This is a genomic window from Flavobacterium salmonis (assembly GCF_903819435.1).
GTDB lineage: Bacteria > Bacteroidota > Bacteroidia > Flavobacteriales > Flavobacteriaceae > Flavobacterium > Flavobacterium chungangense.
On sequence record NZ_CAIJDP010000062.1, the window covers coordinates 288,110 to 345,780 of the forward strand.

Genomic DNA, 57,671 nt, shown 5'->3' on the forward strand with positions numbered 1-57,671 from the left:
TAATTCCAAAACTTGTATTTAGAGGAGCTACATCGCTTTTGACGTCAAATCCTGAGCCAAATCCGTTTGCGGCCTGATCTGCAGTTAATGTTTGAAAACTAGGATTTTTGTTTATTGCAGATGGTAAATCTCTTTCATTGCCTGACAATCCGAAAAAATCAGATGTTGAAGTTGCGTCTCGGGAAATAAGGAATTTTTTTAGGTTATTATTGATCGTGTAACCAGCTCCAAAATTAATTTTAGTCTGGCTTTTTCCAGTAGCAGTTGTTACTATGTTAAAAGTAGCTCCGGCAAAATCACCGTATAAATTAGTATTGAAAGTTTTGTATGTTTCTAAAATACTTACAATATCAGTTGGAAAAATATCCAAAGGAATGATTTTTTTAAATGGATTGTTTGATGGAACAGCCAAGTCATTTAGTAAAAGATTGTTGTAACGATCTTCCAAACCTCTTACAAATAAACCTCTTCCTTCTACTTTTGTAATCCCGGTAATTTTTGTTAAACCTTCTTCAACATCGCTAACTCCTTTTCTTGACATTTCCTGTGCACCGATACTTTGTTTAATAACGACAGCATTTTTTTGATCTAATAAAAGAGCAGTTTCTTTTTCTCTGTTTCCTCCTGTTGATTTTACAACAACATCCTTAAGAGTATAGCCTCCGGCGGATAATACCTGGTTAACAGTCATAGTTTCGTTTTCTTTAACAGTAACAGGTTTTTCTACAGATTCATATCCAATAAAACTAAAGATAATAGTATAGTTTCCCGGATTTACAGATAAGGAATATTTTCCTTCAATGTCAGTGTTGGTACTAATGTTTGTTCCTTTAATTAAAATATTCGCAAAAGGAAGTGCTTCATTATTAGTTTCTTTGTCGGTTAATACTCCAGAAATTGTACCTTTGTTTTGTGCGACCGAAATGGCACAGATAAATAATGCAATTAATAGAAATTTTAAATTGAATTTCATTTCAGTGTTGTGTTTGATTTATTTTTGTGCAAAGAAATACACGCACTGTAAAGTTCATGTTAGGCACTTGTTATGTTTTTGTGTCTTGTAGATTATCAAATTGTTACCAAATTAAATTACCGTTAACACGACTTTTTAACCGTTGTTTTTATAGTATATTTACCATCGCAATTCAAAAACATCAAATATATAATACAGGAAATTTGATGTAAAAATTTCAACTTTTGCTATTTATGAAAAAAACACAAACCAAGATTTTACTAGTCGACGATGAACCGGATATCCTTGAAATTGTAGGCTATAACCTTGCTCAGGAAGGCTACCAGATTGTAACGGCTTCGAATGGAAGAGAAGCAATCACAAAAGCTCAAAAAGAATTGCCGGATCTTATTATCATGGATGTCATGATGGCAGAAATGGATGGTATGGAAGCGTGTGAGCATATTAGAAAAATCCCGGAATTAAATAACGTTATCATAACATTTTTAACAGCCAGAAGCGAAGACTATTCGCAGGTAGCTGGTTTTGATGCCGGTGCCGATGACTATATTACAAAACCAATTAAGCCAAAAGTACTGGTTAGTAAAGTAAAGGCTTTATTAAGAAGGCTGAAAGAACAGGAAGTTGTTACGGATACCTTAAACGTAGGCGGAATAGAGATTAATCGTGAAGAATACAAAATCATTAAAGATAATATTGAAATTTCCCTTCCAAGAAAAGAATTCGAATTGTTTTATTTGTTAGCTTCAAAACCAGGGAAAGTATTTAAAAGAGACGAAATCCTGGATAAGGTTTGGGGAAATGAAGTAGTAGTTGGCGGAAGAACAATTGATGTACACATTAGAAAATTGCGTGAAAAAATTGGCGAAGACCTTTTTAAAACTATAAAAGGGGTTGGTTATAAATTTGAAGCGTAAAATTCTTAACTCTTTATAAAAGAATAAAATTTAAAAACCATTTAGAAATTTGTTTCATTAAGTCAAAAAAAACTTGATGGGATTAATTTCTTAAATGGTTTATTGTTTAAAAAAAATATCGCTGTTTCAATGAAAATTAATTTCAAAAAAACCTACAAATTCGCTATCAAATCAGCATTGTATATAAGTCTTTTCACAACTGGCTTTGTGTTGCTGCTGCTGAATATATTTTATAAAAATCAATTAAAATATCAGGTTGGGTTTGGAATAATTTTTATAATTTCTGTATATATCTTTTCTTTTTTAGTACTGCAATATCGTGTTGAACGATTTATTTACAGAAGAGTAAAAAAAATCTATGATGAGGTTTCACTGCTGCAATCGACTACACTTATCAATCAGCCGATAACTACCGATATGGAAACGCTTTCGCGGGAGGTGAAAAAATTTGCTACAGATAAAAAGCTCGAAATCGAAATGCTCGAAATCAGGGAGCAATACCGAAGAGAGTTTTTAGGAAACGTTTCGCACGAACTTAAAACACCTTTATTTACGGTTCAGGGTTACGTTTCAACTCTATTGGATGGAGCAATGGATGATAAGACAATCCGGAAAAAATATCTAAAACGTGCTGAAAAAGGAGTAGAAAGATTGATCTACATAGTTGAAGATCTTGATATGATTACCAAACTGGAGTCTGGAGATCTGGATTTAAATATTACCGAATTCAATATTGTCGAATTGCTTCAGAATGTTTTTGATTTGTTGGAAATGAAAGCCGATAAAAAGAAAATCAAACTGGCTTTCGAAAGTAAGAATCTGCAATCCTTATTAGTAAAGGGAGATAAAGACAGAATCCAGCAGGTCTTAGAGAATTTAATTGTCAATTCTATTAAATATGGGAGAGAAGGTGGCTTGACTGAAGTTGGAGTCGTTAATCTGACCAAGAAAAAGGTGCTAATCCGTATTAGTGATAATGGAGAAGGGGTTGAAAAACAAAACATTCCACGTCTCTTTGAACGTTTTTACAGAGTTGACAAAAGCGGTACACGATCTGAAGGAGGTTCCGGTTTAGGATTGGCTATTGTAAAACATATTATTGAAGCGCATAAGGAAAAAGTTTATGTAGAAAGTGAGTTCGGAATTGGATCTGAATTCTCTTTTACCCTCGAAAAAGCACAAAAACCTCAAAAACCTGAAGTTAAGTAATTGTAAGTATCTGTTCTGTCAAACACTGTACAATAAGGGTTTTAACAATAAATAAACTTTCCGGGTTTGTTCGTAACATTAAATTTTTATTATAATAACATCTGGTTAATGATTTCTTAACATAGGTGGTTACATCTTTGCATCTTGAAATTAAGGGCATTAGAAAAAATGATAAAAAGAGCAATAATTGCAGTTTTAGTACTGCTTACATGTGCTACAAAAGCACAGGAACTCAACAAACAGGATGTGAAAAACGAGGTAATGCGTATTTTAGATTCTATAAATAAGGCAAAACTACCTGATACTAAATCTGGAGGAGGCATAGAAGAACATTGGTATGACAGAATCTCACTAAGAGGTTATGCACAAATAAGATATAATGGTTTACTTTCTACAAACGATAAAGTTTCCTGCGACCAATGTGACAAATCCTGGGGGACAACATCTACAGCTCTGGATGCAAAAGCAAACAACGGACTTTTTATTCGCCGTGCACGTTTAGTATTTTCAGGTCAGGTGCATCCAAATGTGTTCTTTTATTTTCAACCGGATTTTGCGAGTTCACCAAGTAGCGGAATTCAAAATTTTGTTCAGATTAGGGATTTGTATTTTGACCTTTCTTTCGATAAAAAAAGAGAATATCGTCTTCGCGTGGGGCAGAGCAAAATTCCGTATGGGTTTGAGAACATGCAGTCCAGTTCACAACGTCTGACTTTAGACCGTGCAGATGGAATAAACAGCGCAATAGCAAATGAGCGTGATTTAGGGATGTTCTTTTACTGGGCACCTGCAGAAATCAGAGAACGTTTTGCAATGCTGGTAAACGATGGTTACAAAGGCTCTGGCGATTTTGGAGTTTTTGCTTTTGGAGTTTATAACGGTCAGATAGCAAATAAAATAGACGGAAACAGAGATTTGAATGTTGTAGCAAGGGTGACTTACCCGTTTGTTATTGGAAACCAGATTATAGAACCCGGAATTCAGGCGTATACAGGAAAATGGGCCTTTACAGGAGAAATTTCTTCAGGAGTTACGGTTAATGATCCACAATATATAAAGGACCAGAGAATAGGAGCGACTTTTGTTTTGTATCCAAAACCCTTCGGAATCCAAACGGAGTATAACTTTGGTACAGGACCACGATATAATACAGTAACCAAAAATGTTGACGTTACAGATTTGAACGGAGGTTATGTTTTATTAAATTATAAATGGGATATTAAAAAACAGCATATTTATCCTTTTGCCAAATTTCAATATTATGACGGAGGTAAAAAATATGAAAAAGATGCAAGAAGATACATAGTAAGAGATTACCAAATTGGTGTTGAATGGCAGCCAATAAAAGCATTCGAGCTAACAGCAGAATATGTACTTGCCGACAGAACTTTTGAAGACAGCGCCCTGCCTGTTAACAGACAACAAGGAAATTTATTGAGACTTCAGGCACAGTTCAATTTTTAATCTTACTTCTCAAAAACAGTAAATAACGAATCCCAGTCGATATTAGTTTTAAATTGGGACAAACCTTTAAACGATTTTACTTTTGAAAGATCTTCAATAGTAAAGTCGTTTTGCGTTGCATAGGGTACTAAGTTTTCATCCTGAAGTTTTACGGCTAGATACTCCTGCTCATATTGTCCTGGAGTTGGGATAAAAAATGCTTTTTTTTCCAGCTTTGCCAAATCCATAACTGTAGTATAACCTGAGCGGCATAAGACCAAATCACTTTCGTTAAAAGTTTGTTCCAGCTGTTTGGTATTCATGAAATTGTAATAGGTAACGTTTTTAAATTGTTGCTTGGTTTGCGTTTTTTCGACAACTCCTTTTACAAAAACGACCTCTCCTGTGTATCGTGCAATTTCTGCATGTAATTTTTCTTCCAGCATGGTACGCTGTGGTTCCGGACCGGATAATATAATCATCAAATCATATTGTTTTGGCGTTTCTTTTTTGCGCATTCTGCTCAATGGGCCAATGTATTTCAGGGGTAAATTGTTATCTTTCAGATGTCCAAGGTCTCCTGTTAAGTTAGGGGTTTCGTTAGTATCGGGAATCCAGCACTGATCGTATTTTTTGATAAAGTACTGATGGCATTTGCTGGTAAACTTTGTGGTATTTCCTGTCATCACATTCAATTGATGCGTGATAAAGACAGAAGGGACTTTTTTACTGAAAACTCCTAATCTATTATCCGAAATGATACCGTCGATATCATATTTTCTGATCCAGGAATTCACTATTTTCTTTTCGTCTAAAATAGCTGTAATCATTTTAGGTAAACTTTTAATCAGCTTCCATTTAAAGTTTTTGCCGTTTTTAGCATATTCAATATGGTAAGAAGGCAATTCTAAGGTTTGAATGTATGGAAACTCTTTTTGTAATAATGACAATGCAATACCATCAGATGCAATTATGGGTATATAATTGTTTTCCTGTAATGCCTTAATTATCGGAATACATCGGGTTGCATGACCTAATCCCCAGTTCAAAGGAGTTATTAAAATAGTTTTATTGGAAGTATATTCGATGCTCATATATGGCGATTTTTCAAACGAAGATACAGAAATACTCTTTTTTTGTTATTTCGGATACATTACTAAATTATTAACTCTGAAATTCAAGTTTCAACGAAAACGAATATTCAACAATAATTGAAACTAAAAAAGTGTCAGTTTGAGCAGAATCATAGCCATTTACAGTTAAAGCCTTTGATTCCATTCGGGATTACTTCCTCATAATAAATAAACTAAAAAAGCCCAGACTTCTCGTCGAAATCTGGACTTCTTTGGTCAGATAGAAAGTTTTTTAATCCTGAATATATGTTTTGTTTCCGTTTTTATTGATATAGTATTTTCCACCTTTTGGACCGGTATAGACTTTTTTGCCATTATACTCACCGGTAACCTTATCAGCTACTTTTGGTGCTTTTTCGTTTGTCTCTTTTATAGTCTTAGTGCCTTTAGCAGAAACGGTTTTTTTAGCTTTTACCGCTTCGTCCTTAGCTTTTGTAGCATCACTCTTTGCGCTGTTGGCTTCTTTTTTTGCTTTTTCGGCTTTTTTATCTGCTGCAGTTTTAGTATTGGCAGTTTCTTTTTTTGTCTCTTTTTTTGCATTAGCGGATTCCTTTTTTGCTTTTTCGGATGCTTCTGCTGCTTTATCAGAAGCTACTTTAGCTTTCTTAGCTTCTTTTTTGGCATCTGCTTTAGCTTTATCTGCGGCTTTTTTCTTTTGAGCTGCCGTTTCGGTTTTGGCTTTCGTAGTTTTTGTTGTTTCCTGTGCGTAAAAATGACCAGATAAAACAATCATTAAACAAAGCAATACTAATTTTTTCATAGTTTCAAAGGTTAAAATTTCAATTTAAAATTAATCAATTTATCATTACAATTTTATAATCTGTTAAAAATAAGCTCTTAACTGAATATTTCCTGTATGCACAGTTGCACCCGTTTCACTTTGACGGCCCTGATAATTTAAATTTACATCTAAAAATTGGGTTATATTTTTCTGTAAAAGTAATTTCCAGACTAAATTTTGTCCTGCCTGAAGGCCTTCCAGCATTTGAAATCCTACAGATGAAAATTCATCTCCTGTAAATTTGTTTTTATAAAAAGAGAACTCTCCGTTTACGGTCACTTTTTTATCTCCGGAATACGAAAATGAAGTTCCCAAACGGTTTTGATTTAAGGTTTCAAAGTTTCCAATGAGGTTTTCTTTTCTCTGTAATTCATAAAAGAAATCTAAACTGGTGTTTTTAGAAAATAAATAACTGATTTTAGGAGCAACCTGATAGCCGGTTAAATCATAATTTTTAGCAGTAAAATCTTTTGAAGTTAATGAGGTCTGAATTGTTTTGGTAAATAAATTCAACAGCCAGCTTTTTTGATATAAATGCGTGTACTGCAATTGATGTGAATAGTTTTTTACAGATTGCGAACCAATCGAAAGCAGGTTTTTTCCATTATTAATCAGATAAGAATAAGTTACAGAATGCTTTTGTTTGCCCCGGTTATAAAACAAACTGTTTCTAAAACTCGAATTTAACCCTAACATATTTTCGTCAGAATCCTTAAACGGATTTATTTCAAAATTATCGCCATTACTTTTTACTTTCCGATCTTTTATAAAGGAGGTTTGATTATAAAAATAAGAAGCTATTTTTTTGAAACCTTTTTCGTTTTGCCACTGTAGCGGATTTAACGTAAGCGATAACGAAAATTTATTCTGATTGGTTTTGATGTAAACCTGATTAGGTAAAAAAATCCGAATGAATTTTGCCTGGTCTGGAAAAGAGGCTGTTTCAAATTCATCTAATTCCTTAATACCATTGTTGTTATAATCATTCCATGCATACACACCCTGACCTGCCGGAACTTCAATATAATTGTATTCCTGTTGTGCAATGGTTCCTGAACTGGTTTCGTAAGCAGTTCCTGTTTGAATAAACTGATTAAAGAAACGATCATTATATAAAACTCTTGAGTTCAGTGAAGGTTCACTTTTTCGATTGGCAGCTGTAAAATCAAGGTTTCTATAACTGGCATAAACAGCAAGGTCTGTTTTTTTGTTCTGAATCAGTTTAGATTTCAAAAAATAGGTTTGCGAATTGCTTACGTGCTCCAATAATCCATTTTGTAAACTATCGTTTTTTCGTCTTAAATAACCCAGTTCTACAAAAACTTTGGTGCTGTCTCCACGTCCTATAAAAACACCATATTCTGAAAAGCGCTGACTAATTGCCGAAAGTTGGTTTGTAGCTTTATCTCTTTCCTGATTGTCTTCGATCTGAATATTGCCGCCAACCCAGTTTTTTCCAAAATGATATTTGGTTTTGGTCAGGTTTCTAATAAATTTTGAAGTTGAAATTGTGGCATCACTTTTCAAAAAACTGCCCTGATTTTCGATAGTCCAGTTTTTTAATTTAAAGAAGGCTGTTGAAGTATGTCTGGTTCCTGAATAACTTTCTGTAAAATCTAATTTTTCAAACTGATAGTTGAATAAACCAATGCTGGAAGTTTTTTTCTTTGAAAATAAATCAAAATTCAGACCAGTTACCAAAAGACTCTGATTGCCTAAAAAAGTAGTACTTAAATTCCAATCCCTGTTAAATTCAATATTGTATAAACGTTCAACGGATTTAAAATTTTCTTCTACAAACTGATAATTGGCATACCCATCCAATGTCCAGTTTTTAGAAAAAAGTCGTTTTTTTGTATTCAATTTCAAAGCAACTCCGTTATTATCGTTATCATCATTATCCGAAAATAAATTTTTGTCGTTATTACTTATTGCAATTTCAAAATCAACCAGCGTTTTTTCATTAGGATTGTATTTTCCTAAAAAAGTGGCAGCCTGAAGTTTCATTGGTGCCACTAATTGTATGATAGGTTCGTAATTTCCCTGAAGTATTCCGTTTACAGGAGCAATATATTCATAAATCCGCTCAACTGAATTTGTATTCTGAATTACATAATTTCCGGAATTAACTCCAACTAGGCTAAATTTTACATTGTACAAAACATCTGCTGAGTTGTTTGAATATTCATAAATTTCGACTGAATTTTGAATTGTTTTTTTGTATAAAATTTTAGTGTTGGAATAAGTGTCTTCATAGGCAGATGGTGCTGTCATTAAAGTTGTGTCATCTCCTGCCTGACTTAAAACTTCAACTTGTTCCGAAGAAAGATTTTGCTGTAAAGGCTGATTTTTTAAATCATTTTCCGAATATAAATAACCGGCAAAACTCCAGCTTTTGTTTTCATGAGAAGCGCCGGCATAGGTTACCATTCGGTTATAATTTCTATCCGAATATTGATATTCAATATTGATTCGCATTTCGGAAGTAATCGTGAAAAGTGATGTAAAAACAATTTCTCCGGCATTGTAATCAATCACATAATCATTATTTTCGCCTCTTTTAAGCAAAATACCATTCACATAAACACGTTCAGATCCCGAAATAACCAAAACATACAATTCTCCATTTTGTCCTTTTAGTTTATAGGGTCCCTGATTGCCTTCCTGACCTGTAAAGGTACTTTTGGCATATTGTCCTTTTGCAAAAGCTACTGATGCAAATACATTGGTTTTATTATCCTCTCCTCCAAAATCAAAACTGGTCGAAAGTCCCTGCACTTTTTTGTTGAAACTCAAAAATTGTGTTTTTCTGTTTTCTAAAAAGACATCACCTGCCCGAATGTTCCATTCGTCACTGAATAATTCCATAAAGATATTATCGAACTGATCCAGTTTTTGCGAATAACCGCCATCCTGCAATGGTATGTTGCTGTCCTGAAGCGAAGCCCGCAGACTTATTTTATCTGAAATTTTTCCTGTAATCTGAAGATCTAAATTAGAGTTTAAAACCGTATTTTGGTTGTTTCCAATTGTAACACCACGAGTGATGCTCCCGGAGGTATTCAATCCGTCAAACGGGGTTGCTTTTTTAGCATTGGGATTTTCTATTTTATATAATTTTTCAGAACCAATATCATTACTCACTACCTGATTCGATTTGTAAAGGCTGTATTCTTTGGTTAGAAATTCAGGATATTTTAAATAATTAACAATAAGCGTATCGGAATCTGAAGTGAATTTTTCATTTAAAAGAAGTTTTCCTTTTTGAAAATCAATTTTATAAAATGTAGAATCTACAGGTTCATTTTTAGAATTTAAAAGCTGAAAAAAACCAGAATTGATACTCACATTTTCCAGATGAATAGTATCTCGTGTAGCAATTACTTTTTTGGTTTTATAGAGTAAATTTGTTTCCTGAGCCTGAAGCCCGGAAAACCAAATGAAAATCATTAAAAACAGTAATTTTTTCAGCATAAATACTTTAACTCTAAAAAGTCAAAAGTAGTATTTATAATCGGGAAATGTTGTGGCAGATATAGGTTTAGTTATTGTATAAAATGCTTAATTGAGGTGTCTTCCTATGACAATAAGAGTTATCATTAAGATGATCAATGCAAAAACAGAATGAGGATTCGCAAAATTAGTGGTGTATCCAAATTGCTTTATTTTTTTAGGAGGAAATAGTCTTTTATCTTTTGGGTTATAATAAAAAACACCCCAAATCCAATTATCAGGGTCATTTTCCCATTTGTTTTTGGTTTCTTCATCCGGGTCGTTATCGTAATCCATAATTTGGAAGATTAATAGAGTTGATTTTCTTAAACGAATATAAATTTAATGAATTGTTTTATAAGGTACTTCTAAAAGATTATAAAAAACAAAAGGCTTCACTTTTAAGTGAAACCTTTATTATCTTGAATTAAATATAACCTCTTCTAAGATTAATTGAGTTCTTTGGTTACAATCTGCATAGTCTCTCGGCTTACTTGCTTTAGTAAAACTTCTTTGTTTTCTTCAACCGTTTGTGCCGCTTCTTCACTAAAATGACGAATTGTATATAATGTTACATTGTCAGTAAAATCGACTTTGAATTTTTTCGAAAGAATCGCATTCAGTTCGTTGAAGTTTTCAAATTTATCTTCAACACAAACAGAAAAACTAATCGCTGAGTTCTGAATCAAATTTACCTTTAATTTAAATTCATGAAATAATCCAAAAATTTCACTGATGTTTTCTTCCATGATAAAGGAGAAATCAATAGAAGAAAGCGAGATTAAAAGCTGGTTTCTTTTTACAATAAAACAAGGTAGATAAGGTTCTAAATCAACTCCTTTAGAAACACACGTTCCTTTTAATAGTGGGTTGATAAAAGATTTAACATATAACGGAATCTCTTTTTTCTGTAAGGGCTGTAATGTTTTCGGGTGAATAACCGTTGCACCGTAAAAAGCAAGTTCAATGGCTTCACGGTATGAAATCTGATTTAATAAACTCGCATTTTCAAAATAACGAGGATCTGCATTCATGACTCCCGGAACGTCTTTCCAGATGGTAACACTTTCAGCATTCAGGCAATAAGCAAAAATTCCGGCAGTATAGTCAGAACCTTCACGGCCTAAAGTGGTAGTGAAATTATTTTCATCAGCCCCTAAAAATCCCTGAGTGATGTTTAATATTTTTCTTGTTACATTTTTGCTGATGTTTTGCTGGGTAGTTTCCCAATCTACTTCTGCATCTCTGTAATTAGAATCTGTTTTTATAAAATTACGAACATCCAGCCATTGCGTCTGAATTCCTCTGAAATTCATAAAATGACTTAGGATGTTTGTCGAAATCAATTCACCAAAACTCACAATCTGGTCGTAAACAAAATTGTAATTTGGAGATTTATTGTGTGCCAAAAAATATTCTAATTCTGAAAATTGCTCATTAATTGCAGCAAAAACTTCGTGTTTTTCGTCCTCAAATAAATCTAACAATATTTGATTGTGATATTTTTTTATCTCTTGTACAGAAGAACTAAGTTCTGCTGATTTATCAAAATAGTTTTTAATAACGACTTCTAATGCATTTGTGGTTTTTCCCATAGCCGAAACTACTAAAATCACATCTTCATAACCCACTTTTTGTAAAACGTCATAAACGTTCTTAATTCCTTCAGCATCTTTTACCGATGCACCACCAAATTTAAATACTCTCATCTTTAATTTGTATTGTTGAGACGCACTGCAGTGCATCTCTATCAGTTTTTTAAAATTTTAATATTTGACAGACCATCCTCCTTTTGTTCTGTCGCTTTTTGTTTGATTAGTTTATTTTTTCTAAGTACGAATTAATGCCTGCTTCATCCATTTGGACTACTCTCCATTCCTCGATAACTTTTGCGCCAGAGTTCTCGTAGAAATTTACGGCAGGAGTATTCCAGTTGAGAACATTCCATTCAATTCTTCGAACATTTTCTTTTTTTCCTTGTTTCATTATTTCAGAATAAAGTGCAGAACCTAAACCAGTACCACGCATTTTTTCTTTTACAATTAAATCTTCAAGGTGTATTGTTTTTCCTTTCCAGCTAGAATAACGATAATAATATAATGCAATTCCAACAATCTCCTTATCAACATCTGCTACAAAAACATGAAACAATGGATTTTCTCCAAAACCATCACGGATCAAATCTTCTTGGGTTATTAAAACAGCATCCGGCTCTTTTTCGAATATTGCAAGCTCCTGAATCAGTGCTAAAACCGATTTCATATCTTCAGGTTTTCCTTTTCTAATATTCATAATTCATATTTTTAACCTGTTATTCTCTAATTAAATATTTTTTTAAATGAAAGTCTGTGCGTTTCATTAGCAAATATACAATAGTAGCAAACTAACGAAATAATTTTTGAATCATTCTCACAAAAAAAGCGATATTTGTGACTTATAACTAAAAACTACAACGATATAGCAATGGAAGAACGCAATAAAACACTGGGAGAGTTTATTATTGAGAACCAAAAAGCATTTCAGTATTCATCCGGTGAACTGTCCCGGATTATCAACTCTATACGTTTGGCGGCAAAAGTCGTAAACTATAAGGTAAACAAAGCTGGATTAGTGGATATAATTGGCGCAGTAGGCGAACAAAATATTCAGGGAGAAGAACAGCAAAAATTAGATGTGTATGCAAACGAAGTATTTATCCAGACGTTAATAAACCGTGAGATTGTCTGTGGAATTGCTTCAGAAGAAAACGACGAATATATTACTGTCAAGGGGAGCGACAACAGTAATAATAATAAGTACGTGATCTTAATGGATCCTCTTGACGGATCTTCAAACATTGAAGTAAATGTTTCTTTGGGAACAATTTTTTCTGTTTTTAGAAGAGTCACCCCAATTGGAACTCCGGTAACAAGCGAGGATTTTTTACAGCCGGGCATTAATCAGGTGGCAGCCGGATACGTAATTTACGGAACATCTACTATGCTGGTGTACACAACAGGTCATGGTGTAAACGGATTTACTTTAAATCCTGCCATTGGTACATTTTATTTGTCACATCCAAACATGCAATTTCCTAAAGACGGGAATATTTATTCGGTAAACGAAGGGAATTATGTACACTTTCCGCAGGGTGTCAAAAATTATATTAAATATTGTCAGCGTGAAGAAGAAGACAGACCTTATACTTCAAGATATATTGGAAGTTTAGTGTCTGATTTTCATAGAAATATGATTAAAGGAGGGATTTATTTATATCCAACAAGTTCAAAAGCACCAAAAGGGAAATTACGTTTGATGTATGAGTGCAATCCGATGGCCTTCATTGCAGAACAAGCCGGTGGAAAAGCAACAGACGGTTTTGGAAGAATTATGGAAATCCAGCCAACCGAACTGCATCAAAGAGTTCCGTTTTTCTGTGGAAGCATTAACATGGTAGAAAAAGCAGAAGAGTTTATGGCAGAAGCACAATAGCCATAATTTTTTTCTAAACGCAACCTTTTTACATTTTCAATATCTTTTAAGTAAAATAAACCTTATGAAAAAAATATTGATTTTAGTTATCATGGTTCTGGCTCTATTTGGCTGTTCTAATGACGATTCGTCCGAATTAAGAATTCGATTATCGAATGCGAGTAAATTTAATTTTCAAAATATTACAGTAAATACTTCAACTGGAAATGTGAGTTTTGAGAATGTAAGTTCCGGGCAGAATACGACATACAAAATATTTGCAAAAGCATACAGTTATGCATTTGTTGAGTTAGAAATTGACGGAAAAACGTATACATTGCAGCCTATTGATTATGTTGGAGAAACACTTCTAAAAAAAGGAAATTATACATATGAGATTACTGCAAATGACTCTCAGGAACGATACGGAAAATTGGGTTTGAAATTAATTAAAGATTAAAATACCAGAATTCATTTTTTATAAAATGAATTGTTGAAAATTAAAATACCAAATTATATTATATTTAATAATTCATGAATCTGGATTTAACAAAAAAACCCGACAAGTTTCAAATTTGTCGGGTTTTATAATTTAGTCTGAACTAAATATTATTTGTGCATGTGTTGCATTTCATAAACAAAAGTATCGCCATCTACTTTTTGATCGACTAGTGACAATGCTTTTGCAATAATATGATTTACATTGCCCGGAGTAAATCCTAAAGCAATTCCTAATTTTTTCAACATTACTTCCTGTTTGTCTTCAAGATGATGATCAACATGTACCATTCTGGTTAAATCGTATAAACGTTCTAATCGCTGAACATGTAAGTAAGGAGGGTTAATAGGGTATTTTAATGGATCGTTTAGTATTTCTTCATACTCAGTTTCTGAAATCTCTAAACGTGAAGCTAATTTATCCAAGAAATTTTTTTCTTCGGGATGTACAATTCCGTCTGCTAATGCTACACGAACAATAGCTGAAAAGTGACCTTTATTTCTTTGTTTGAATTCGCTATCAAATAAATCTGAAAATGACATAATTAAAAGGGTTTTATTAGGCAAAGATATATTTTATTTTAAATTATTAATTTTAAAGTTCTCATAAAATTTAACTTATTTTTATCCGTTCAATGAATAAGGGCTTTGTTTAATTTTCAAAATAAATCGTAAGTTTACAAGCCCAAATTAATTAATACAAGTAACCTCATGTCAGAATTTTGGATTTATTTTCAGATAGGTTTAAAGCATGTTTTAGATATTCATGCGTATGACCATGTGTTGTTTTTAATCGCTTTAACAACTCCGTATGCTTTTAAGGACTGGAAGAGGATTTTATTACTCGTTACGCTGTTTACGGTTGGTCATACATTAGCATTGTTGCTTTCTGTTTTTGGAATTATTGCAGTGAAAGCAAATCTCGTAGAATTTTTAATTCCAATTACAATTTTGGCAGCAGCAATGTTTAATCTCTTTACAGCCGGTAAATCCTCTAAAAACGAAAGTGTTAATTTAGTGTTTTTTCTGACCTTGTTTTTTGGGATTATACACGGACTTGGGTTTTCAAATTATTTTAAAACCATTTTAGGAGGAACTCCTTCTTCAAAATTAGTACCTTTATTGGAATTCGCTCTTGGAATCGAAGCTGCGCAACTGATAGTGGTTTTTGTGGTTTTGATACTGTCCTATATAGTACAGACAGTATTTCGTTTTTCAAAACGTGATTGGGCACTCGTGATGTCAGCTTTTATAATCGGTGTTGTAATTCCGATGATTGTAGAGAGTCCAATTTGGAACAGATAAAATAATGGAAATAAAAAAATTAAATAAATACGATAAAGCATATTTGCGAATTGCAAAAGAATGGGGTTCATTATCGTATTGTAAGCGTAAAAAGGTTGGTGCAATTATCGTAAAAGACAGAATGATTATTTCTGATGGTTACAATGGTACACCATCCGGATTTGAAAATTGCTGTGAAGATGAAGATGGATTAACACGCTGGGATGTTTTACACGCTGAAGCGAATGCTATTTTGAAAGTAGCCAGATCAACACAATCGTGTGAAGGAGCGACCTTATACATTACGCTTTCGCCCTGCAAAGAATGCAGTAAACTAATACATCAGTCTGGTATAAAAAGAGTAGTGTATCAGGATGGATATCGTGATGATTCCGGAATTCAGTTTTTAATAAAAGCCGGTGTAGAAGTAGAACATATTCCTTTTTTAGAAGAATAATGAAATTCAATCCAAAATATTTGCCAATTATTATCGGAGCAACTTTTGCTCTTGGAACAGTTCTCGGAAGCCTTATGAATGCTCCTGTTGAGGATCAGTTTTTGGCAAAAAATTACTCTAAAACCAAGCTGAATAAACTAATTGATTTTATCAATAATGAGTATGTAGATAGTGTTAACACGGATTCGATTGTAAATTTGACTGTAGATAATATTTTGTCCAAATTAGACCCGCATTCTGTTTATATTCCGCCTAGTGAACAAGCAGAAGTTGCCGAAAGTATGAAAGGTGATTTTGTAGGTGTAGGAATTAATTTTTATATGTATAAAGATTCTGTAGCCATTATAAAACCTGTTGAAAACGGTCCTTCGGCAAAAGCCGGAATAAAATCTGGAGATCGGATTTTATATGCCGGAAAAACAAAATTATATGGCAGAAAATTGCCTTCTGATAGTTTGTTTTCTAAGTTAAAAGGGATAAAAGGTTCTGAAATCGAATTGACAATTTTTAGGAAATCTGAACAAAAGAAATTAAAGTTTAAAATCAAGAGAGATGTAATCCCGCTAAAAAGTGTTGATGCTTCTTTGTTGCTTGACAATAAAACAGGTTACATCAAAATCAATCGTTTTGCCGAAACAACTTATGATGAGTTTAAGGCTGGTTTATCAAGATTAAAACAAAAAGGCATTCAGTCGCTGGTAATCGATCTTCGTGATAACGGCGGTGGTTATATGGAAGAGGCTGTGGCTATTGCCGATGAGTTTTTGAAAGACAAACAGCTGATCGTGTTTACCAAAAACAAAAATGGGACTACCGAAAAAACATACGCAACCAAAAGTGGAAGTTTTGAAACCGGAAAAGTAACGGTTTTGATTAATGAAAACAGTGCTTCGGCAAGTGAGATTCTGGCTGGTGCTATTCAGGACAACGACCGTGGAACTATTGTAGGAAGACGTTCTTTTGGAAAAGGTTTAGTGCAGCGCGAAATGGATTTCAATGATGGTTCCGCTGTTCGGTTAACTGTGGCGAGGTATTACACCCCTACCGGAAGATCTATTCAAAAACCGTATGCTAAAGGAAACGAAGAATATTATAAAGAATCTGAGGCAAGAATAAAATCAGGTGAGTTATATGCAAAAGACAGTATAAAAGTGGCCGATTCTTTAAAATTTAAAACACCAAAAGGGAAAATAGTATACGGAGGTGGCGGAATCGTTCCTGATGTTTTTGTGCCAATGGAAGCAGAGCACGGCAATGAAAATGTAGCTTACTTGCTGCAAACAGGAGTTGTAGGCCATTTTGTCTTTGAAGAACTGGATAAAAACAGAAATGCTTTCGCAGGACTTCATTTTAATGCGTTTTTGGACAAAATGAAAAAGTCTGATGTTTATTTTAAGAAATTCAAAAACTACATTTTTATGACCGGCCTGGATCTTAAGTTAGATAAAACCAAAGATTTGGTCAATCGTTATATTACTGCCGAGTTTGCCCGACAATTATACGGAGAATTGTATTATTATGATGTAATTTTAAAAGAGGATGCCATGATTAAAAAGGTTCTGAATGTAAAGAAATAATCTTCTAATTTTTTTATAATGAAAACAGAAACTATTGTAAATGCTGAAATCGAACTTCTGACAGCTGTTAAAAAAGCGGATGTTTTAGTTTTAGAAAAGATGTTGCACGACGATTTGCTATTCAATTTGCCGGACGGAAATACTATTACTAAAGAATTCGATTTAGATTCCTATCGCTCAGGTAAAATAAAAATTGATTCACTGGAAGCTTCAGATCAAATTATCAATATAATTGGTGATACTGCTGTGGTTGCTGTGACCGTTTCTTTAAAAGGAGCTTTTAATAATAATCCGATAAGTGGCCTTTTTCGTTACATCAGAGTCTGGAAACAATTTGATGAAAGTTTAAAAATAATAGCAGGAAGCTGTGTAGCCTTACAATAAATAATAAAATAAAAAACATGAAAAATCTAATAAAAATAAGCTTTCTATTCGTTTTAATGACTTTTGTGGCTTCTTGTGCCTGTATGAAAGATAAAAAGACAGTTTCAGGAAAAGTTGAATCTATTGAGAATGGTAAGGACGGTTATACGGCTAAAATCAATACAGCTAAAAATGAAGTTTATTTTGCAACAGTTAGTATTGTGAATGTTGGCGGGCCGGAAAACTTCAAAAGTTTTAAAGAAGGAGATGAGGTTTCGGTACAAGGAGAAATCTGGAAAGCCGAAAATGAAAATCATATTAAGGTAGCCAGGATTATTTCGGTTAAATAAAATTTTAGAAACCTGGAGAAAAAAATAAAACCTTTAACAAATTAAGTTTATTTACCATTTTTGCTAAATAAACTTAATTTGTTAAAGGTTTGTAATTTTATAAAGAAACTTATTTTTGAAATTTTATCGAATACTGTCATGTGCATGAGTCTGCGCGCCATTATTCCATAAAGTAAGAATATCAGTGGCAACAGCAGCACCGCTTCCGGCAGCAATAGCCAGCTGACTTCTCCAGCCTGCCAAAGTTCCAATAACATAAATGCCATCGGCTACTTTATGATCGTCATTTTTAAGCTGGATACGTTGTTTTTCGGGTAAGGCTTTTTTGTGTGGTTCAACATATTGCATCAAACCTTCGATGTCAAAAGTATTCGCAGAGCCTATTCCTATTACAATGGTTTTTGTCTGGTAACAGTTTTTATTTGTAGTTACCGTAAATTCAGGATACATCCCCTCAATTTTAATTACTTTCTCATTTGGAATCTGAGAAATGTGTGGATATGTCTGAGTTAAATCTTCTGTGCTTTCAGATAATAATTCGGAACCTAATTTGCCTGGTTTTATGCCGTAAGCGTTGTAAAAAATAGCTTCTTGTAACGAAGAATTTTTTTGATGTGTAAAAATTCCGATTTTTTTATCGGTAACAAAAGCTTTGTTTTTAGCAGAACCTAATACGAGAGCACAGGACATGCCAGAAACCCCTCCGCCAATAATTAAAACATCAAACATATTATCTGCCGTTTGTTTTTTCTTCGATACTTTTCGAAATTCTAAAAATTAAAAGAATTAAAACGGCACAGAATGAAGCGGCAATTCCAATTAAAGCTACTGCGCTGTCTCCCTGAAAAGGATTTTGGAAATCAAGCTGCGTAATGTTAAACACAATTAAAGCTAATGCCAAAAGCACTAAGATGGAAGTAAAGATTTTCATAAGGCTGTTTGTTTGTCTAAAATAATAAAGAAGTCCCTTTTGGATAGAAAGCCTTTGGGCTGTATTTTAGAATTTTATGATGCAAATTTATGAAAATATCCTTTAGACAAACAAACCTTTAACATTAGCAGCGAATAATTTAACAGCTATTGCTAAGAGAATTACTCCAAATGTCTTGCGGACTACACCAAGTCCGTTTTCGCCCAGTAAAGTTTCAATTTTTTTTGATGATTTTAAAACAATATAAACCAGGATAATATTCAATAAAATCGCAATAATAATATTAATGGTATGAAATTGAGATCGTAACGAAAGTAAAGTAGTCATGGTTCCTGCTCCGGCAATTAACGGAAAAGCTAATGGAACGATTGATGCTGATCCAGGTTCTTCATCACGGTAAATTCTAATACCTAAAATCATTTCCAGTGCCAGAAAGAATAATACAAACGAACCTGCTACTGCAAACGAATGTACATCAATTCCTATTAGATTCAATAGCCCTTCTCCAACAAAAAGAAAAACAATCATTATAGTACCTGCAACAAGTGAAGCTTTTTCAGATTCGATATGGCCTACTTTAGCTCGTAAATTCACAATAATCGGAATGGAACCCACAATATCAATAACAGCAAAAAGCACCATGCTTATTGTGATGATTTCTTTTAAACTGATTTCTAACATATCGTTTTGATTTTTAGGGGTTAAAAACTTTGCAAAAGTAGTTAATAAAGTTAGGTGATTTTTTGACACTATGTATTTTTGTTACAAAAACATGTTTTCGTTGTTAAAAATGAAATATTTGCAACAATGATGATTTTTGTAACATAGTTTCGCAAAGATTTTGTGCAAAGATTCACGAAGTGTTATTTTAAACATCATAAATAATAATAAAACTTCAGTGAAAGTAGTATAAACCTTTGCGAATCTCCATGCTGGATTTTTTATGTCTTTTCTTTGACTATCTTTGCACTTTATAAATTCAGTATTTTATCATCATGTTTCAATTAGGAAAAACCATTATTTCAGAAGATATTCTTGAAAAAGAATTTGTGTGCAACTTATCAGCTTGTAAAGGAGCTTGCTGTGTTGACGGGGATGCAGGTGCTCCTTTAAGTGAAGCAGAGACAAAAATACTGGAAGAAATTTATCCGAAAGTAAAACCTTTTTTGCGTAAAGAAGGAATTGCTGCAATCGAAGCACAGGGAACCTGGGTAAAAGGAACCGATGGTGATCTTGAAACGCCATTAATTGATGAAAAAGATTGTGCTTATGTAATTTTTGATGGTAAAACCGCTCTTTGTGGAATCGAACAAGCCTACAATCAGGGAATCGTTGACTGGAAAAAACCTGTTTCCTGTCATTTGTATCCAATCCGTGTGAAAGATTTTACGGAGTTCGCTGCTGTTAATTATGACAAATGGGACATTTGTGACGATGCCTGTTCTTTAGGAAAGGAATTAGAAGTTCCGGTTTATAAATTTGTCAAAGAGGCACTAATTCGCCGTTTTGGAGAAGACTGGTATTTAGAACTTGAGAAAGTTGCTGAAGAGCTAAAAAAGAGCTAAGAAATAGCTGAAAAAGGTAAAGAAATTTTTTAAAAAATATCGAATGCATAACGTGTATTTTTCACACCTATTTTGACTCAAAAAAATAAAAATTTCACTCAAAAAAAACTTTTTAAAAGAATTTAAAATACTTGCTTTTTATTCTAAAAATTCTATATTTTACGGGGGGTTAAGAGGAAATGACGGAGCCTAAGTGTCTTATTTTCAAATAATTAAATAATTGTATGAAAATCATGTCATTTATCGTAGTTGTTAAAAACTATGTCAGATTGTGAATAAGTTTGAGTTTGATTTTTGACGACAAATGACAATCTTTGTAATCGTTTTGAATAAGGGGAAATTCATTATAAAAATTAAACAAAAAACAACAATGTCACAAGTTGAACCAATACTACAAGAAAACAAGAATCGTTTCGTTATTTTTCCAATTAAACATCATGATATTTGGGAATGGTATAAAAAAATGGAAGCTAGTTTTTGGACTGCCGAAGAAATTGATTTGCATCAGGACTTGACAGATTGGAACAATAAATTAAGTGACGACGAAAGATATTTCATTAAACATATTTTGGCATTTTTTGCTGCTTCTGACGGAATCGTAAATGAAAACCTGGCTGAGAACTTTGTAAATGAGGTACAATATGCCGAAGCTAAATTTTTCTACGGTTTCCAAATTATGATGGAGAATATTCACAGTGAGACTTATTCTTTATTAATTGATACTTATGTCAAAGACGAAGCAGAAAAAGCTGAATTGTTTAATGCTTTGGAAGTATTCCCTGCAATTGGTAAAAAAGCAGAATGGGCTTTAAAATGGATCGAGTCTGATTCATTTGCTGAAAGGCTGATTGCTTTTGCTGCGGTTGAAGGAATTTTCTTCTCAGGAGCTTTTTGTTCTATTTATTGGTTAAAAAAACGTGGTTTAATGCCAGGTTTGACTTTTTCTAATGAATTGATTTCCCGCGACGAAGGTGTACATTGTGATTTTGCCGTTCACCTGCATAATCACCATTTGATTAACAAAGTTCCAAAAGAAAGAATTAAAGAAATCATTGTTGATGCTTTAAATATCGAAAGAGAATTTGTTACAGAATCTCTTCCGGTTAGTTTGATTGGAATGAATGCGACTTTAATGACACAATATTTAGAATTTGTTGCAGACAGATTATTAGTAGAATTAGGTTGTGAACGTGTTTATGGATCAGCTAATCCGTTTGATTTCATGGACATGATTTCTCTTCAGGGAAAAACCAATTTCTTTGAAAAACGTGTTGCAGAGTATCAAAAATCAGGTGTGATGAACACAGATAGTGATGCTCAGAAAATTTCATTCGATGCAGATTTTTAGACAACAAAAATATTTTAGTGTTTAACCCCAAAATAAACACTGATTAAGATTAAAATTTTATAACAAAACATTTTTAGAATCTCTTTTCCCAAATCGAAGATTCAATAATTTTCAACGCTTTTTCGGTCTGATTTCAGGTTGGAATAGGGTAGCTATTGAGAATGCTGTAATTCTCAAAAAATAATTAAAAATCACACAATGTTTAAGTGCTGGAATTCGTTTTCCAGTGACTTTAATTTTTTCAATAACACTAAAAAAGTAAGCTTATGTATGTAGTAAAAAGAGATGGCCACAAAGAGCCGGTAATGTTTGATAAGATTACAGAAAGAATCAAAAAATTGTGTTACGGGCTTAATGAGCTTGTAGATCCTGTTAAGGTAGCCATGAGAGTTATCGAAGGATTGTATGACGGAGTTTCTACATCTGAACTTGATAATCTTGCGGCAGAAACAGCGGCTTCTATGACTATTGCACATCCTGATTATGCGCAATTGGCAGCTCGTGTGGCAATCTCAAACCTGCATTCAAATACTAAAAAATCGTTCTCAGAAACGATGAAAGATATGTATCACTACGTAAATCCAAGAAACGGTCAGGATGCACCATTAATTGCTGATGACGTATATAAAGTGATTCAGGAAAATGCAGCTTTCTTAGATTCTCATATCATTTATACCAGAGATTTCAATTACGATTATTTTGGTTTTAAAACCTTAGAGCGTTCGTATTTGTTGAAAATCAATGGAAAAATCGTTGAGCGTCCACAGCATATGTTGATGCGTGTTTCGGTAGGGATTCACTTAGATGATTTAAAATCGGTAATTGAGACTTACGATTTAATGTCTAAAAAATATTTCACGCATGCAACGCCAACGTTGTTCAATGCTGGAACTCCAAAACCACAAATGTCTTCTTGTTTCCTTTTGGCTATGCAGGATGACAGTATTGATGGTATTTACGATACTTTAAAACAAACAGCAAAAATCTCGCAATCAGCAGGAGGAATTGGTCTTTCTATTCATAACGTTCGTGCAACAGGATCTTACATTCGCGGTACAAACGGAACTTCAAACGGAATTGTTCCGATGTTGCGAGTATTCAATGATACAGCACGTTATGTAGATCAGGGTGGTGGAAAACGTAAAGGAAGCTTTGCGATTTACATCGAAACCTGGCATGCGGATATCTTTGATTTCTTAGATTTAAAGAAAAACACAGGAAAAGAAGAAATGCGTGCAAGAGATTTATTCTTTGCAATGTGGACATCTGATTTATTCATGAAACGTGTGCAGGAAGATGCATCATGGACTTTAATGTGCCCTAACGAATGTCCTGGTTTATATGATGTTTACGGAGATGAATTCGAAGCAATGTACCTTGATTATGAATTTAGAGGAAAAGGTAGAAAAACGATTCGTGCTCGTGAATTATGGGAGAAAATTTTGGAATCACAAATCGAAACTGGAACGCCTTACATGTTGTACAAAGATGCCGCCAACCGTAAATCAAACCACAAGAATTTAGGAACAATTCGTTCTTCAAACTTGTGTACGGAGATTATGGAGTACACATCTAAAGATGAAATTGCAGTTTGTAACCTGGCTTCTATTTCGTTACCAATGTTTATTGAAAACGGAAAATTCGATCACGAAGCGCTTTACAATGTTACAAAACGTGTAACCCGTAACCTGAACAAAGTAATCGACAGAAATTACTATCCTGTAAAAGAAGCAGAAAACTCTAACTTACGTCACCGTCCGGTTGGATTGGGAGTACAAGGTTTGGCTGATGCTTTCATCATGTTGCGTATGCCGTTTACAAGTGATGAAGCAAAAAAATTAAACCAGGAAATTTTCGAAACATTATACTTCGCAGCTGTAACCGCTTCTATGGAAATGGCGAAAGAAGAAGGACCCTATTCTACATTTGAAGGTTCTCCAATGTCTAAAGGAGAATTCCAATACAATATGTGGGGAATGAAAGATGAAGAATTGTCAGGCCGTTGGGACTGGGCATCCTTAAGAAAAGAGGTTGTAGAGCACGGAGTTCGTAACTCATTATTAGTTGCGCCAATGCCAACAGCTTCGACTTCTCAGATTTTAGGAAACAACGAAGCTTTCGAACCCTATACATCAAACATTTACACACGTCGTGTATTGTCTGGAGAATTCATCGTAGTAAACAAACATTTATTGCATGACTTGGTAGAAAGAGGTTTATGGAATGAGACGTTGAAACAGGAAATCATGCGTCATAACGGATCAGTTCAGAATATTGATGTGATTCCGCAAGACTTAAAAGAACTATACAAAACCGTTTGGGAAATGTCGATGAAAGACATAATCGATATGTCACGCCAAAGAGGTTATTTCATTGACCAATCACAATCATTGAACTTGTTCATGCAGGATGCCAACTATTCTAAACTAACGTCAATGCATTTCTATGCATGGCAGTCAGGTTTAAAAACAGGTATGTATTACCTGAGAACAAAATCAGCAGTTGATGCGATTAAATTCACATTAAACAATGATAAAAAAGAAGAAACACCAGCTTTAGTTGCAGAAACTGAGGAAATCAATATCGAAGAGTACAAAGCAATGTTGCTAAAAGCACAAGCAGCAGGTCCTGAAGATTGTGAGATGTGTGGGTCTTAATTTTTTTAGAGAAAAGAAGATAGAATAAGGAGTAAAGATTTATTCTGAAGTTAATAGAAAGCAGTTATTGTAATGATAGCTGCTTTTTTTAAAACATATAAAGTTGTTTTTTTAAGAAATGAAGAGGTTGTAAAGATTAGTGTTGATTAAATAAAACTTAATTAATTTGTTTAAATAAATGTTGAGAGAATGAGTAAAGTGCAAAAAATTATAGTTGATAATATTCCGGTTTCTGTTTATACAAAAGATAATGAAGATTATATATGTCTTACAGATATGGTAAGCGCGAAAGAAGGAGATGCAAGGGCTGCAGATGTTATTAAAAACTGGCTTAGAAGTGTTTCTACCATAGAATATATGGGAACTTGGGAAACACTTTATAATCCAAATTTTAAAGTGGTCGAATATGACCACTTTAGAAGAAGTGCAGGTGTGCCTTCTTTTACTTTAAGTGTAAATGGCTGGGTTGAAAGTACAAATGCAATCGGTATATTTTCAAAAGCTGGTAAAAATGGAGGAACTTATGCTCATCGAGATATTGCTATGGAGTTTGGATCAGCAATTAGCTCTGTTTTTAAAATTTATCTTTACAAAGAATATCAAAGATTAAAAGAAGTTGAAAGTAATCAATATAATTTAGAATGGGATGTTAGGCGACTTATGACAAAAGTAAATTATGTTCTTCATACAGATGCAGTTCAAAAACATATTATTCCACATAGCATTTTGCCATTTGAAAAGCAGGGTATTGAATATGCTAATGAAGCTGATTTGTTGAATTTAGCACTATACGGATATACTGCGAAAGAATGGAAAGAAGCTAATACTGAACATGCAAAGGATGGTAAGAATATGAGAGATTTTTCAAGTATCAATGATTTGTTAGTTATGTCGAATTTAGAATCTCTTAGTTCTCAATTAATAAAATTAGGAACGCCTAAGAAACAAAGATTTGAATTTTTAAGAAAAATGGCTTTGGAACAACAAGAACAATTTGCAAAAGTTGATATGGTAAAATCCATTAAGAAATCAAATCCTATGACATATATTAATGCTGAAAATTTTACTCCAGATGAAATCGAATCAGAGTCTAAAAAAGATATTTTACAAGCAAGTAAAAAAAACCTTCTAGAGTTTAATAAAAGACAGAAAAAAAGTGATAATCAAGAATAATTATTAGTTTGATAGAATGTATTAAAAAATAGCTATTTATATAGCTATTTTTTTTTGGCATAAGTACTTAGAAAATATACAAATCAATTAAACGTTATAATCTCCAATTAAACCTTTCCAAAAATCCAAAGTCTTATTCTTAAATAATTCTTAATTTATGAAAAAAAGCAATCTTTGGTCGTTACGATTGGGCTTCTCAGGAAAAGAAGCTGCTAAAATTGAAAAATTCGGATTAGAAAAATTTCTAAAGAAATCTTATGATTCAAAATTTGATACTCAATTTCCTGCTTTTTTACAAGACAGTCCCAAAACAATTGCTGAATATAAAGAATTACGGCAATCCATAAAAAAGCTCGATCCCGAAGAGAAAAACAAAATTCAGAAAAAAGAGCCCCAGACTACTAATGAATTAAAAAAATGGTGGGTTGCAAAAATGCAAACCGATGAATTTCCGTTACGCGAAAAAATGGTTTGTTTCTGGCACAATCATTTCGTATCCACATCCCAAAAAGTAAAAGTTAATTACTGGATTTACCAGCACAACATGATTTTGCGAGAGAATGCTTTTGGAAATTTCAAGGAAATGACCAAAAAGATCGTAAAATCGAATGCCATGATCAAATACCTGGATAATGTCGATAACAAAAAAGGCAAAATCAATGAAAATCTAAGCCGCGAATTACTGGAACTATTCACCATCGGAATCGGGAATTATACCGAAGAAGATATTAAAAACGGTGCAAGAGCCCTGGCAGGATTAAATTATGGCGATGAAGGTGGGGTTTATAGAAAAAACTTAGAAGATAACAGCAATAAAACCTATTTTGGAAGAACGGGAAACTGGAAAGCCGATGATCTGGTTGATATTATTTTCGAACAAAAAAGCATTCCGTATTTGATTACACGAAAAATTCTGAAATGGTTTCTTTATGATAATCCCTCAGAAGAATCGGTGAAATATTATGGTGACTATTTCAGGAAAGTAAATTTTGAAATGAAACCGTTGCTTACTAAAATCTTTACTGAAGAATATGCCAAAGATGTTTCGGGCAATAAAATCAAAGACCCTCTGGTTTATATTTTTCAGCTTATTGATGAATTGCAGTTAAAAGATTACGATGAAGCGATGATTGTTGCTTTTCTAAAACAGCAGGGAATGGATTTGTACAATCAGGTCAATGTGAAAGGCTGGGATGGAGGAAATTCATGGCTGACTTCGCAGGTTTATCTGCAGCGAAATAATACTTCGGACCTGCTTTGCAGCGGACGGAAGCTTTCAAAAAAAATACTCAATTCGATGACTAGTGAAAATCCGAAGCCTAAATTAGAATTGGAGAAAAGAGAGATAAAAGTTGAATTTGACGCCAACGGAAATAATAAAACCATCATAGCCGAATTGTCAAACAGATTGTTGTTTAATGTAAACGAATCCATGCAAAAAGATATGGAAAATCTGCTTAAATATGATTTTGATCCTAAAGAGCCCAATGCCAATTTTGCAGTAGTGCGTTTGTTTAATTATATCACCAAATTACCCGAATACCAGTTAATTTAAAATGCTATCATCATGAACAGAAGAAATTTTCTAACCTTAACAGGGACATTTACCGGCGGAATGCTTGTGCTTCCAAGTTTTTTGCATGCATTTGGCGAACAAAGTAGTTTGGTAATCGGTGAACAGTGCCTGGTTTTTGTTCAGCTCAACGGAGGAAACGACGGACTGAATACTTTTATTCCTTACGATGATCCGTTGTATTACGAATACAGAACTAAAATTGCCCTGAATAAAGATATAGTGGTGGGCAAAAATAAAGGAATGGCATTTCATCCGGCATTAAAAGATTTTGCTCAGATGCAGCAAAACGGAGATTTAACCGTAATTCAGAATGTCGGTTATCCGGAACCGGTTCGTTCGCATTTCCGCAGTCAGGAAATTTGGCAGACTGCAGCAGATTCCAATAAATACATCAACGAAGGTTGGTTAGGACGTTACTTGGATCTGCAATGTCACGATCATCAGCCAACTGCCGGAATCAATCTCGATTCGATTTACAATCTGGCCTTGAAAGGTTTGGAGCCGAATGCAATTACTGTTAAAGATCCCGATCGTTTTAAGGTGAAATCAAATAAGGAAAATGAAAAACTATCCGATAATCCACAATTGGATTTTGTTCGTAAAATCGCCAATTCGGTTGTAGAAGGTTCAGATGATATTCAAAATGCCCTGAAACAATCGAAAACAGAAATCAGTTATCCTAAAACAGGATTGTCCAAAAATCTGGAATGGATTGCAAGGCTTGTAAAAGGAAACCTGAATTCGAAAGTGTATTATACTTCCCTTGGCGGATTTGACACGCATGACAATCAGCTTTCTCTTCATGAAAGAAAATTGACAGAACTGAATGATGCTTTATTTAGTTTTTATACGGATCTGAAGCAGGCAAAATTGCTTCAAAACGTTACAATCGTGGTGTTTTCTGAATTTGGAAGACGCGTAAAAGACAACGGAAGCGGAACCGATCACGGAACTGCGGCGCCAATGTTTGTGATTGGAGGAAATAACAAAGGAACAATTCTGGGCAATAATCCAAATTTAGCCGATTTGGATAACGGCGATTTAAAACACCAAATTGATTTTAGGTCGGTGTATGCCTCATTATTACAGCAAAAAATGGATTTTGATTATTCAAAAATTGGGATTAAGAATAGTCCTGTTTCAGGTTTGTTTTAGTTTTTCAGGATTAGGATTTTAAAATGAAACTTATTCAATATAATTTAAACACTTTAGAATCTTCCTCAAAACCAATTATATAAATCTCATTTTAAGCCTCATTTATTAAAATATCATACAAAACAAGCTAATTTTGTTAAGAAATCCTTTTTTGTTTCATAAAATGCATTTTTTTTTTTGGTGCAGTTAAAATAATTTATACATTCGCACAGAATTTAAAAAATAACACAAACAAAATGGCAACTAACCGTTTTTATTTTAGCAACAATTTTTATTTCTTCTTTAGTAGAAGTTAGGATTGTGCTATGGTTATTTGAAACAAATTAAAAGACAAATAAAACTAATATACAATCCTGATGAAAATCAGGATTTTTTTTTGACTATATGACAGCTAAAATTGCAATACAAGGTATCAAAGGTTCTTTTCATCATCAGGTTGTTAAGGAATATTTTTCTGAAAACGTAGATATTGATGAATGTCTGTCTTTTGAGGAATTGGTTGACAGCCTTCTTGCAGGGAAATCAGATCAGGCAGTTATGGCAATTGAAAATTCGATTGCAGGACCAATTATTCCGAATTATGCTTTGATTGACAAGAATAATTTGCACATTATAGGAGAACATTATTTAAGTATTCACCAAAATTTAATGGCTTTGAAAGGTCAGAAAATTGAAGATATTAAAGAAGTTCATTCACACCCGATGGCATTATTGCAATGTATGGATTTCTTAAAACAATATCCAAACATCAAATTGGTAGAGGATAAAGATACAGCCGAAACAGCAAGAAGAATTCAGGAAAAACAGTTAACAGGAATTGCTGCAATAGGAAGTAAAGTAGCATCGGAAATGTATAATCTTGAAATTATAGCACCGGAGATTCAGACGATTAAAAATAATATGACGCGTTTCGTAATCATCAAAAAGCAAAATTCATTTTTGCCTGAAAACGAGATCAACAGAGCGTCTATCAAATTTGAACTCGATCATAAAAGAGGCAGTCTGGCAGCAGTTCTAAATGTAATGAGTGACTGCAAACTGAATTTGACAAAAATTCAGTCACTTCCAAAAATTGAAACACCATGGAAATATTCGTTTTTCGTAGATGTGACATTTGAAAATTATGAAGATTACTCGAAAGCCAAATCGTTACTCAATATTATGGCGGAATATTTTAAGGTGTTGGGAGAATATAAAAATACAAAGCCTTTAAGTCAGTCTTAAAGTTGGAAAGTCGAAAGTCATAAAGTCAAAAATAAAAAGAGCCTAAAGCTTACAGCTTAAAGCCTAAAGCAGAAAACAATGATTACAACAGCAAAAAGATTAGATACAGTTGAAGAATACTACTTTTCATCAAAATTGAGAGAAGTTCGTCAACTCATGTCTGAAGGAAAATCAATCATCAATATGGGAATCGGAAGCCCTGATTTGAGTCCGTCGAAAGCAGTAATTGAAGCGGTAGCCGCGGCAATTCAGGATGAAAACGGACATGGTTATCAAAGCTATCAGGGATTACCGGAAATGAGGCAGGCGATGGCAGATTTTTATCGGGATCAATTTGGTGTTGCAGTGAATCCAAATAACGAGATTTTACCATTGATGGGGTCAAAAGAAGGAATTATGCATATTTCGCTTGCATTTTTAAACCCGGGCGATCATGTTTTGATTCCGAATCCGGGTTATCCGACTTACACTTCGGTAACCAATTTGGTAGAAGCAGTTCCGGTTTATTATGATTTGAAAGAAGCTAATGCATGGGAGCCGGATTTTGAAGCTTTGGAGAAACTGGATCTTTCGAAAGTAAAAATCATGTGGTTGGGTTATCCGCACATGCCGACAGGAGCAAGAGGAAATTTAGCGTTATTTGAAAAACTGGTTGCTTTTGCTAAAAAACACAACATATTACTGATCAACGACAATCCGTATAGTTTTGTTTTGAACGACAATCCGATGAGTTTATTACAGGTGGAAGGTGCGAAGGATGTGGCTTTAGAATTGAATTCACTGAGTAAAACATTCAATATGGCCGGCTGGAGAGTCGGGATGGTTTTAGGAAATCCTGAAATTATCGATGCAGTGTTAAAAGTAAAAAGCAACATGGACAGCGGTATGTTCTACGGAATTCAGAAAGGAGCAATTGCAGCTTTAAAATGTGATAAATCCTGGTTCGAAGATCAAAACAAAATTTACAGACGCCGTAGAGAATTAACCGAAAAGCTAGCAGAAAAATTAAACTGTAAAGTGTATAAAGAAGGGGTTGGACTTTTTGTCTGGGCAAAATTGCCGGAAGGAATCGAATCAGCAGAGAAGTTCATTGACGAAATATTATACGAGAAACATATTTTTATTACACCGGGAACTATTTTTGGAAGCAACGGCGAAGGGTATATCAGGTTCTCATTGTGTGTAAAAGAAGAAAAAGTACAGGAAGCGATAGATAGGTTTTAGTATTGAGACTTTAGAATTAAGTACTAAGATTTCCTGCAAGGTTTTCAAAACCTTTCAGGAAGTTTAAAGCTCTTATGAAAACATGAAGCCCTAGCCCTGATAGAAGCGGCATCCTTTTATGGTGGGGTTCACCATAAAAGATACAGCGGATAGCAGGAAACAGCTTCAAATAAAAAGAATTATGAAAGTATATGTAATAGGAATAGGATTAATAGGCGGTTCAATGGTGTTAGACATCAAAGGGCGTTATCCTGATGCTACTATTTTAGGAATCGATAGTAACGAGCAACATTTGCAGGAAGCAATTGATCTTGGAGTTATTGACGAAGCTGGAAGTTTTGAAGATTTACAAAAAGCAGATTTTGTAATTGTTTCGGTTCCTGTTGATGTTGCGCTTACCGTTTTACCTAAAGTTTTGGACGCCGTTGGAGATAAAACGATTGTTTTTGAAGTTGGATCGACTAAAAAACCAATTTGCGATGCAGTAGCAAACCATCCGAAGAGAAGAAATTTTATTGCTACGCACCCAATTGCAGGAACAGAGTTTTCGGGACCTTCGGCGGCAATAAGAGGTTTGTTTCAAGGAAAGACAAACATTATATGTGAAGTAGAAAAGACAGCTTTTAAACTGCAGGAGAAAGCATTGAATCTTTTCAGTTCGATCGGAATGAGAATTAGATACATGGATCCCGTTTCGCATGATAAACACATTGCTTATGTTTCGCATTTGTCGCACATTAGTTCGTTTATGCTCGGAAAAACAGTAATGAACAAAGAAAAAGACGAACAGGATATTTTTGACATGGCGGGCAGTGGATTTGAAAGTACCGTTCGTCTCGCAAAAAGTTCACCGGCGATGTGGACACCAATTTTTAAGCAGAACAAAGAACATGTTATTGAAACATTAGAAGAATATATATCGAATCTCAGTCGATTTAGGGATTTGCTGAAAGAAGAAAATTACAATGCCATTTTTGAAGAAATGGAAAGCACAAATAAAATAAAAGAGATATTAAACGGATTAACAATTAAAAAGTAAATTAGAATAAGATGGAAAATAAGAAAGAAATGAGAAAGTGGTTAGAAGATTTCAATTTAAATCACCCACTTGTGATAGCTGGACCATGTAGTGCAGAAACTGAAGATCAGGTTTTGAAAATTGCTCACGAATTGAAAGATTCAAAAGTTAGTGTATTCAGAGCAGGAATCTGGAAACCAAGAACGCGTCCGGGAGGATTTGAAGGTGTTGGAGAAATTGGTTTGAAATGGTTGCAAAAAGCAAAAGCTGAAACTGGTTTATTGATGGGAACTGAAGTTGCAACTGCAGCGCATTGTAAACTGGCTTTAGAACATGATATAGACGTTTTATGGGTTGGTGCCCGTACAACTGCAAACCCTTTCGCAGTTCAGGAAATTGCTGATACTTTGAAAGGAACTGATAAAATCGTTTTGGTTAAAAACCCGGTAAACCCAGATTTGGCTTTATGGTTAGGTGGTGTTGAGCGTTTACACATGGCAGGTATTGAGAAATTAGGTGTGATCCATAGAGGTTTTTCTACTTACGAAAAAACAAAATACAGAAATATCCCGGAATGGCAGATTGCTATCGAATTGCAAAATAAATTCCCCGATTTACCATTAATCATTGATCCATCTCACATTACAGGAGATCGTAAAATGATTTTCGAAGTTACTCAGGAAGCTTTAGATTTGAACTACGACGGTATGATCATCGAAACGCACTTCGACCCGGACAATGCATGGTCTGATGCTGCTCAGCAAGTAACTCCTGATGCTTTGAAACAAATCATCAAAGATTTGACTATCAGAAAAACAGATGATACTACAGATGAGTACAGTTCAAAAATGACTAAATTAAGAGCTAACATCGACGTTTTGGATGCTAACTTATTAGAGCTTTTAGGAAAACGTATGAAAGTAGCTGACGAAATTGGTCAGGTGAAAAAAGATGCAAACGTTGCAATTCTTCAAAACAGCCGTTGGAACGAAATCTTAGGAAAAATGATTCTGGAAGGTGAGAAAAAAGGTCTTACTGAAGAGTTTGTTTTGAAAATGTTCAAAGCAATCCATCAGGAAAGTATTGGTCATCAGGAAAAAGTATTGAATGCATAATTTTTTCTAAACCATATAAGTGATATAAGTTAGTTTAAGTTTTTTGTAAAACTTGTTATTTATTTTTCTTATATCACAGAAGTGATTAGATAATTAAAATAGAATCTCCATCCCTTTTAATATAAGGTTTGGAGATTTTTTTTTCAAATTAATTGAAGTTATTTCCAACCTTTTTAGTATTTCCATTCTCTATATCAATATACAACCTTAACTTTCGTATCATGAAATCAAATATGTGTTTATCTCCGTCTAAAATTTTTCAGGTTAATCTGAAATTACTGTTTTGCGTTTTACTGTTTTCAGCCGTTAAAGTTTTTGCTCAAAGTCCTGAACTGAACGTAAAAGGAGAGGAAGCTGAAAAGGTCAAAATGAGTCAGCTGCTTGTTAATGTTAAGGTAATTGGAAATATTGCCTACACTACTGCCGAAATGCATTTTTTTAATTCGGGAACTCGTCAGATGGAAGCAGAACTTATTTTTCCGTTGCCGGAAAATGTCTCAGTTTCAAGATATGCAATTGATATTAACGGTAAAATGCGCGAAGCGGTTCCGGTAAATAAAAATAAAGGGAAACAGGTTTTTGAAGCCATTGAACATCGTCGGGTTGATCCGGGATTATTGGAAAAAGTGGATGGAAATAATTTTAGAACCCGAATTTATCCTTTAATGCCAAACGGAGAACGAATCGTAATTATTGGTTACGAAGAAGAGCTTTCTGCATTTGATAAAAGCAATCTGTCGTATCAGCTGGTGAGTCGTTATCCTAAAAAACTGGATAAATTTGAGATCAATGTTTCGGTTTTGGGAGCTTCTGCTTCACCAACTATTGCTGAAAATTCTGGTGATGCTATTGCTTTCTCGAACTGGAACCAATCATTTCAGACTTCACTAAAAAAAGAAAATTATCAGCCTTCTGAAAAAATGCTTTTCAAGATTCCAATTCAGCAGAATATTCCAAGTATCGTGATGCAGAATGTTGGAGGTCAGCATTATTTTTACGGAAATACTTTTATAGAAGGTAATAGAACAGCTAAAAAAGCACCGGCTTCAATTGGTCTGATTTGGGATAATTCTTTGAGCTGCCAGACGCGTGATTTGAAAAAGGAATTAAATTTATTAGACGCTTATTTTCAAAAGATAAAAAACACAAAAGTGACTTTGTATTTTCTAAATTACACTTTCGAAAAACAAAAAGAATTTGTGATTTCAAATGGAAACTGGTCTGAATTGAAAACCGTTTTGGAGAACACGAAATATGATGGAGGAACCCGTTTTTCACAAATCAATTTTGAAAATCAGGACGAATATTTATTTTTCTCCGACGGATTATCTTCTTTGAGTGAGAATGTCTTGCCAAAAACGAAGAGAACAGTATATACAATTACATCTTCAGTTTCGGCAGATTTTGCTTTTTTGAATTATTCTTCGATGCAAAGAAGCGGAAATTTCATTAATCTAAATCAATCGAATGTTGAAAATGCTTTAGATAAATTGGTAAGTAACAATTTGAAGTTTTTAGGAATAAAGGAGAATTTTACGGTTACAGATTTGTTTCCGATGGAAGGGGTTTCGGTTTCGGGAAGCTTTAGTTTTTCTGGAATTTCATTGAATTCAAAAAATGAAATAACGCTTTTGTTTGGTTATAACAATGAAGCCGTTCAGGAAAGAAAAATAACCTTAGATGCTTCGGTTCAAAGCACGACTGATGTTAATATTGAAAAACTTTGGGCTCAGAAAAAAATAGCCAGCCTTGATTTGCAATATGCTAAAAATGCAGAAGAAATTGAATCTTTAGGAAAGAAATACGGCATTATAACCAAAAACACTTCACTGATTGTGTTAGAGGATATTCGGGATTATATTATGTATGATATTATTCCTCCGGCCGAATTACGAACTGAGTTTGACAGAATCAAAAAGCAGGAACATGATACCAATCTCGCTAAACAAAAAAACAACTGGGAAAATATAGACAGCTATTTTGAAGGATTAAATTCTTGGTGGGAAAAAGATATAAAATATGTGGTTCCAAAAGTTTTGCCAAAGTCTAAGAAAAAGAAAGGGGTGGTTTATGAAACGATTAAGAGTGATCCGGATGCTGTTTTGACTGTTGATGAACCAGTTGGATCGGGACCTGTTTCTGAGATTGTCCAAGATAATTCAGTTGCTTCGCCTCCTCCTGCTCCAAAAGTTGATCAGGTTTTATTTGTAGCACCTACGGTTGTGAAATCTGAAGAGGTTTACAGAGACGGTGATAAACAAACGAATGAATTAAAAGAAGTAGTTGTGACGGGTTATGCCTCAATGAAAAAATCAGACCTTACAGGTTCAGTACAATCAGTTTCTTATGTTCCGGAAAGAACTATAGCACCAGGACTTTCAAATAATGTAATACAAACACTTGCGGGTAAAGTTGCCGGAGTGGAAGTAGAAGAGGCATCAAATAATAGTATAAGAATAAGAGGGAATTCCACAGTTGCAAATCAGCCTTTAATAATTGTAAATGGAGAAGTTTATCAAGGTAAAATAGAAGATCTAAATAAAGATGATATTGCTTCAATTAATGTTTTAAAAGATGCTTCTACAACTGCTATTTATGGGAGCAGGGCGTCAAATGGAGTGATAATGGTTACTACTAAAAATGGTAATACAATTCAAAACGAAACCAATCAAAACGAAACCAAAACATGGAACCCGGACAGATTATATTTAAAAGCTTTGGCATCGGCACCAAAACAAAAACAATATGATTTGTATTTCGAATTGAGAAAATCTCAGGAGAGAAACCCGAGTTTTTATTTTGACGTGGCGCACTTTTTCTATAATCAGGGAGATGTAAAAAAAGCACTGCAGGTAATCAGTAATATTGCAGATTTAGGATTAGAAAATCATCAGCTTTATAAAACATTAACCTATACTTTGCGCCAATGGAAGGATTTTGAAGATGCGTCATTTACAGCAAAACAAGTTGCTAAATGGAGAGCTCATGAACCTCAAAGTTTAAGAGATTATGCACTGGCTTTGGAAGATGCAGGTAAATATCAGGAAGCTTTTGATCAATTGGTAAAAGCTTTGGAAGTGAATTATTATGGAGAAATGAGCGGACAATATCAAGGGGTTGAAGATATTATTTTGATGGATTTAAACCGAATGCTTATCGAACATACTGATTTGAAAACCGCAAAATTAGATAAAAAATATCTTGATAAAATGCCGGTCGATATTAGAATTATCATGAACTGGAACTTGATGGATGTTGATTTGGATCTGCATATTATTGAACCCACGGGTGAAGAATGTTATTATGGACATAAAGTAACAGAATCTGGGGCAAGCTTTTCAAAAGACTTTACACAAGGATATGGTCCTGAACAATATCTGATTCGAAATGCAGTGAAAGGGAAATACCAAATAAAAACCAACTATTTTGGAGAAAATGAATTAACAGAAAATGGTCCTGCAACGGTTATGGTTGAAATTTATACGACCAAATCCGGAAAGACCTCTAAAATTCTTAAAACAATTCAGCTTGGAAAAGTCAAAGAAAATGATGTTTTAGCCGAAATTATTTGGTAAACATATCCAATTAGGAGATTCATATTTATTTTTAAAAGGCGAAGTTTCGTTGTTGAATTCAAAAAACGTAATTTTGCCTTTTATTTTTTAAGAATAAATCTAAAACCTACAATTTGAATGACAGGACTCGTTTATAAATCTACAGGAAGCTGGTACACCGTAAAATCTGAACAAGGCGATTTTATAGAATGCCGTATGAAAGGGAAGTTTAGGATGAAAGGCATCAAAAGCACTAATCCTATTGCTGTAGGTGATATTGTCGATTATGAATTGGAAGAAACTTCGGATGCCGTTACAGGTATGATTCATAATATTCACGAAAGAAAGAATTACATCGTTCGTAAATCAGTTAATCTGTCACATCAGATGCATATCATTGCATCCAATATAGACAGGGTATTTTTGCTGATTACCATTAATAACCCACCCACTACTTTTAATTTTATAGATCGCTTTCTGGTAACTGCCGAAGCTTACAATATAGAGACCATATTGGTTTTTAATAAAATTGACACTTTTGATGAAACAACTCTGGATGACCAATTGTATATGCAATATGTATATCAGCAAATTGGGTACAAATGCCTTCGTGTTTCATCAACAGAAATGAAAGGGATTGACGAATTAAAAGAAATGATGATTGGTAAAGTAAGCATGTTTTCAGGACATTCTGGTGTTGGAAAATCGACTTTGGTAAATGCTATGGAACCATCATTGCACCTTAAAACCAAAAATATTTCAGAAGCCAGTAAACAAGGGCAGCACACTACAACTTTTGCAGAAATGTATGATTTGTCTTTTGATGCAAAAATCATTGATACTCCCGGAATTAAAGGGTTCGGAATTGTTGATATGGAAAAAGAAGAAATCAGCGGATATTTTCCTGAATTTTTTAAATTGAAAGATCAATGTAAATTCAATAATTGTCTGCATAAAGAAGAGCCTCATTGCGCCATAAAAGCAGCTTTGGAAAAAGATGAAATTGCATGGTCACGCTACAACAGTTATCTTAAAATACTGGAAGGTGATGAGGAAAATTATCGCACCGACTCTTACGATGAAGACCGAAAAATCAGCGATGAAACCAGGAACCAGAAATAAATAATAGTCTAAAGTCAAATGTCTTAAGTCCAAAGTGAGATTTTAGACTTTCAACTTTATGACTTTCAAACTTTAGACTAAGATATGAAAGTTGTTCTTCAAAGAGTTTCTCAGGCATCTGTAACCGTTGATTCTAAAATTGTTGCAGATATTAAACAAGGACTATTAGTTTTGGTTGGTATAGAAGATATCGATACTCAGGATGATATTGACTGGCTCGTTGGGAAAATCATAAAAATGCGCATTTTTGGTGACGAAAATGGCGTAATGAATTGCTCAGTTCAGGACATTGATGGTGATATTATTGTAGTAAGTCAGTTTACACTCCATGCTTCAACTAAAAAAGGAAACCGTCCTTCATACATTAAAGCTTCAAAACCAGAGTTTGCAATTCCGATGTATGAGAGTTTTGTGAGATCTTTAGAAAATGAATTTCAGAAGAAAATACAAACCGGAATATTTGGTGCAGACATGAAAGTCAGCCTTATAAATGACGGGCCTGTAACGATTTTAATTGATAGTAAAAACAAAGAATAAATAGCACAAATATTTGTTAAGGATTTCTAAAAATGCTATATATTTGACGAAAATACTTACTAATGAAAAATCAGGTTTTCGCATTAATTTTCTTCTTATTTTCCCTTGTTTCTAATGCTCAAAAGAGTGACTACTCGACTGCTAAAATTGCCGATAGTCTTAAAGAGAATGCCAATGCAGTTGTGCGACTAGATCAAATGGATATTACCATTGCTTCCCAGAGAAGTATGAATATCAAAACACAAAGGGTTGTATCAGTTTTTAATGAGAAAGGATTAAATGATATTGATGCTTATCAGCACTATGATAAAACAACTTCAATAAAAAACATCGAAGCGATTGTTTATGATGCATTTGGTAACGAAATAAAAAAGATTAAACGAAAAGATTTTAGAGACCAAAGCGCTGCAGGTGGAAGTACTCTTTTTTCAGATAACCGTGTCGTTTATTTAGATTATACACCAGTTTCATATCCTTTTACAATTGTTTATAAAAGTGAAACTGAAACTTCAAATACCGCTTTTATACCGCAATGGTATTTTTTGGGAGGATATTACGTAAGTGTCGAAAAATGTATACTAAATGTTACTTTTCCTAATAATCTTGGTTTTAAAAAGAAAGAGTTTTATTTTTCAGGATTTAATATTAAAAAAACAGCTGATACAGATACTAAGCTAAGTTACGAAGCTGTCAATATTTTAGCTCAGAAGGCAGAAGATCTTAGTCCCGCTTTTTCCGATTTATATCCAAAAGTATTGATGAGTCTGGAATATTTTAATCTGGAGGGAGTTGATGGCAATGCAAAAAATTGGAAAGAATATGGTAAATGGTTTTCGGACAAAATTTTAGCAGGAACAACATTGTTGCCGGAAGAAACAAAATTAAAAATTAAAACACTGATAGGTAATGAAACAGATCCTATAAAAAAAGCAAAAATTGTATACCAATTTGTACAGGAAAAATCCAGATACGTCAGTGTTCAGGTAGGGATTGGAGGATGGAAACCAATGTTTGCAAGTGATGTCGATAGATTAGGTTATGGTGATTGTAAAGCATTGTCTAATTATACCAGAGCATTATTAGATGTGGTTGGCGTTTCTTCCTTTTACACAGAATTATACGGTGATTTAGATTTAAGAGATATTGATGAAGATTTTTTTTCTATCCAGGGTAATCATGCGATTTTATGTGTTCCTGATAAAGATAAATACGTTTTTTTAGAATGCACAAGTCAGGATGACCCTTTTGGATATCAGGCAAATTTTACAGATAATAGAAAAGTAGTTGTAATTAAACCTGATGGAGGAGAAATAATCAGAACAAGAATTTATGATCCATTAAATAATGCGCAATTTAGCAAAGGAACTTATACAATAGATGAAAATGGCAGTTTTGCTGGAAAAATCAATATCCGGTCTGAAGGTTCACAATATGGAAGAAAAATGATTGTAGAGAAATTACAGCCTACAGAAAAAGAAGCACATTATAAAGAATATTGGGGTAATATAAATAATCTTAAATTAGGTAAAATCAATTTTACCAATGATAAAGAGAATATTCGTTTTACAGAAGATATTCAGATTACAGCAGTAAATTATGGAACAATTTCTGCCAATAAAATGATTTTTGTAATGGATGCCTTTAATCAGTATACAGGAAATGTTAAGCGTATAAGAAATCGTAAAAATCCATTTCAAATCCAGCGCGGTTATTTAGATACAGATGAAATTGAAATTAATCTTCCTGCAGGTTTTTCAATCGAATTTCTACCTTCAAACTTCGAATTAAAAGGAAAGTTTGGGGAGTATAAAACAGAAATCATCAAAAATGAAAATAATAAACTCACATACAAACGTTCTATGTTTTTAAATAAAGGAAAATATTCAAACAAAGAATATGATGAATATCGTCTTTTTATGGAACAAGTTTCAAAAAATGATAATGCCAAAATCATTTTGACCAAGAACTAATCAAATCAACAAAAAAACAAACCCAATGAAATTCATTAAATTTTTTAGTTTCTTATCTCTGCTTTTTATTCTTTCCAAAACAACTGCACAAGAATTTAAATTAGGAAGAGTATCTATAGCTGAATTAGAAGAAAAAAAACACCCGAGAGATTCATCTGCAGCAGCGGCTATTTTATATAAAAAGGGTAAATCCAGTATTGAATATGATACTAATGATGGCTTTATTTTGGTTACTCAGGTAGATACACGAGTTAAAATATATAAAAAAGAAGGTTATGATTGGGCAAATCAAAATGTGTCCTATTACATTGGAAGCAATGAATCAAGAGAAAAAGTTGATTTTTCGAATGTTAATACTTTTAATTTAGTGAATGGAAAAATTGAGAAAACCAAACTTAAAAGTGATGGTGTTTTTAATGAAGAGGTTGATAAATACTATGCAAGAAAAAAAATCACAATGCCTAATGTAAAAGAAGGCTCAGTATTCGAATATAGTTATACAGTGAGAACACCTACTATTGGAATGATGAAAGGGTGGGCTTTTCAAAGTAGTATTCCAGTGAATTACTCAGAATATACAACTTATATACCAGAGTATTATACTTTTAATGCCAGACAAAAAGGATATATTTTTCCTAAAGTAACAACAGAAACACGATCAAGATCAATCTTATTTACAAGCAAAGAAAGAGGACTTAATTCACATACAACATTTTCTACAGATACTGTTGATTACCTTGAAACACAAACTACCTATATTGCTGAGAATTTACCTGCAATGAAAGAGGAATCGTATGTTAATAATATAGACAATTATACGGCAAGTTTAGAACAAGAACTTTCAATGGTTAAGTATCCTAATAGTCCAATGAAAACTTTTTCTACAGATTGGAACTCGGTAGCAAGGACAATTTACGAATATGAAGATTTTGGCCCTGAATTAAATAAAACAGGATATTTTGAAGATGATTTAAAAGCTTTACTGGCAGGAGTAACAACACCCGAAGAAAAAATAGTAGTTATTTTAAATCATGTTAAATCAAATGTGAAATGGAATAAATATCATGGCTACAGTTGTGATAAAGGTGTACGTAAAGCATATCAGGAAAAATCAGGAAATATTGCAGAGATAAATTTAATGCTGACAGCAATGTTACGTTATTCTGGCTTAACGGCAAATCCTGTTTTGGTTAGCACAAGGTCTAACGGAGTGGCATTTTTTCCTAACAGAACCGCCTATAATTATGTAATCACAGCAGTTGAAACTGAAAACGGCTACATATTATTAGATGCATCAGATAGATTTTCTGTTCCCAATGTTTTACCATTTAGAACTTTAAACTGGTATGGAAGATTGATACGAAAAGACGGGACTTCAGAACAAATCGATTTAATGCCTAAAAAAACATCAAATGATATTGTTTTTTTAACTTACAGTATTGACCCTGAAGGTAAAGTTACAGGACAAACAAGAAGACAATGCACAGATTATAATGCTATGATTACCAGAGAGAATATTTTTAGTACCAAAGAAGATGAGTATCTGGAAAAACTGGAAAATCAAAACAATAAAATAGAAATCAGCGATTATGCAAAGACAAACGAAAAAGAAATCCTGAAGCCTATTATAGAAACATATTCTTTTACAGGAAATAATTTATCCGAGGTAATTGGAGGAAAAATCTATGTTAGTCCAATGTTGTTTTTTACCAATGAAAAAAATCCTTTTAATCAGGAAACAAGAGAATACCCGGTTGATTTTGGATTTCCTTTTATGGATAAATATAACATAACAATAAAGATTCCGGATGGATTTGCAGTTGAAACAATACCTACACCCGCCGTAATAAATATGGAAGACAATTTAGGTTCTTTTAAATTTAATATAGCGGCAAACGAAAATACGCTTCAAATGACTATTTCTCACCAGATTAATAACGCTATTGTGTCGACACAACAATATGAAATGCTGAAAGAATATTACAAAGCAATGATTGCAAAAGAAAGCGAAAAAATTGTTTTAAAGAGAATTTAAAAATGAGATTGCGTACAATAGTTATTTCAATAGTATTCATTTTTGTTTTTATTAAGACAAAAGCCCAGAATTATGAGTTAGGAAAAGTTACCATTGCTGAATTGGAAGAAAAAGTGCATCCACAAGATTCTTCAGCAGTGGCAGCAATATTATTTAAAAAGGGGCGGACTTTTTTTACGTATAATCCAAAAAGCGGTTTTTCGGCAAATAATGTTTATGAATTTAAAATTAAAATTTATAAAAAAGAAGGACTCAGTTGGGCTAACCAAAAAGTACGATTTTATGTAGGATATGAAGATCTGGATAAGGATAAGGTAGAATTTTCTAATGCGGTAACGTACAATCTTGAAAAGGGATCAATTGTTAAAACAAAACTTAATAATCAGGGAGAGTTTAAGAAAAATGTAAATAAATACTGGAACGAAAGGATTATTACGCTCCCTAACGTTAAAGTTGGTTCTGTCATAGAATATAAATATATTCTAAAATCAGAGAATATTGTTAAACTTCCGGATTTTGATATTCAATACAGGATTCCTGTAAACTATTTCGAATATAAAACAGAAATTCCAGAGTATTATATTTATAAACCAATTTTAATTGGAAACCTGCCTATAGAATCAGATTTTAAATTAGCCAGCGGCAACCAAAATTATGAAAATGAGTATAACCAAAGTAGAACATTGACATATACTCAGATTAATTCCTATTATTCCGGCAGGGATATTCCGGCTTTGATTGATGAACCATATATAAATAATGTAGAGAATTACAGGGGGGCTATTACCCAAGAGCTGGAAAGGGTGCGCATGCCGGAACAGCCTGTTAAAGATTATTCGGTTACATGGGAAGGTGTTGCAACAACAATTTTTAAGGAACAAAAATTCGGAAAGGAACTTAACGAGTTTAATTTTTTAACAGAGGATGTAAAGCGTTTATTGACCAATGTAGCATCACAAAACGAAAAAGTGAATACTATTTTTCAATTCGTTCAAAACAAAATGAATTGGAATGAAGAAAACGGTTATTATACTGACGCAGGTGTTGTAAAAGCATATGCTGCTCAAACTGGTAATGTCGCCGAAATCAATTTTATTTTAATTAATATGTTGAAATTGTGCGGAATAGCTGCTAATCCGGTTTTGGTAAGTACATTAGAAAATGGTGTGCCTGTTTATCCAACAAGAACAGGTTTTAATTATGTTATTGCTGCAGCTGAAATTGATGGAAAGCAAATACTGCTGGATGCTTCTCATAAATTTACAACACCGGGAGTTTTGCCTTTAAATGTTTTAAACTGGAAAGGAAGACTTATTAAAAAAGACGGAACCTCAGAAGAAATAGATCTAAATCCTCAAAATGTATCAATTGAATCCTCAAATGTATTGGCAAAAATAGATAGTTCCGGAAAGATGAAAGGGACAATCAGGGTGAAGAAAACTAAATATGAGGCATACAATTTCAGGATTCTTAATGCCAATAAAAATGTCGAAAATTATCTTGAAACATTAGAGGAAAAATTAGGAGGATTAAAAATTTCAGACTATAGTGCAGAAAATAAAAATGCAAAATTTTCAGATCCGGTTCAGGAAACATTTAATTTTGTAACAGATAATCAATCTGAAATGATAGGAGGCAAAATATTTATTAATCCCTTATTGTTTTTTACAAAATCCAAAAATCCTTTTACTCAGGAAAAAAGACGAATGGCTATTTATTTTGGATATCCGTTACAGGAAAAAATCAATTTGAGCTTACAAATTCCTGATGGATATATGGTAGAATCAATGCCTAAGCCTTTACGTATCTCGTCTGAAGATAAACAAATAGTATTTGTATTGAATATTTCGAATGAGCAAAACAATATTCAAATTACCAGTTCAAGAGAAATAAACAAGAGTACTTTTGCAGCAGATGAATATGAAGTCTTGAAAAATCTTTTTCAGAAAGCGATTATAAGTCAAAACGAGAAAATTGTTCTTAAAAAAATATAACAATGGATTTGAAAAATGCACAACTTGACGTTGATACCTGGATAAAAGAACACGGTGTCCGCTATTTTAATGAATTAACCAATATGGCTCAGCTTACAGAAGAAGTAGGCGAAGTTGCCCGAATTATTGCCCGAAGATACGGCGAACAATCGGAAAAAGAAAGCGATAAAAACAAAGATTTGGGTGAAGAACTGGCTGATGTTGTTTTTGTAGTTTTATGTCTGGCCAATCAAACCGGTATCGATTTGCAGGCAGCATTTGACAAAAAAATGGATTTAAAGTCGGTCAGGGATAAAGATCGTCATAAAAACAATGATAAATTGAAATAATTGTGAAATATCACTCATAAGTTTTGAATTATGAGTTTTGAATTTTGAATTATGAATGGGGAGTGGTAAATTGCGCGTCTGAATTACGTTTCTAATCATTCATAATTCAAAATTTACAACTTATAATTAAAAAAATGAATTTATTACTTCAAACCAATCATAAAAATTTACAAGGTCAAATTGCGGTTACAGGATCAAAAAGCGAAACCAATCGTTTGTTACTGTTAAAAGCATTATTCTCAAATATTACACTCGCAAATACTTCTAACTCCGATGATAGCGAGGTAATGCAAAAAGCTTTGATTGGGAATGACGAGATTGTAGATATTCATCATGCAGGAACTGCAATGCGTTTTTTAACAGCTTATTTTGCAGTAAATGAAGGGCGTGAAGTTGTAATGACAGGTTCAAGCAGAATGCAGGAACGTCCGATAAAAATTTTAGTTGAAGCTTTGGCGCAATTGGGAGTTGAAATCTCTTATGAAAAAGAAGAGGGTTACCCGCCAATAAGAATCAAAGGAAAAAAAGTTACAGCTTCAAAAGTAAGCTTAGCGGCAAATGTCAGCAGTCAGTATATTTCGGCTCTTTTATTGATTGCTTCAAAATTAGAAAATGGCTTAGAACTGACTTTAGAAGGTGAAATTACTTCAATTCCATACATCAAAATGACTTTGGCTTTGCTCAAAGATTTGGATATCCAAACCAGTTTTGAAGGAAACGTAATTAAAGTTTATCCAAAAGAAGCTGTTGCATCAAAAGAAATGGTAGTAGAATCTGACTGGAGTTCGGCTTCTTATTTCTTTAGTTTGGTTGCTTTGGCTGATGCGGCATCGATAACTTTGAGCAGTTATAAGGAAAATAGTTTGCAGGGAGACTCTGCTTTGGTTTCTATTTATGAAAAAATGGGAGTCAAAACTACTTTCGAAGGAAACAAAATGACGTTGGTAAAACAGCCTGATTTTAAATTTGAAACCGTAAATTTTGACTTGAATAATACACCTGATATTGCACAAACAATTGTGGTAACTTGTTTAGGTTTAGGAATCGGCTGTCATTTAACAGGTCTTCATACTTTAAAAATTAAAGAAACGGACAGACTTGAAGCACTTCGAATTGAACTTACAAAATTAGGAGCCAATATTTCGGTAACAAATGATAGTTTGACTTTAGGACTTTCTGAAACGATTAATCACAATGTAAAAATTGCAACTTATAACGATCACCGTATGGCGATGGCATTTGCTCCATTAGCATTGAAAGTGCCAATCATCATCGAAAATGCCGAAGTAGTTTCAAAATCATACCCGGATTTCTGGAATGATTTAAAACAATTAAACTTCGAAATCTCAGAACTATAAAAGTTTTTAAACCATATAAGTGATGTAAGTTCATTTAAATAAAATGAGCATAATTGAATAGCCTCCAATTTCAACTGGAGGTTTTTTTATGATTATTTTTTCGGCTTTAGCAAAACAAAAAACACGCACTAATTTTTAAGAATTCAAATTAAATGAACTTACATCACTTATATGGTGCAAAAAACGTTTTTCAATGTTGTCGAAACACCACTAAATCAACGACTTTTGAAAATAAACAGTAAAACACTTGACAACGCCTGTCTCACAATCGTATATTTGCACACGATTTACAATTTTAGATACAAAATCTAAAAGCTACATTTTAAAATCAACAATTCAAATATGAAATTATCACACTTCAGTTTCAATTTACCAAAAGAACTTTTAGCAGAATTCCCGGCAGAAAACAGAGATGAGTCTCGTTTGATGGTAATAGACCGTAAAAAACAAACTATAGAACACAAAATGTTTAAAGATGTTATCAATTATTTTGATGACGGAGACGTTTTAATACTTAATAATACAAAAGTTTTTCCTGCACGCTTGTACGGAAACAAAGAAAAAACAGGAGCAAGAATCGAAGTTTTCTTGTTAAGAGAATTGAATTCAGAACAACGTCTTTGGGATGTTTTGGTTGATCCGGCCAGAAAAATCCGTATCGGAAACAAACTTTATTTTGGAGATGACGATTCGTTAGTTGCTGAGGTAATTGACAATACGACTTCTCGTGGTAGAACTTTACGTTTTTTATATGACGGTTCTTACGAAGAATTCAGAAACAAATTAACAGAACTTGGAGAAACTCCAATTCCAAAATACATCAGCCGTGAGGTAACTCCGGAAGACGCAGAAAGATACCAGACTATTTATGCAAAAGAAGAGGGAGCTGTAGCGGCACCAACTGCAGGTTTACACTTTTCAAAACACCTTTTGAAAAAACTGGAAATCAAAGGAGTAAATTTTGCTGAAGTAACCCTTCACGTTGGTCTTGGAACTTTTAATCCGGTTGAGGTTGAAGATTTATCGAAACACAAAATGGATTCAGAAGAATTGATTATCAATCAAGCTGCCTGTGATATTGTGAATGAAGCAAAAGGAAAGAAAAAACGCATTTGTGCAGTAGGAACTACTTCAATGCGTGCTATAGAAAGCTCTGTATCGTCACAAAGCACTTTGAATCCTTATGAAGGCTGGACAAATAAATTCATTTTTCCTCCTCACGATTTTAGCATTGCAAACTGTATGATTACAAATTTCCATACACCAAAATCAACATTATTAATGATGATTTCTGCTTTTTGTGGTCATGATTTAATGAAAAAAGCTTACGATGAAGCAATCAAAGAAGGATACAAATTTTATTCTTACGGAGATGCGATGTTAATCATCTAATCTGAAAAACATATAAATTTAAGAAACCTGTCAGTGATGACGGGTTTTTTTATTTCAAATTTCGGCGTATTACGGGCCATCCATTTCAAGTTTTGCAATAAAAACCAAGTAATACAAGCACTTTGGGAGCTTCCGATGGTCGCTTCCTCGTTGCAGTATTACTACGGTTTTCATCGCAAAAGCTTTCCATTTCTATCCCTAACGCAATTCCAATCCAAAAGAAAAATCCGGTTTTAAGCAGCGTTTTAGTTATAGTGAATCTGTTTTTATCAGTGTATTAATATTTTAATTTAGTAACACCGAACCTGAAATTTGAAACCTGAAACAAAAAACAACTTTTAGAGCATTTTTTTTTATTTTTACTGCACAAAACAAAAACAATGACTTTTCAAAATACACGCGAATTCGCAAAACAACTCGACTCACAAGACGCTTTAAATCACTATCAGGATCAGTTTATTTTTCCGAAAGTAAATGACAAACGTGTTATTTATTTCACAGGAAACTCTTTAGGATTACAGCCCAAAAGAACCAAATCCTATATTGATGAAATAATGAATGACTGGGCAGATCTTGCGGTAGAAGGTCATTTTTATGCTGAAAAACCATGGTGGGATTATCAGGAAAGATTCCCTGAACCTTTAAGTAAAATCGTAGGTGCTTTGCCTTCAGAAGTTACGGTTATGAATACTTTGACCGTAAACCTTCATTTATTGATGGTTTCTTTTTATCAGCCAACAGCAACCCGTTATAAAATTATCTGTGAAGAAAAAGCGTTTCCTTCAGATCAGTATATGTTTCAAAGTCAGGTTAATTTTCATGGTTATAAACCCGAAGAGGCTATTGTAGAAATCAAACGTCGTGATGGCGAACACAATATTCGCCTGGAAGATGTTTTGGCAAAAATTGAAGAAGTAGGTGATGAACTAGCCTTGGTTTTAATTGGCGGTGTAAATTATTATACCGGACAGGTTTTTGACATTAAAACTATTACTGCCGCCGGACAAAAAGCAGGTGCAAAAGTAGGCTGGGATTTAGCGCATGCAGCAGGAAATATCAAGTTAGAACTTCATGACTGGAATGTAGATTTTGCTGCCTGGTGCAGTTACAAATATATGAATTCAGGACCTGGAAATGCTTCCGGTTGTTTTGTTCACGAAAAACACCATAATGTCAATTTACCAAGATTTGCAGGCTGGTGGGGACATAACAAAGAGCGCCGTTTTAAAATGGAGCCTAATTTTGATCCTGTAGATGGAGCAGGAGGCTGGCAAATCAGCAATTTGCCGGTACTTTCTTTGGCTCCTTATTTAGCTTCGGTAGAAATGTTTGCTGAAGTTGGAATGGATGCCTTAATTAAAAAAAGAGACAAAATCACCTCTTATTTAGAATTTATACTCCACGAAATAGATAAGGAAGTTGAGAGTAGTTTCGAAATTATCACGCCATCAAATCCTGAAGAAAGAGCTTCTCAATTATCTGTTTTTTTACACGGAGAAGGAAGAAGCTTATTCGATTATTTAATGAAAAACGGAGTGATTACAGACTGGCGCGAACCTAATGTTATTCGATTGGCACCCGTTCCTCTGTATTGTTCTTTTGAAGATATGTACGATTTTGGACAGATCTTAAAAAAAGGAATTTTAGGTAAATAAGTAATATCATTTAATTCTGTAAATTTTAAACAAAATCATGTAACACTTGTAATATATGTTCTCTTTTACTTTGTAGTGTACTAATTTAAATCTACAATTATGAAAGGCTTATATATTTTATTAGCGGCTATACTTATTACTTCTTGTCAAAATCAAAGTAAGGAAGATCTAAATAAAGTGAAACAAGCGAGTATTGATTCAATGAAAGTTGAAATTGAAAAGCAAAGAGTAATTGATTCAATGAAAACGGAAATGGCTAATTTGCAAGAGGAAAAAGAAAAAGCTGAAGCAGAAAAGGCAGAGGCACAAAAAGTGGTAGTGGTACATCCGCAAGATAGAACAACTACTGCTGCACCCGCTAAAAAGAAAGGTTGGAGTTCTACTGCAAAAGGTGCGGTAATTGGTGCCGGTGTTGGAGCAATAACAGGTGCTGCAGTCAGTAAGAAAAAAGGTGAAGGAGCCATTATTGGCGGTTTGGCCGGAGCTGGCGTTGGAGCAGGAACAGGTGCAATTATTGATAGCAAAAAGAAATAAAATATATTTTGAATTCTATTATAATAACAAACCCCGATTTTAGAAATAAATCGGGGTTTGTTATTTAGGCTAGTTTTAATATCGGGATTTGAATTGAATCTAATTCAGATTTATAAAAATTGAATTGATTCCTGATTCGTTCTTCATCGTTTTTAAAATATGAATTCGAAGAAAACAGTGTTTGATAGTATTCGATTCCTTCTAAAATATTTGTTTTAAAGGTATTCCATTTTTTAAGCTGGTTAGAATTTATTTCTCCGGAAAGCGTAGCAATTTCATTTTTTAAATATTCGATGTACATTTTAAGTTCCTTCACAAATAAATTAGGCCGATTTTGAGTTCTCAAAACTGACTTATTTCCATAAATGTGCTGTAGCATATCTTTTAAAGAAACTTCCTGGTCAAAATAAGCCATATTTGGTCCGGGACAAATAACTACTCCTTGGGCTTGCCCTTTTATACTTATATCATTCTCTAAATAGGATGCGTTGGCCAAACCAACACACAAACAAGACTTCTCTGTAATTTTAGTTTTAGCGTTCTCAAAAGCATTTAGCGAAATAGTATTTTTTATGGCGTTCAGTTCTTTCAGTTTTATATCCTGGTATTTTTTTGAAGCAGTACAAATTCCGTGCGAATCATATTCCTTACTTAATGCCAGAAATTTTTTTGGACATGAACTCCCGGCTTTGTTTTCCTGAATTCGTTTTTGTTTCAGGATTTCATTTGTAGTCCCTTTCAAAGTATTAAACGGAACTCCTAAGGGAGAAATATGACTTAAATACAAATCTTCCTCCTTTGCGTTTATCAATAAATTTCGGGTATCACGATCTACTGATGTGGCTTCGGCAACCAACAAAAATGGCGATCCCCAACCAACAGAATCAACGTGATATTTATTTAATAAAAATTCATGTTCTTCAGCCGTTCCTACGCCTCCCTGAACTGTGATTTTTAGATCTAAAGGCTTATTTGGTATAATTGCATTTTTTTGCTGTAATGCTTTTACCATTAACTCATGTGCGGAATTCACTAATTGCTTTTTTTTGTGCTTGAATTCTTCCAGAATAGTACCTAATAAAAGTCCTTCAGTAGCAAAAGCATGTCCACCGCAATTTAATCCGGATTCAATTCGATATTCTGAAACCCAAAGCCCTTTTTTGGCTAAAAAATTCCCCTGAATCATAGCAGATCTAAAGTCACTGACTTTTAAAATAATTTTCTTTCTAAGCTGATTATTTTCATCCGGGAAAAAATCCTTGAAATTTTCAAAATAACTGTACAATCGCGGATTCATACCAGCCGAAAGTACAACCGAAGATTCAAGATTGCTGTTGGCAAAACCCCTTAAAGCAGCATGTGCATCATTAAATTCAGTAGGGAGCTGTTTGCTTTTAACAAAATTATCTTTGTCCAGTTTCGTCATGATGTTAACATCAATTTCTCCCGGAAAAAGATTGGATTCAATATAGCTTTGAATGTTTTCTTTAAAAGAAATTCCTTCTTCAAGTAAATTTTGAAAACCTTTTTTGATATCGGAGGTATTGGGAAGCATCGCGATAAAATTTTCTAAGGCAGTTTTGCTCTCGGCAATTTCTGTTTTAAAATTTTCGAATTTTTCTTTTACGATTTTGTCAACAAGATTCAGATAAGAAGTAATTCTTTCGGCCCGGTAATCATGAAATTTCTGAGATATTTCTTCATACGGAATATTGAATTTGGTACTGTAAAAATTACGCATCTTCTCGATCAAATCATCATCTGCAATTGATATTACAGACGAAATCCCGTACTGTGCCACCCGAATTGGGCTGTCAATTGTATAAGCAAGTCCCATTACCGGAATATGAAAAGTGTGTAAAGGCTTTTTTGTCATTTGTTTTTTGATTAAAATAAAAACAAAGGTTGAAAAAAACATTTTCTAAAAACCTGATAATTGTCAGGTTTGCAATAGATTGATAACTAGATTAAAATCTTTTTCAAAGATTCGGCAATGCTTCTCCATAAAAAATTGTAAAATGATTTTTCCTGAATTCTTTTTAGTTCGACATCGGCATTTTTGACTTTATCTTTCGAATCATTTTTGACTACCAGATTAACGATAGCACTTTTGAGTTTTGCTACTTTTTGGGGATTTTTCTTTTTATAAAGTTTCACTTTTAGATCATCATAATCTAAGGATGCATTTCCTTTTACAGCATCATCGTTCCCATAAAAATTAAAACGATATTTATTAAAAACTCCTGTAAATGAAGCATTCATATAAGGTTTGCTGAATCTTTCCATTGCCGCAACATCAAAGTTTGAGATTACACCCTGAATATGAAAACTGTCTTTTTTGTCTAAAACATTAAAACTCCAATCGACATCTAATGGAGAAGTTTTCATGAAAATACAATTCACTTTAATCTTAACATCATCAGTTTTTTTTAATCCAAAACCACTCTTTATATTGGTTGCCTGCAAATTAAATTTATCAAAATTTAAAACTCCCGGGCCTTTAGAAAAATCTTTCTCTTCTTCATAAACAAGTTTAGATTTAAGAACCTGCAGCGTGTCAATTTCAAGTGGAAATTTTATATTCCGTAATAAATGATTATATAGATATTTTTTGCTCAGATCGTCTGCTGGCATTTTGCCGCGATAAATGTTGGCGTCAAAATGGTTGATTACAATCGAGTTCGCCTTAAAGAAAAAACGGTCATTTTTGAATCCCCAATTCATTTTTGCTACTTGAGCCGAATCAAATTTCAGGATATTAATGTCTTTTTCTTTTTTTAACTGCTTTATAAAATCAGGACGATTAAATTGCGGTATATAGGAGAAATTATTAATTTTCAGAAAGTTCTTTCCAGTACTTATTTTGCCAATATTCAAATGATAAAAAGCACTTGTGCGAAAAAATAAGCTGTCAATTACTAAGGCATAACTTTTATATTGAATTGGAATTTTCTCTTTTAAAGTAGCGTCTGTCAACAAAATTCCTTCTAATTTAAGAATGATTTTTTTGATGCTTAAAATTGGTTTTTCAGAATCTAGAGAAACGACATCAGCGGTTCCGTCATTTAAATAAATATTTGAAACCGCAATTATTTTACGAAAAGGTTCAAGAATTTCACTTTTAATACTTTTGCTGTTGTTCAATAATTTTTCACCTTTTTTATATAATATTATTCGTGGTTTATTGATAATAATACTCTCTGCCTGTATAACATCGTTAAAAGCAAGATCCCAAATATTGAAATGCTCGATTGTGATGGATTCAATTTTAGAAAAGAGTCCGTTTTTGCTGTCTTTTGGCTGATTTTTAGGGCTTACTAATAACGTCTGTGCATAGATATTTCTTGACCAAAGCGAAACTTCTATTTTTTCATAATTGATATTATATACAGTGTTGTTTTTCTCATGAATAATAATAGGAAGCTGTTTTTTGATCCAGTAATTAAGACCAATGTCCAGAAATATACCTAGAAGGAATAAAGAAATTAGACCGATTGCTATTTTTTTTAATATTGACATTATCGTATTGGTATTAATTACATAAATTTAGATTTTTAAAATAACTGCTTTTTTACACGATTTTACTTTTAAGTTATAATATTACTTTTTCATTAGCTTTAATATGAAGATAATTAAAAAAATCCTGCTGATTATTTTGGTGCTGATTGTAGTTGCTGCAATAAGTTTATTTGCCTATATTTTTCATTTAAAACCGAGATATGAGGGCGAAATAGAATTAAAAAATCTCCAAAAAGAAACCAGCGTTTATTTTGATGATTTTGGAATTCCACATATTTACGCTGATTCCGAAAAAGATGCTATGACTGCATTGGGATATGTTCATGCTCAGGATAGGTTGTGGCAAATGGAATTACTTCGAAGAATTGCGCCTGGAAGATTATCAGAGATTTTTGGGGCTGTAGCATTAAAAAATGATATGTTTTTCTCTGGGATAGGCATTGAAGAAGCTTCTGCTAAAGCCATTGCAAAATTAGATAAAGATAGCCCGGGCTATCAATTGACATTAGCATATTTAGACGGCATTAACCAATATTTGGAAGAAGGAGTAACGCCAATTGAATTTACCCTGATTGGTGTCAAAAAAGAAAAATTCACTATAAAAGATGTTTATAATATTTTTGGATACATGTCTTTTAGTTTTGCAATAGCTCAAAAAACAGATCCTTTATTAACTGATATACGAAACAAATATGGAATGCAATATTTGAAAGATTTAGGAATTGAAGGAGAATTTAATACCACACAAATCAAAAGTTCAAAAGAGATTGAAGCGTATACCGAGATTGCAAAATCAGTTGCAGCATTGCTGGATAAATCACCAATTCCACCATTTGTAGGCAGCAACAGTTGGATTGCGGGTCCAAATAAAACAAAAAACGGGAAAGTTATTTTTGCAAATGATCCGCATATTGGGTTTTCGCAGCCTGCCACCTGGTATGAGGCGCATATAATAACACCAAATCATGAATTATATGGATGTTATCTGGCAGGAACCCCATTTCCGTTATTAGCGCACAATCGTGATTATGCTTATGGTTTAACCATGTTCGAGAACGATGATATCGATTTTTATCAGGAAAAAGACAAACCTGGAGATTCATCTCAATACCAGACGCCAACAGGTTTTGCCAACTATGAATCCAGAACAAAAACAATCAGTGTTAAAGATACTTCTGATGTAGTCCTGACCGTTAAATCAAGCCGTCATGGACCAATTATGAATAATTTGCTGGAGCGTTTAAAAAATAAAAATCCGGTAGCTATGTCATGGATTTATACGCAGCAGCCTATCCGGATTCTGGATGCCGTTTATGGGCTTTCACATGCTAAAAGCAAGAGTGATTTTAAAAAAGCAGTGCAATTAGTTGCAGCACCGGGATTGAATGTAATGTATGGCGACGCTAAAGGAAATGTTGCCTGGTGGGCTACAGGTACATTATATAAGCATAATAAGGGTGTGAATTCATTTTTTATTTTGGATGGTACTAGTGGAAAAGATGATATTGCAGAATATCTGGATTTTTCCAAAAATCCATCTGCAGAAAATCCAAAGTGGGGTTATGTGTATTCGGCGAATAACCAACCGGAAGCAATTGATGGTTATTTGTATCCGGGATACTATTTGCCGGAAGATCGCGCTAAAAGGATTTCGACATTAATGGATAAAAAATCGAATTGGGATAAAGAAGAAATCAGCAAAATGATTTATGATAATAGATCTGATGTCGCGGTCGAGGTTACCCGAAATTTAATTTCGAATATTGATTTCAATTCGATCTCATCAAAAGAAAAAGAAGCTGTAAATGTTTTAAAATCATGGAAAGGAACAACCAATCTGGAAGATCTTGGGCCAACGATTTACAACAAGTGGATTTACCTCTACCTCAAGAATACATTTGAAGATGAAATGGGAGTCGATAATTTCAATTTGTTCTTAGGAATTTCTGTCGGCAAGCAAGTGATAGCGCATCAAATTAAAAATGAAAATTCGGTTTGGTGGGATAACATTAAAACTAACAAAGTGAAAGAAACAAGAAAAGATATTATTTCAAAATCGTTTCATGAAACTATTGCTTCACTTCAAAAACAATTAGGAAATACAATTACTGACTGGAAATGGGGAGAAGTACACACTGTTGAGCACGAACATCCTTTAGGAAAAGTGGCTTTGCTTCGTGGTCTTTTTAATGTAGGGCCTTTTGCGGCTCCAGGATCAAACGAGGTAATTAACAATCAGTTTTTTGGCTTTAATGATGAAGGTAAATATTATGTAAAGGGAGGTCCTTCAACAAGAAGAGTTATCGATTTCTCAGACATTGAAAATAGCTGGAGTATTTTGCCAACAGGACAATCAGGAAATCCGTTTAGCAAACATTACAGCGATCAGGCCGAAATGTTTAATTCAGGAAAATTCAGAAAAATGAAGCTGAATAAAGAAGAAATTGTAAAAACTTCGACCAAATTGATTTTAAAGCCGAAGTTTTAATTAAAAAAAGCCAGAGCTAAAAGTTAGTTTTTAAAAATTCACTTTACTAACTTTTAGCTTTTTCAGCTATTCCTAAAATATATCCATTATTGTCCAGGATGTAAAATTCCTTCATGCCGTACCATGCTTTCTTTAATGGAGTACTTTCAATTTTTTTGTTGCTGATTTCCTGATAAAAGCTATCAATTCCTTCTATTTCGATATAAAAAGAAACGGTCGCTCCAATGGCAATTCCTTTTGAAAAGATAATATCTTCTTTAAAAGAGTCTGTTCGTTGAAACATCAATTCTATATTATCTTTTGAAACCAAAGCATAGATATATTCTTTATTTTCATCAAAAGACGAATCAACTCCATCCTGAGTTTCGGGAACAGCCATAACTAAATGAAAGCCTAAAATATCCTGATAAAATTCGACAGTCTTTTTAATATTAGTTACTTCAAAATTGGGTGTTAGTTTGTTTGCTTTCATAAGTCTATAGTTTTAATTTAAAAGACAAACTTACTTTTTAATGAGAGTCGATAATTGTAAAAATCGGTCATTTTCATTTTTTGCTAATTCTCGTGGAGTAGATCCTGTATATTTTTTGATCTCTTTTATATAATGTGCCTGATCTGTATATTGATTCGTGTTATATAGTTTTTTGTTGGCGATTTCAGGATAGGTTTCATTGCATCGCATTATATTCAGAAGTGTTTTTAACGGAAATCCAAATTGTTTGTAAAAATACCTGTTAATTTGGCGACTGTTCCAAAAAGTGCTTTCTGACAATTGACTGACGTTGTAAATTTTCTTTTCGTATATGAGGTTAAAAAGAGAAATTTTCCTTTCATCAATTTTTTTGATATCGTTAATAGAAAAAATTATTTGATTCAAAAGATTAGCAGCAAATAGATCGAGGTCATCACTTTTTAAAGTGTCAATTCCCCAAAAGTTTATTGGCAAACATTGTGTTTTTTCCAGAATTGATTTTATCTCTTTTTGAAATATGTATTCTGCTGAAATAAGCTTAAATCGAATGGCAAATAATTTTGTTGATTTTGGTAGTGTTATATTTACGGGCTTTGTCCAAACGCCTGTAAGCTTTATTTGTGTTAGCTTTTCGTTCTCATATTCTGCAATTAAATCAAAACAACCATCTGGTATTATGCAATGTTGTATTTGTATCGTGTTTTCATATTCCCAAAAGCATTCGATAAAGTTTGATAGAAAGCCATCTGCTTTTATTTCTCTGTATTTCATTATCGAATAGATTTAGAACGGATATAGTTCAAATAGGCATATTTTACTTGGCCCTAATATATTTTCCTGTAACAATATCTCTGGCATATATGTCAAGATTGATATTAAGCGCTTTATTCGTAGTCATTATATTTGTGGTCTGATATATTTTGTCCTTTTGATATGTTTTTAAAAGCGTTTCTAATTCTATTTCGTCGTGAAAAGCAAACAAATTATAAACGGCATCTCTGAAATTTCTAAAATTGATAGTTTCAGTTATTTCCATTGTTTTTTGTTCATTCCATTTTTCTTTGAAAGCAGTTTCGTTTATTTTGTTTAGACAATAATCGACGAAATAGGTTTTGTAATGGGTCGCTTCAATGATTTCATTGACAATAATTGCATTTTGTTGAGTAGGCATTTGTACTGGTGTAGAATAGGTTTGAGAAATACCAATATATGGAGCCAATATGAGGAGTAATAAAATCAAAAGAGAATGCTTTTTTTTAAAATTTTTCATAGGTTGTTTAAAGTTGTAAACCGTTTGGTTTTGCGTTTTAATATTGTTTTTTGGGTGGCGCTAAAATAGTATTTTTTGTTTTAAATATTCGATTGAATAAATCAGTTTTGAATAAAAAAAACCGATAACAAATTTTTAAAATTTGTTATCGGAGTAACTAAGATATCCATTACGATACTATTTGTTTTGAGAAAATTTATTTTCTTGAAGTGCGCATAGCTTTGACAACTTGAATATTTTTATCATTAGAAAGTTTTTTATATTCCGGGGTTTCCACTCCGTAAAGGGCAATTTTTCCGCTTTCGTCATTGTGTATTCCCCAGCCATAACGTTTTGTTAAAGGAGAGGCTCTGAGACATGCTTGTCCTTTCGAGAAAAATTGTTTCCTCGCTTCGGTATATTCTGATTTAGTCAAATCTTTTTTGTCAGTAAACACCTGAAACAAAACATCGTCCGAAGAATACTGATACGGATGTGTACTGATCATCTCAAACTCAATATTAGCAATTGTTTTGTTCTCGCCTTTTAC

General features: G+C 33.4%; 49 protein-coding genes (2 of these 49 running past the window's edge). 32 read left to right on the forward strand and 17 right to left on the reverse strand.

Features of this window, described 5'->3' with window-relative positions; all coding sequences use genetic code 11:
- Window positions 1-973, reverse strand: the beginning of a protein-coding gene (locus FLACHUCJ7_RS08655) for a TonB-dependent receptor (protein WP_180908616.1). It extends 1,844 nt beyond the left edge of the window; the window shows 973 of its 2,817 coding nt (coding positions 1-973); the start codon lies at window positions 971-973; the stop codon falls past the left edge of the window.
- Between the two features lie 233 nt (window positions 974-1,206).
- On the opposite strand from FLACHUCJ7_RS08655, the gene FLACHUCJ7_RS08660 reads away from it, so the two are divergent.
- The 3 genes from FLACHUCJ7_RS08660 (at window position 1,207) to FLACHUCJ7_RS08670 (ending at window position 4,563) form a co-directional block, all read left to right on the forward strand.
- Window positions 1,207-1,890, forward strand: coding sequence for a response regulator transcription factor (locus FLACHUCJ7_RS08660; protein WP_031455240.1), 684 nt, complete (start codon window positions 1,207-1,209; stop codon window positions 1,888-1,890).
- Window positions 1,891-2,019: 129 nt separating this feature from the next.
- On the forward strand, window positions 2,020-3,099 hold the full coding sequence (locus FLACHUCJ7_RS08665) for a sensor histidine kinase (RefSeq protein ID WP_180908617.1): 1,080 nt from the start codon (window positions 2,020-2,022) through the stop codon (window positions 3,097-3,099).
- A 168-nt stretch (window positions 3,100-3,267) separates the two neighbouring features.
- A complete protein-coding gene (locus tag FLACHUCJ7_RS08670; RefSeq protein WP_180908618.1) occupies window positions 3,268-4,563 on the forward strand; it encodes a porin in 1,296 nt (431 codons plus the stop codon).
- 2 nt (window positions 4,564-4,565) lie between these two features.
- Here the strand turns inward: FLACHUCJ7_RS08670 and FLACHUCJ7_RS08675 are convergent, their stop codons facing one another.
- From FLACHUCJ7_RS08675 to FLACHUCJ7_RS08700, 6 genes are all read right to left on the reverse strand, one after another.
- Window positions 4,566-5,636: a glycosyltransferase gene (locus FLACHUCJ7_RS08675; protein ID WP_180908619.1), complete on the reverse strand. Its 1,071-nt coding sequence runs from the start codon at window positions 5,634-5,636 to the stop codon at window positions 4,566-4,568.
- Window positions 5,637-5,907: 271 nt separating this feature from the next.
- On the reverse strand, window positions 5,908-6,435 hold the full coding sequence (locus FLACHUCJ7_RS08680; protein WP_180908620.1) for a hypothetical protein: 528 nt from the start codon (window positions 6,433-6,435) through the stop codon (window positions 5,908-5,910).
- 63 nt (window positions 6,436-6,498) lie between these two features.
- On the reverse strand, window positions 6,499-9,930 hold the full coding sequence (locus tag FLACHUCJ7_RS08685; protein WP_180908621.1) for a hypothetical protein: 3,432 nt from the start codon (window positions 9,928-9,930) through the stop codon (window positions 6,499-6,501).
- An 87-nt stretch (window positions 9,931-10,017) separates the two neighbouring features.
- Window positions 10,018-10,245 (reverse strand): DUF5808 domain-containing protein, encoded by a 228-nt coding sequence (locus FLACHUCJ7_RS08690; RefSeq protein WP_031455246.1) that lies wholly within the window; start codon window positions 10,243-10,245, stop codon window positions 10,018-10,020.
- Window positions 10,246-10,397: 152 nt separating this feature from the next.
- Window positions 10,398-11,657: an aspartate kinase gene (locus FLACHUCJ7_RS08695; protein ID WP_180908622.1), complete on the reverse strand. Its 1,260-nt coding sequence runs from the start codon at window positions 11,655-11,657 to the stop codon at window positions 10,398-10,400.
- A 106-nt stretch (window positions 11,658-11,763) separates the two neighbouring features.
- Window positions 11,764-12,240: a GNAT family N-acetyltransferase gene (locus FLACHUCJ7_RS08700; protein ID WP_180908623.1), complete on the reverse strand. Its 477-nt coding sequence runs from the start codon at window positions 12,238-12,240 to the stop codon at window positions 11,764-11,766.
- A 171-nt stretch (window positions 12,241-12,411) separates the two neighbouring features.
- Here FLACHUCJ7_RS08700 and fbp point away from each other — a divergent pair, with 171 nt between their 5' ends.
- A complete protein-coding gene (gene fbp, locus FLACHUCJ7_RS08705; protein ID WP_031455249.1) occupies window positions 12,412-13,419 on the forward strand; it encodes a class 1 fructose-bisphosphatase in 1,008 nt (335 codons plus the stop codon).
- 64 nt (window positions 13,420-13,483) lie between these two features.
- Window positions 13,484-13,858 (forward strand): putative periplasmic lipoprotein, encoded by a 375-nt coding sequence (locus FLACHUCJ7_RS08710; RefSeq protein ID WP_180908624.1) that lies wholly within the window; start codon window positions 13,484-13,486, stop codon window positions 13,856-13,858.
- Between the two features lie 149 nt (window positions 13,859-14,007).
- Here FLACHUCJ7_RS08710 and FLACHUCJ7_RS08715 read toward each other — a convergent pair whose 3' ends face one another.
- The gene (locus FLACHUCJ7_RS08715; RefSeq protein WP_078229209.1) at window positions 14,008-14,439 is read right to left on the reverse strand and encodes a tellurite resistance TerB family protein; all 432 of its coding nucleotides are present in this window, start codon (window positions 14,437-14,439) and stop codon (window positions 14,008-14,010) included.
- Window positions 14,440-14,607: 168 nt separating this feature from the next.
- Between FLACHUCJ7_RS08715 and FLACHUCJ7_RS08720 the strand changes: the two genes are divergently transcribed.
- Genes FLACHUCJ7_RS08720 through FLACHUCJ7_RS08740 form a run of 5 tightly spaced genes read left to right on the forward strand, consistent with a single transcriptional unit; the run spans window position 14,608 to window position 17,927 of the window.
- Window positions 14,608-15,201, forward strand: coding sequence for a HupE/UreJ family protein (locus tag FLACHUCJ7_RS08720; protein WP_180908625.1), 594 nt, complete (start codon window positions 14,608-14,610; stop codon window positions 15,199-15,201).
- Window positions 15,202-15,205: 4 nt separating this feature from the next.
- On the forward strand, window positions 15,206-15,637 hold the full coding sequence (locus FLACHUCJ7_RS08725; RefSeq protein WP_078229211.1) for a deoxycytidylate deaminase: 432 nt from the start codon (window positions 15,206-15,208) through the stop codon (window positions 15,635-15,637).
- Window positions 15,637-17,214 carry a S41 family peptidase gene (locus FLACHUCJ7_RS08730; protein WP_031455254.1) on the forward strand — a complete coding sequence of 526 codons (1,578 nt, stop codon included), beginning with the start codon at window positions 15,637-15,639 and terminating at the stop codon, window positions 17,212-17,214. Before FLACHUCJ7_RS08725 ends, FLACHUCJ7_RS08730 begins: the two co-directional genes overlap by 1 nt.
- Before the next feature lie 18 nt (window positions 17,215-17,232).
- Window positions 17,233-17,598: a nuclear transport factor 2 family protein gene (locus FLACHUCJ7_RS08735; protein WP_180908626.1), complete on the forward strand. Its 366-nt coding sequence runs from the start codon at window positions 17,233-17,235 to the stop codon at window positions 17,596-17,598.
- A 17-nt stretch (window positions 17,599-17,615) separates the two neighbouring features.
- The gene (locus FLACHUCJ7_RS08740) at window positions 17,616-17,927 is read left to right on the forward strand and encodes a hypothetical protein (protein ID WP_078229214.1); all 312 of its coding nucleotides are present in this window, start codon (window positions 17,616-17,618) and stop codon (window positions 17,925-17,927) included.
- Between the two features lie 123 nt (window positions 17,928-18,050).
- Here the strand turns inward: FLACHUCJ7_RS08740 and FLACHUCJ7_RS08745 are convergent, their stop codons facing one another.
- The 3 genes from FLACHUCJ7_RS08745 to FLACHUCJ7_RS08755 form a co-directional block, all read right to left on the reverse strand.
- Complete coding sequence (locus FLACHUCJ7_RS08745; RefSeq protein ID WP_078229215.1) at window positions 18,051-18,656, reverse strand: FAD-dependent oxidoreductase; 606 nt, start codon at window positions 18,654-18,656, stop codon at window positions 18,051-18,053.
- Between the two features lies 1 nt (window position 18,657).
- Window positions 18,658-18,858: a hypothetical protein gene (locus FLACHUCJ7_RS08750; RefSeq protein ID WP_031455258.1), complete on the reverse strand. Its 201-nt coding sequence runs from the start codon at window positions 18,856-18,858 to the stop codon at window positions 18,658-18,660.
- Window positions 18,859-18,960: 102 nt separating this feature from the next.
- Window positions 18,961-19,539: a MarC family protein gene (locus FLACHUCJ7_RS08755; RefSeq protein WP_078229268.1), complete on the reverse strand. Its 579-nt coding sequence runs from the start codon at window positions 19,537-19,539 to the stop codon at window positions 18,961-18,963.
- A gap of 314 nt (window positions 19,540-19,853) precedes the next feature.
- Here FLACHUCJ7_RS08755 and FLACHUCJ7_RS08760 point away from each other — a divergent pair, with 314 nt between their 5' ends.
- From FLACHUCJ7_RS08760 to FLACHUCJ7_RS08860, 21 genes are all read left to right on the forward strand, one after another.
- Window positions 19,854-20,423 (forward strand): DUF3109 family protein, encoded by a 570-nt coding sequence (locus FLACHUCJ7_RS08760; protein WP_078229216.1) that lies wholly within the window; start codon window positions 19,854-19,856, stop codon window positions 20,421-20,423.
- 370 nt (window positions 20,424-20,793) lie between these two features.
- Window positions 20,794-21,771 (forward strand): ribonucleotide-diphosphate reductase subunit beta, encoded by a 978-nt coding sequence (locus FLACHUCJ7_RS08765; protein ID WP_031455261.1) that lies wholly within the window; start codon window positions 20,794-20,796, stop codon window positions 21,769-21,771.
- A gap of 266 nt (window positions 21,772-22,037) precedes the next feature.
- Window positions 22,038-24,428, forward strand: coding sequence for a ribonucleoside-diphosphate reductase subunit alpha (locus FLACHUCJ7_RS08770; protein WP_180908627.1), 2,391 nt, complete (start codon window positions 22,038-22,040; stop codon window positions 24,426-24,428).
- A 189-nt stretch (window positions 24,429-24,617) separates the two neighbouring features.
- A complete protein-coding gene (locus FLACHUCJ7_RS08775; protein ID WP_180908628.1) occupies window positions 24,618-25,601 on the forward strand; it encodes a KilA-N domain-containing protein in 984 nt (327 codons plus the stop codon).
- 157 nt (window positions 25,602-25,758) lie between these two features.
- Window positions 25,759-27,156, forward strand: coding sequence for a DUF1800 domain-containing protein (locus tag FLACHUCJ7_RS08780; RefSeq protein WP_180908629.1), 1,398 nt, complete (start codon window positions 25,759-25,761; stop codon window positions 27,154-27,156).
- Between the two features lie 12 nt (window positions 27,157-27,168).
- Window positions 27,169-28,332 carry a DUF1501 domain-containing protein gene (locus FLACHUCJ7_RS08785; RefSeq protein WP_180908630.1) on the forward strand — a complete coding sequence of 388 codons (1,164 nt, stop codon included), beginning with the start codon at window positions 27,169-27,171 and terminating at the stop codon, window positions 28,330-28,332.
- Window positions 28,333-28,716: 384 nt separating this feature from the next.
- Window positions 28,717-29,556 (forward strand): prephenate dehydratase, encoded by an 840-nt coding sequence (locus tag FLACHUCJ7_RS08790; RefSeq protein WP_078229221.1) that lies wholly within the window; start codon window positions 28,717-28,719, stop codon window positions 29,554-29,556.
- Between the two features lie 78 nt (window positions 29,557-29,634).
- The gene (locus tag FLACHUCJ7_RS08795; protein WP_180908631.1) at window positions 29,635-30,780 is read left to right on the forward strand and encodes a pyridoxal phosphate-dependent aminotransferase; all 1,146 of its coding nucleotides are present in this window, start codon (window positions 29,635-29,637) and stop codon (window positions 30,778-30,780) included.
- 181 nt (window positions 30,781-30,961) lie between these two features.
- Window positions 30,962-31,819: a prephenate dehydrogenase gene (locus tag FLACHUCJ7_RS08800; protein ID WP_031455270.1), complete on the forward strand. Its 858-nt coding sequence runs from the start codon at window positions 30,962-30,964 to the stop codon at window positions 31,817-31,819.
- A gap of 11 nt (window positions 31,820-31,830) precedes the next feature.
- Window positions 31,831-32,913, forward strand: a complete 1,083-nt coding sequence (locus FLACHUCJ7_RS08805; protein WP_078229223.1) for a bifunctional 3-deoxy-7-phosphoheptulonate synthase/chorismate mutase type II — start codon at window positions 31,831-31,833, stop codon at window positions 32,911-32,913.
- Window positions 32,914-33,134: 221 nt separating this feature from the next.
- Entirely contained in the window at window positions 33,135-36,488 is a 3,354-nt protein-coding gene (locus tag FLACHUCJ7_RS08810; RefSeq protein ID WP_180908632.1) for a VIT domain-containing protein, read from the forward strand.
- 117 nt (window positions 36,489-36,605) lie between these two features.
- Window positions 36,606-37,589 carry a ribosome small subunit-dependent GTPase A gene (gene rsgA, locus FLACHUCJ7_RS08815; RefSeq protein WP_180908633.1) on the forward strand — a complete coding sequence of 328 codons (984 nt, stop codon included), beginning with the start codon at window positions 36,606-36,608 and terminating at the stop codon, window positions 37,587-37,589.
- A gap of 84 nt (window positions 37,590-37,673) precedes the next feature.
- The gene (dtd, locus tag FLACHUCJ7_RS08820; protein WP_180908634.1) at window positions 37,674-38,126 is read left to right on the forward strand and encodes a D-aminoacyl-tRNA deacylase; all 453 of its coding nucleotides are present in this window, start codon (window positions 37,674-37,676) and stop codon (window positions 38,124-38,126) included.
- Between the two features lie 62 nt (window positions 38,127-38,188).
- Window positions 38,189-40,096, forward strand: a complete 1,908-nt coding sequence (locus tag FLACHUCJ7_RS08825; RefSeq protein ID WP_180908635.1) for a DUF3857 domain-containing protein — start codon at window positions 38,189-38,191, stop codon at window positions 40,094-40,096.
- A gap of 25 nt (window positions 40,097-40,121) precedes the next feature.
- Window positions 40,122-42,131 carry a DUF3857 domain-containing protein gene (locus tag FLACHUCJ7_RS08830; protein WP_180908636.1) on the forward strand — a complete coding sequence of 670 codons (2,010 nt, stop codon included), beginning with the start codon at window positions 40,122-40,124 and terminating at the stop codon, window positions 42,129-42,131.
- Window positions 42,132-42,133: 2 nt separating this feature from the next.
- Entirely contained in the window at window positions 42,134-44,125 is a 1,992-nt protein-coding gene (locus FLACHUCJ7_RS08835; protein WP_180908637.1) for a DUF3857 domain-containing protein, read from the forward strand.
- A gap of 2 nt (window positions 44,126-44,127) precedes the next feature.
- Window positions 44,128-44,454, forward strand: coding sequence for a nucleotide pyrophosphohydrolase (locus tag FLACHUCJ7_RS08840; RefSeq protein WP_012022600.1), 327 nt, complete (start codon window positions 44,128-44,130; stop codon window positions 44,452-44,454).
- Between the two features lie 134 nt (window positions 44,455-44,588).
- Entirely contained in the window at window positions 44,589-45,812 is a 1,224-nt protein-coding gene (aroA, locus tag FLACHUCJ7_RS08845; protein WP_180908638.1) for a 3-phosphoshikimate 1-carboxyvinyltransferase, read from the forward strand.
- A 342-nt stretch (window positions 45,813-46,154) separates the two neighbouring features.
- A complete protein-coding gene (queA, locus tag FLACHUCJ7_RS08850) occupies window positions 46,155-47,204 on the forward strand; it encodes a tRNA preQ1(34) S-adenosylmethionine ribosyltransferase-isomerase QueA (RefSeq protein ID WP_180908639.1) in 1,050 nt (349 codons plus the stop codon).
- A 380-nt stretch (window positions 47,205-47,584) separates the two neighbouring features.
- A complete protein-coding gene (gene kynU, locus FLACHUCJ7_RS08855) occupies window positions 47,585-48,859 on the forward strand; it encodes a kynureninase (RefSeq protein WP_180908640.1) in 1,275 nt (424 codons plus the stop codon).
- A 99-nt stretch (window positions 48,860-48,958) separates the two neighbouring features.
- Entirely contained in the window at window positions 48,959-49,393 is a 435-nt protein-coding gene (locus tag FLACHUCJ7_RS08860) for a glycine zipper family protein (protein ID WP_180908641.1), read from the forward strand.
- Window positions 49,394-49,457: 64 nt separating this feature from the next.
- Here the strand turns inward: FLACHUCJ7_RS08860 and FLACHUCJ7_RS08865 are convergent, their stop codons facing one another.
- Together FLACHUCJ7_RS08865 and FLACHUCJ7_RS08870 are read right to left on the reverse strand one after the other, a co-directional pair.
- Window positions 49,458-51,269 (reverse strand): hypothetical protein, encoded by a 1,812-nt coding sequence (locus tag FLACHUCJ7_RS08865; RefSeq protein ID WP_180908642.1) that lies wholly within the window; start codon window positions 51,267-51,269, stop codon window positions 49,458-49,460.
- Window positions 51,270-51,355: 86 nt separating this feature from the next.
- On the reverse strand, window positions 51,356-52,912 hold the full coding sequence (locus FLACHUCJ7_RS08870; protein WP_180908643.1) for a hypothetical protein: 1,557 nt from the start codon (window positions 52,910-52,912) through the stop codon (window positions 51,356-51,358).
- 103 nt (window positions 52,913-53,015) lie between these two features.
- Between FLACHUCJ7_RS08870 and FLACHUCJ7_RS08875 the strand changes: the two genes are divergently transcribed.
- A complete protein-coding gene (locus FLACHUCJ7_RS08875) occupies window positions 53,016-55,400 on the forward strand; it encodes a penicillin acylase family protein (protein ID WP_180908644.1) in 2,385 nt (794 codons plus the stop codon).
- Between the two features lie 46 nt (window positions 55,401-55,446).
- Here FLACHUCJ7_RS08875 and FLACHUCJ7_RS08880 read toward each other — a convergent pair whose 3' ends face one another.
- From FLACHUCJ7_RS08880 to FLACHUCJ7_RS08895, 4 genes are all read right to left on the reverse strand, one after another.
- A complete protein-coding gene (locus tag FLACHUCJ7_RS08880; RefSeq protein ID WP_180908645.1) occupies window positions 55,447-55,872 on the reverse strand; it encodes a VOC family protein in 426 nt (141 codons plus the stop codon).
- A gap of 30 nt (window positions 55,873-55,902) precedes the next feature.
- Entirely contained in the window at window positions 55,903-56,643 is a 741-nt protein-coding gene (locus tag FLACHUCJ7_RS08885) for a DUF6597 domain-containing transcriptional factor (RefSeq protein ID WP_078229237.1), read from the reverse strand.
- Window positions 56,644-56,686: 43 nt separating this feature from the next.
- Complete coding sequence (locus FLACHUCJ7_RS08890; protein WP_078229238.1) at window positions 56,687-57,142, reverse strand: hypothetical protein; 456 nt, start codon at window positions 57,140-57,142, stop codon at window positions 56,687-56,689.
- 196 nt (window positions 57,143-57,338) lie between these two features.
- Window positions 57,339-57,671, reverse strand: the 3' portion of a protein-coding gene (locus FLACHUCJ7_RS08895) for a DUF6157 family protein (protein WP_180908646.1). Its footprint extends 84 nt past the window's final position; only the last 333 of its 417 coding nucleotides appear in the window; its start codon lies off the right edge, out of view; the stop codon is at window positions 57,339-57,341.

Coding starts and splice junctions, on each gene's coding strand:
- FLACHUCJ7_RS08750 (WP_031455258.1), bottom strand. CDS start 18,858: ATGAAAATCTTTACTTCCATCTTAGTGCTTTTGGCATTAGCTTTAATT.
- FLACHUCJ7_RS08840 (WP_012022600.1), top strand. CDS start 44,128: ATGGATTTGAAAAATGCACAACTTGACGTTGATACCTGGATAAAAGAA.
- FLACHUCJ7_RS08775 (WP_180908628.1), top strand. CDS start 24,618: ATGAGTAAAGTGCAAAAAATTATAGTTGATAATATTCCGGTTTCTGTT.
- fbp (WP_031455249.1), top strand. CDS start 12,412: ATGGAAGAACGCAATAAAACACTGGGAGAGTTTATTATTGAGAACCAA.
- FLACHUCJ7_RS08885 (WP_078229237.1), bottom strand. CDS start 56,643: ATGAAATACAGAGAAATAAAAGCAGATGGCTTTCTATCAAACTTTATC.
- FLACHUCJ7_RS08660 (WP_031455240.1), top strand. CDS start 1,207: ATGAAAAAAACACAAACCAAGATTTTACTAGTCGACGATGAACCGGAT.
- queA (WP_180908639.1), top strand. CDS start 46,155: ATGAAATTATCACACTTCAGTTTCAATTTACCAAAAGAACTTTTAGCA.
- FLACHUCJ7_RS08785 (WP_180908630.1), top strand. CDS start 27,169: ATGAACAGAAGAAATTTTCTAACCTTAACAGGGACATTTACCGGCGGA.
- FLACHUCJ7_RS08700 (WP_180908623.1), bottom strand. CDS start 12,240: ATGAATATTAGAAAAGGAAAACCTGAAGATATGAAATCGGTTTTAGCA.
- FLACHUCJ7_RS08740 (WP_078229214.1), top strand. CDS start 17,616: ATGAAAAATCTAATAAAAATAAGCTTTCTATTCGTTTTAATGACTTTT.
- FLACHUCJ7_RS08860 (WP_180908641.1), top strand. CDS start 48,959: ATGAAAGGCTTATATATTTTATTAGCGGCTATACTTATTACTTCTTGT.
- dtd (WP_180908634.1), top strand. CDS start 37,674: ATGAAAGTTGTTCTTCAAAGAGTTTCTCAGGCATCTGTAACCGTTGAT.
- FLACHUCJ7_RS08780 (WP_180908629.1), top strand. CDS start 25,759: ATGAAAAAAAGCAATCTTTGGTCGTTACGATTGGGCTTCTCAGGAAAA.
- FLACHUCJ7_RS08695 (WP_180908622.1), bottom strand. CDS start 11,657: ATGAGAGTATTTAAATTTGGTGGTGCATCGGTAAAAGATGCTGAAGGA.
- FLACHUCJ7_RS08710 (WP_180908624.1), top strand. CDS start 13,484: ATGAAAAAAATATTGATTTTAGTTATCATGGTTCTGGCTCTATTTGGC.
- FLACHUCJ7_RS08890 (WP_078229238.1), bottom strand. CDS start 57,142: ATGAAAAATTTTAAAAAAAAGCATTCTCTTTTGATTTTATTACTCCTC.
- FLACHUCJ7_RS08770 (WP_180908627.1), top strand. CDS start 22,038: ATGTATGTAGTAAAAAGAGATGGCCACAAAGAGCCGGTAATGTTTGAT.
- FLACHUCJ7_RS08880 (WP_180908645.1), bottom strand. CDS start 55,872: ATGAAAGCAAACAAACTAACACCCAATTTTGAAGTAACTAATATTAAA.
- FLACHUCJ7_RS08810 (WP_180908632.1), top strand. CDS start 33,135: ATGAAATCAAATATGTGTTTATCTCCGTCTAAAATTTTTCAGGTTAAT.
- FLACHUCJ7_RS08800 (WP_031455270.1), top strand. CDS start 30,962: ATGAAAGTATATGTAATAGGAATAGGATTAATAGGCGGTTCAATGGTG.
- FLACHUCJ7_RS08865 (WP_180908642.1), bottom strand. CDS start 51,269: ATGACAAAAAAGCCTTTACACACTTTTCATATTCCGGTAATGGGACTT.
- FLACHUCJ7_RS08685 (WP_180908621.1), bottom strand. CDS start 9,930: ATGCTGAAAAAATTACTGTTTTTAATGATTTTCATTTGGTTTTCCGGG.
- kynU (WP_180908640.1), top strand. CDS start 47,585: ATGACTTTTCAAAATACACGCGAATTCGCAAAACAACTCGACTCACAA.
- FLACHUCJ7_RS08675 (WP_180908619.1), bottom strand. CDS start 5,636: ATGAGCATCGAATATACTTCCAATAAAACTATTTTAATAACTCCTTTG.
- FLACHUCJ7_RS08720 (WP_180908625.1), top strand. CDS start 14,608: ATGTCAGAATTTTGGATTTATTTTCAGATAGGTTTAAAGCATGTTTTA.
- FLACHUCJ7_RS08670 (WP_180908618.1), top strand. CDS start 3,268: ATGATAAAAAGAGCAATAATTGCAGTTTTAGTACTGCTTACATGTGCT.
- FLACHUCJ7_RS08725 (WP_078229211.1), top strand. CDS start 15,206: ATGGAAATAAAAAAATTAAATAAATACGATAAAGCATATTTGCGAATT.
- FLACHUCJ7_RS08760 (WP_078229216.1), top strand. CDS start 19,854: ATGTTTCAATTAGGAAAAACCATTATTTCAGAAGATATTCTTGAAAAA.
- FLACHUCJ7_RS08715 (WP_078229209.1), bottom strand. CDS start 14,439: ATGTCATTTTCAGATTTATTTGATAGCGAATTCAAACAAAGAAATAAA.
- FLACHUCJ7_RS08745 (WP_078229215.1), bottom strand. CDS start 18,656: ATGTTTGATGTTTTAATTATTGGCGGAGGGGTTTCTGGCATGTCCTGT.
- FLACHUCJ7_RS08735 (WP_180908626.1), top strand. CDS start 17,233: ATGAAAACAGAAACTATTGTAAATGCTGAAATCGAACTTCTGACAGCT.
- FLACHUCJ7_RS08730 (WP_031455254.1), top strand. CDS start 15,637: ATGAAATTCAATCCAAAATATTTGCCAATTATTATCGGAGCAACTTTT.
- FLACHUCJ7_RS08665 (WP_180908617.1), top strand. CDS start 2,020: ATGAAAATTAATTTCAAAAAAACCTACAAATTCGCTATCAAATCAGCA.
- FLACHUCJ7_RS08690 (WP_031455246.1), bottom strand. CDS start 10,245: ATGGATTACGATAACGACCCGGATGAAGAAACCAAAAACAAATGGGAA.
- FLACHUCJ7_RS08875 (WP_180908644.1), top strand. CDS start 53,016: ATGAAGATAATTAAAAAAATCCTGCTGATTATTTTGGTGCTGATTGTA.
- FLACHUCJ7_RS08825 (WP_180908635.1), top strand. CDS start 38,189: ATGAAAAATCAGGTTTTCGCATTAATTTTCTTCTTATTTTCCCTTGTT.
- FLACHUCJ7_RS08870 (WP_180908643.1), bottom strand. CDS start 52,912: ATGTCAATATTAAAAAAAATAGCAATCGGTCTAATTTCTTTATTCCTT.
- rsgA (WP_180908633.1), top strand. CDS start 36,606: ATGACAGGACTCGTTTATAAATCTACAGGAAGCTGGTACACCGTAAAA.
- FLACHUCJ7_RS08765 (WP_031455261.1), top strand. CDS start 20,794: ATGTCACAAGTTGAACCAATACTACAAGAAAACAAGAATCGTTTCGTT.
- FLACHUCJ7_RS08795 (WP_180908631.1), top strand. CDS start 29,635: ATGATTACAACAGCAAAAAGATTAGATACAGTTGAAGAATACTACTTT.
- FLACHUCJ7_RS08680 (WP_180908620.1), bottom strand. CDS start 6,435: ATGAAAAAATTAGTATTGCTTTGTTTAATGATTGTTTTATCTGGTCAT.
- FLACHUCJ7_RS08790 (WP_078229221.1), top strand. CDS start 28,717: ATGACAGCTAAAATTGCAATACAAGGTATCAAAGGTTCTTTTCATCAT.
- FLACHUCJ7_RS08755 (WP_078229268.1), bottom strand. CDS start 19,539: ATGTTAGAAATCAGTTTAAAAGAAATCATCACAATAAGCATGGTGCTT.
- FLACHUCJ7_RS08805 (WP_078229223.1), top strand. CDS start 31,831: ATGGAAAATAAGAAAGAAATGAGAAAGTGGTTAGAAGATTTCAATTTA.
- aroA (WP_180908638.1), top strand. CDS start 44,589: ATGAATTTATTACTTCAAACCAATCATAAAAATTTACAAGGTCAAATT.
- FLACHUCJ7_RS08830 (WP_180908636.1), top strand. CDS start 40,122: ATGAAATTCATTAAATTTTTTAGTTTCTTATCTCTGCTTTTTATTCTT.
- FLACHUCJ7_RS08835 (WP_180908637.1), top strand. CDS start 42,134: ATGAGATTGCGTACAATAGTTATTTCAATAGTATTCATTTTTGTTTTT.